The 57,671-nt window shown below is 65.9% G+C and carries 49 protein-coding genes (2 of these 49 running past the window's edge); 24 read left to right on the forward strand and 25 right to left on the reverse strand.

Annotated features, from left to right (window positions below; genetic code table 11):
• From L1O02_RS17060 to L1O02_RS17070, 3 genes are all read left to right on the forward strand, one after another.
• Positions 1–488 carry the end of a TonB-dependent receptor gene (locus L1O02_RS17060; protein WP_235758343.1) on the forward strand. Its footprint begins 1,993 nt before the window's first position, so the window shows 488 of its 2,481 coding nt (coding positions 1,994–2,481); the start codon falls outside the window, past its left edge; the stop codon is at positions 486–488.
• A gap of 83 nt (positions 489–571) precedes the next feature.
• On the forward strand, positions 572–1,075 hold the full coding sequence (locus L1O02_RS17065; protein WP_060841934.1) for a VOC family protein: 504 nt from the start codon (positions 572–574) through the stop codon (positions 1,073–1,075).
• Positions 1,076–1,111: 36 nt separating this feature from the next.
• A complete protein-coding gene (locus tag L1O02_RS17070) occupies positions 1,112–1,945 on the forward strand; it encodes an AraC family transcriptional regulator (protein WP_060839045.1) in 834 nt (277 codons plus the stop codon).
• Here L1O02_RS17070 and L1O02_RS17075 read toward each other — a convergent pair.
• From L1O02_RS17075 to L1O02_RS17100, 6 genes are all read right to left on the reverse strand, one after another.
• Entirely contained in the window at positions 1,942–2,526 is a 585-nt protein-coding gene (locus L1O02_RS17075) for a LysE family translocator (RefSeq protein WP_060839044.1), read from the reverse strand. The genes L1O02_RS17070 and L1O02_RS17075 overlap by 4 nt on opposite strands.
• Positions 2,527–2,618: 92 nt before the next feature.
• A complete protein-coding gene (locus tag L1O02_RS17080; protein WP_060839043.1) occupies positions 2,619–2,948 on the reverse strand; it encodes a DUF6388 family protein in 330 nt (109 codons plus the stop codon).
• Positions 2,949–3,009: 61 nt separating this feature from the next.
• Positions 3,010–3,942, reverse strand: a complete 933-nt coding sequence (locus tag L1O02_RS17085; protein ID WP_060839042.1) for a chemotaxis protein CheV — start codon at positions 3,940–3,942, stop codon at positions 3,010–3,012.
• A gap of 69 nt (positions 3,943–4,011) precedes the next feature.
• Entirely contained in the window at positions 4,012–5,577 is a 1,566-nt protein-coding gene (locus tag L1O02_RS17090) for a PAS domain-containing methyl-accepting chemotaxis protein (protein ID WP_108543411.1), read from the reverse strand.
• Between the two features lie 279 nt (positions 5,578–5,856).
• Positions 5,857–10,305 (reverse strand): PAS domain S-box protein, encoded by a 4,449-nt coding sequence (locus L1O02_RS17095; protein ID WP_235758345.1) that lies wholly within the window; start codon positions 10,303–10,305, stop codon positions 5,857–5,859.
• Between the two features lie 52 nt (positions 10,306–10,357).
• Positions 10,358–12,049, reverse strand: a complete 1,692-nt coding sequence (locus tag L1O02_RS17100; RefSeq protein ID WP_108543407.1) for an EAL domain-containing response regulator — start codon at positions 12,047–12,049, stop codon at positions 10,358–10,360.
• A gap of 232 nt (positions 12,050–12,281) precedes the next feature.
• Here L1O02_RS17100 and L1O02_RS17105 point away from each other — a divergent pair, with 232 nt between their 5' ends.
• The 6 genes from L1O02_RS17105 (at position 12,282) to dapA (ending at position 16,730) form a co-directional block, all read left to right on the forward strand.
• Positions 12,282–12,755, forward strand: a complete 474-nt coding sequence (locus tag L1O02_RS17105; RefSeq protein WP_060839038.1) for a GNAT family N-acetyltransferase — start codon at positions 12,282–12,284, stop codon at positions 12,753–12,755.
• Between the two features lie 182 nt (positions 12,756–12,937).
• A complete protein-coding gene (locus L1O02_RS17110) occupies positions 12,938–13,483 on the forward strand; it encodes a GNAT family N-acetyltransferase (RefSeq protein ID WP_108543405.1) in 546 nt (181 codons plus the stop codon).
• Between the two features lie 113 nt (positions 13,484–13,596).
• The gene (locus tag L1O02_RS17115) at positions 13,597–14,136 is read left to right on the forward strand and encodes a DUF3455 domain-containing protein (protein ID WP_108543403.1); all 540 of its coding nucleotides are present in this window, start codon (positions 13,597–13,599) and stop codon (positions 14,134–14,136) included.
• A gap of 107 nt (positions 14,137–14,243) precedes the next feature.
• Complete coding sequence (locus tag L1O02_RS17120; protein ID WP_108543401.1) at positions 14,244–14,801, forward strand: sigma-70 family RNA polymerase sigma factor; 558 nt, start codon at positions 14,244–14,246, stop codon at positions 14,799–14,801.
• On the forward strand, positions 14,798–15,517 hold the full coding sequence (locus L1O02_RS17125) for an anti-sigma factor (RefSeq protein WP_060839034.1): 720 nt from the start codon (positions 14,798–14,800) through the stop codon (positions 15,515–15,517). The genes L1O02_RS17120 and L1O02_RS17125 overlap by 4 nt, the downstream gene beginning before the upstream one ends.
• 349 nt (positions 15,518–15,866) lie before the next feature.
• Entirely contained in the window at positions 15,867–16,730 is an 864-nt protein-coding gene (gene dapA / locus L1O02_RS17130) for a 4-hydroxy-tetrahydrodipicolinate synthase (protein WP_108543399.1), read from the forward strand.
• 199 nt (positions 16,731–16,929) lie between these two features.
• On the opposite strand, the gene L1O02_RS17135 is transcribed toward dapA, so the two are convergent.
• Positions 16,930–17,586, reverse strand: coding sequence for a ribonuclease T2 (locus tag L1O02_RS17135; RefSeq protein WP_060839032.1), 657 nt, complete (start codon positions 17,584–17,586; stop codon positions 16,930–16,932).
• Positions 17,587–17,766: 180 nt separating this feature from the next.
• On the reverse strand, positions 17,767–19,122 hold the full coding sequence (locus L1O02_RS17140; protein WP_060839031.1) for an HD domain-containing phosphohydrolase: 1,356 nt from the start codon (positions 19,120–19,122) through the stop codon (positions 17,767–17,769).
• Positions 19,123–19,321: 199 nt separating this feature from the next.
• On the opposite strand from L1O02_RS17140, the gene L1O02_RS17145 reads away from it, so the two are divergent.
• The 4 genes from L1O02_RS17145 to L1O02_RS17160 are packed head-to-tail and all read left to right on the forward strand — an operon-like array spanning position 19,322 to position 25,438.
• Positions 19,322–21,238, forward strand: coding sequence for an EAL domain-containing protein (locus L1O02_RS17145; protein ID WP_108543397.1), 1,917 nt, complete (start codon positions 19,322–19,324; stop codon positions 21,236–21,238).
• Positions 21,235–22,221 carry a cytochrome c peroxidase gene (locus L1O02_RS17150; protein ID WP_060839029.1) on the forward strand — a complete coding sequence of 329 codons (987 nt, stop codon included), beginning with the start codon at positions 21,235–21,237 and terminating at the stop codon, positions 22,219–22,221. Before L1O02_RS17145 ends, L1O02_RS17150 begins: the two co-directional genes overlap by 4 nt.
• Positions 22,218–24,032: a DAHL domain-containing protein gene (locus L1O02_RS17155; protein ID WP_108543395.1), complete on the forward strand. Its 1,815-nt coding sequence runs from the start codon at positions 22,218–22,220 to the stop codon at positions 24,030–24,032. Before L1O02_RS17150 ends, L1O02_RS17155 begins: the two co-directional genes overlap by 4 nt.
• Entirely contained in the window at positions 24,020–25,438 is a 1,419-nt protein-coding gene (locus L1O02_RS17160; RefSeq protein WP_060839027.1) for an ATP-binding protein, read from the forward strand. The genes L1O02_RS17155 and L1O02_RS17160 overlap by 13 nt, the downstream gene beginning before the upstream one ends.
• 43 nt (positions 25,439–25,481) lie before the next feature.
• Here the strand turns inward: L1O02_RS17160 and L1O02_RS17165 are convergent, their stop codons facing one another.
• The 7 genes from L1O02_RS17165 to L1O02_RS17195 form a co-directional block, all read right to left on the reverse strand.
• Entirely contained in the window at positions 25,482–28,052 is a 2,571-nt protein-coding gene (locus L1O02_RS17165) for an EAL domain-containing protein (protein ID WP_060843424.1), read from the reverse strand.
• A 219-nt stretch (positions 28,053–28,271) separates the two neighbouring features.
• On the reverse strand, positions 28,272–29,231 hold the full coding sequence (nudK, locus tag L1O02_RS17170) for a GDP-mannose pyrophosphatase NudK (RefSeq protein ID WP_060839025.1): 960 nt from the start codon (positions 29,229–29,231) through the stop codon (positions 28,272–28,274).
• A complete protein-coding gene (locus tag L1O02_RS17175; protein WP_108543393.1) occupies positions 29,228–30,217 on the reverse strand; it encodes an SMI1/KNR4 family protein in 990 nt (329 codons plus the stop codon). Before L1O02_RS17175 ends, nudK begins: the two co-directional genes overlap by 4 nt.
• Positions 30,218–30,284: 67 nt before the next feature.
• Positions 30,285–30,596, reverse strand: coding sequence for an AzlD domain-containing protein (locus L1O02_RS17180; RefSeq protein WP_164990737.1), 312 nt, complete (start codon positions 30,594–30,596; stop codon positions 30,285–30,287).
• Positions 30,596–31,294: an AzlC family ABC transporter permease gene (locus tag L1O02_RS17185; protein WP_060839022.1), complete on the reverse strand. Its 699-nt coding sequence runs from the start codon at positions 31,292–31,294 to the stop codon at positions 30,596–30,598. The genes L1O02_RS17180 and L1O02_RS17185 overlap by 1 nt, the downstream gene beginning before the upstream one ends.
• Before the next feature lie 409 nt (positions 31,295–31,703).
• On the reverse strand, positions 31,704–32,900 hold the full coding sequence (fabV, locus tag L1O02_RS17190) for an enoyl-ACP reductase FabV (protein WP_060839021.1): 1,197 nt from the start codon (positions 32,898–32,900) through the stop codon (positions 31,704–31,706).
• Between the two features lie 277 nt (positions 32,901–33,177).
• The gene (locus L1O02_RS17195; RefSeq protein WP_108543391.1) at positions 33,178–34,209 is read right to left on the reverse strand and encodes a lysozyme inhibitor LprI family protein; all 1,032 of its coding nucleotides are present in this window, start codon (positions 34,207–34,209) and stop codon (positions 33,178–33,180) included.
• A 173-nt stretch (positions 34,210–34,382) separates the two neighbouring features.
• Between L1O02_RS17195 and L1O02_RS17200 the strand changes: the two genes are divergently transcribed.
• The 4 genes from L1O02_RS17200 to L1O02_RS17215 all read left to right on the forward strand — a co-directional run bounded on the left by L1O02_RS17200 (position 34,383) and on the right by L1O02_RS17215 (position 36,965).
• Positions 34,383–35,132 (forward strand): transporter substrate-binding domain-containing protein, encoded by a 750-nt coding sequence (locus L1O02_RS17200; protein ID WP_235758348.1) that lies wholly within the window; start codon positions 34,383–34,385, stop codon positions 35,130–35,132.
• Positions 35,129–35,722, forward strand: a complete 594-nt coding sequence (locus L1O02_RS17205) for a hypothetical protein (protein ID WP_235758350.1) — start codon at positions 35,129–35,131, stop codon at positions 35,720–35,722. Before L1O02_RS17200 ends, L1O02_RS17205 begins: the two co-directional genes overlap by 4 nt.
• A gap of 22 nt (positions 35,723–35,744) precedes the next feature.
• Positions 35,745–36,014, forward strand: a complete 270-nt coding sequence (locus L1O02_RS17210; protein WP_060839017.1) for a hypothetical protein — start codon at positions 35,745–35,747, stop codon at positions 36,012–36,014.
• Between the two features lie 138 nt (positions 36,015–36,152).
• Complete coding sequence (locus tag L1O02_RS17215) at positions 36,153–36,965, forward strand: DeoR/GlpR family DNA-binding transcription regulator (RefSeq protein ID WP_060839016.1); 813 nt, start codon at positions 36,153–36,155, stop codon at positions 36,963–36,965.
• A gap of 179 nt (positions 36,966–37,144) precedes the next feature.
• On the opposite strand, the gene L1O02_RS17220 is transcribed toward L1O02_RS17215, so the two are convergent.
• From L1O02_RS17220 to ltnD, 6 genes are all read right to left on the reverse strand, one after another.
• Positions 37,145–38,212 carry an alpha/beta fold hydrolase gene (locus L1O02_RS17220; RefSeq protein WP_060843420.1) on the reverse strand — a complete coding sequence of 356 codons (1,068 nt, stop codon included), beginning with the start codon at positions 38,210–38,212 and terminating at the stop codon, positions 37,145–37,147.
• Positions 38,213–38,628: 416 nt separating this feature from the next.
• A complete protein-coding gene (gene otnI / locus L1O02_RS17225) occupies positions 38,629–39,426 on the reverse strand; it encodes a 2-oxo-tetronate isomerase (protein WP_235758352.1) in 798 nt (265 codons plus the stop codon).
• A 21-nt stretch (positions 39,427–39,447) separates the two neighbouring features.
• A complete protein-coding gene (locus tag L1O02_RS17230; RefSeq protein WP_060843418.1) occupies positions 39,448–40,911 on the reverse strand; it encodes an SLC13 family permease in 1,464 nt (487 codons plus the stop codon).
• 186 nt (positions 40,912–41,097) lie between these two features.
• A complete protein-coding gene (locus tag L1O02_RS17235; protein ID WP_060839012.1) occupies positions 41,098–41,736 on the reverse strand; it encodes an aldolase in 639 nt (212 codons plus the stop codon).
• Entirely contained in the window at positions 41,733–43,025 is a 1,293-nt protein-coding gene (gene otnK, locus L1O02_RS17240) for a 3-oxo-tetronate kinase (protein ID WP_060839011.1), read from the reverse strand. Before otnK ends, L1O02_RS17235 begins: the two co-directional genes overlap by 4 nt.
• Before the next feature lie 10 nt (positions 43,026–43,035).
• Positions 43,036–43,941, reverse strand: coding sequence for an L-threonate dehydrogenase (ltnD, locus tag L1O02_RS17245; protein ID WP_060839010.1), 906 nt, complete (start codon positions 43,939–43,941; stop codon positions 43,036–43,038).
• Positions 43,942–44,500: 559 nt separating this feature from the next.
• On the opposite strand from ltnD, the gene L1O02_RS17250 reads away from it, so the two are divergent.
• The 7 genes from L1O02_RS17250 (at position 44,501) to L1O02_RS17280 (ending at position 51,823) form a co-directional block, all read left to right on the forward strand.
• Positions 44,501–44,851: a hypothetical protein gene (locus L1O02_RS17250; protein ID WP_060839009.1), complete on the forward strand. Its 351-nt coding sequence runs from the start codon at positions 44,501–44,503 to the stop codon at positions 44,849–44,851.
• 407 nt (positions 44,852–45,258) lie between these two features.
• A complete protein-coding gene (locus tag L1O02_RS17255; RefSeq protein ID WP_060843416.1) occupies positions 45,259–45,546 on the forward strand; it encodes a hypothetical protein in 288 nt (95 codons plus the stop codon).
• A 285-nt stretch (positions 45,547–45,831) separates the two neighbouring features.
• The gene (mgtA, locus tag L1O02_RS17260) at positions 45,832–48,543 is read left to right on the forward strand and encodes a magnesium-translocating P-type ATPase (protein ID WP_060843415.1); all 2,712 of its coding nucleotides are present in this window, start codon (positions 45,832–45,834) and stop codon (positions 48,541–48,543) included.
• A gap of 138 nt (positions 48,544–48,681) precedes the next feature.
• On the forward strand, positions 48,682–48,882 hold the full coding sequence (locus L1O02_RS17265) for a hypothetical protein (protein ID WP_060839005.1): 201 nt from the start codon (positions 48,682–48,684) through the stop codon (positions 48,880–48,882).
• A gap of 27 nt (positions 48,883–48,909) precedes the next feature.
• On the forward strand, positions 48,910–50,625 hold the full coding sequence (locus L1O02_RS17270) for a Na/Pi cotransporter family protein (protein WP_235758354.1): 1,716 nt from the start codon (positions 48,910–48,912) through the stop codon (positions 50,623–50,625).
• A complete protein-coding gene (locus tag L1O02_RS17275; RefSeq protein ID WP_060839003.1) occupies positions 50,613–50,963 on the forward strand; it encodes a DUF2493 domain-containing protein in 351 nt (116 codons plus the stop codon). Before L1O02_RS17270 ends, L1O02_RS17275 begins: the two co-directional genes overlap by 13 nt.
• Before the next feature lie 74 nt (positions 50,964–51,037).
• Positions 51,038–51,823 (forward strand): hypothetical protein, encoded by a 786-nt coding sequence (locus L1O02_RS17280; protein ID WP_235758356.1) that lies wholly within the window; start codon positions 51,038–51,040, stop codon positions 51,821–51,823.
• 755 nt (positions 51,824–52,578) lie between these two features.
• On the opposite strand, the gene L1O02_RS17285 is transcribed toward L1O02_RS17280, so the two are convergent.
• The 4 genes in view from L1O02_RS17285 to L1O02_RS17300 are tightly spaced (at most 27 nt apart) and all read right to left on the reverse strand, a layout consistent with a single transcriptional unit that may run on beyond the window.
• On the reverse strand, positions 52,579–53,283 hold the full coding sequence (locus L1O02_RS17285; protein ID WP_235758358.1) for an NAD(P)H-dependent oxidoreductase: 705 nt from the start codon (positions 53,281–53,283) through the stop codon (positions 52,579–52,581).
• A 9-nt stretch (positions 53,284–53,292) separates the two neighbouring features.
• Positions 53,293–54,501 (reverse strand): pyridoxal phosphate-dependent aminotransferase, encoded by a 1,209-nt coding sequence (locus tag L1O02_RS17290; RefSeq protein WP_235758360.1) that lies wholly within the window; start codon positions 54,499–54,501, stop codon positions 53,293–53,295.
• A 27-nt stretch (positions 54,502–54,528) separates the two neighbouring features.
• Positions 54,529–56,136, reverse strand: a complete 1,608-nt coding sequence (locus L1O02_RS17295; RefSeq protein WP_235758362.1) for a 5-guanidino-2-oxopentanoate decarboxylase — start codon at positions 56,134–56,136, stop codon at positions 54,529–54,531.
• A gap of 10 nt (positions 56,137–56,146) precedes the next feature.
• Positions 56,147–57,671 carry the 3' portion of an acetate--CoA ligase family protein gene (locus tag L1O02_RS17300; protein WP_235758364.1) on the reverse strand. Its footprint extends 575 nt past the window's final position, so the window shows 1,525 of its 2,100 coding nt (coding positions 576–2,100); the start codon falls outside the window, past its right edge — the gene reads right to left on this strand; its stop codon occupies positions 56,147–56,149.

The following is a 57,671-nucleotide window of genomic DNA, read 5'->3' on the forward strand; positions in this document are numbered from 1 at the left end:
CCAAGGGCGCGACCACCAAGGGCTTCGAGGTCGAGGTGGCCGGCGAGCTGCTGGACGGCTGGAACCTGTCCGCCGGCTACAGCTACAACCACACCCGCGACGCCAATCACGACTACGTCTACGGCTCGGTCCTGCAAACCACCGAGCCGCAGCAGGTGGCGCGGCTGTTCAGCAGCTACCGCCTGCCCGGCGCCTGGGACCGCCTGACCCTGGGCGGCGGGGTCAACTGGCAGAGCCAATTCTTCGGCAAGGTCTACCAGCCCGACCCGAGCGACGCGGTCAACGGCGGGCATGACTCGCGCATCACCCAGGACGGCTACTTCCTGGTGGACGCCATGGCCCGCTACCAGTTCAGCCAGCACCTGAGCTCGACCCTGAACGTGAAGAACCTCTTCGACAAGAAGTACTACACCGGTATCGGCAACTTCGGCACCGGTTTCTACGGCGAGCCACGCAGCCTGCAACTGGCGACCCGCTGGGACTTCTGAGCGCGCCGATCCACGGTCGCGCTGCGCGGCAGCGGGTTGACTACGCTTGAGCCAGCGTGATCAACCCGCAGAGGACCGACACCATGCCACGTATCCAGACCATCACTCCGTGCCTGTGGTTCGACCACCAGGCACACGAGGCGGCACAGTTCTACTGCTCGGTCTTCGAACAGTCGCACATCACCCACATCAGCCACTACGGCAAGGCCGGCTTCGACATTCACGGACGCCCCGAGGGCTCGGTGATGAGCGTGGCGTTCGAACTCGACGGCCAGGGTTTCACCGCCCTCAACGGTGGCCCGCTGTTCTGCTTCAACGAAGCCATCTCCCTGCAAGTGCATTGCCGCAGCCAGGCCGAGCTGGATCACTACTGGAACGCCCTGGGTTTTGGCGGCCCGCCACAGGCGCAGCGCTGCGGCTGGCTCAAGGACCGCTTCGGGCTGTCCTGGCAGATCGTGCCGCAGTGCCTCACGCCGATGATCTGCGACCCCGACCCGGCCCGTTCGCAACGGGTGATGCAGGCCCTGCTGGGGATGAAAAAACTCGATATCGCGACGCTGCAACGCGCCTTCGACGGCCAGAGCTAATACAATCGCGCCAGCTTTCGCAGACGGACAACCTCAATGAAGCCTGCCCTCACCGCCGACCAGGAACCGCAGTTCTGGCGCGACCCTGCCCTGCCGTTCATCGAAGCCCGCTCCATCGCCGATGGCCGCAAGGTCTGCTACAGCCGCCATGCCCACCAACAGTTCTCCATCGGCAGCATCACCGCGGGTGTCAGCACTTACCTCAGCGGCCACTCGCAGTGGCGGGTCAGCCGCGGCACCGTGGTGCTGATGAACCCGGGGGTGGTGCACGCCTGCAACCCGATCGACGATCAGCCCTGGTCCTATCGCATGCTGTATGTCGACACGCCCTGGCTGACCGCCCTGCAGCACGACCTGGGCTTTTGCGCCGAGCTGGGCTTTCGGCCGTTTCGCGAGACTCACAGCCGCGACCCGCAGCTGTTCGCCGAGCTGGAGCAGCTGTACCGGACCCTGGTGGCCGCCGAGGCCGAGCCCCTGCTCAAGCACAGCGCCGTGGTGAGCTTTTTCAGCGACCTGCAGCAGCGCCTGAACCCCGCCGAGGCGCCGCCCCGGGGCGACAACCGCAAACTGCAGGAAGCCGCCGACTACATCCGCCGGCATTGCACCCAGGCCCTGAGCCTGGACGACCTGTGCCAGGCGGCGCAGCTGTCACCGTCCTACCTGATCCGCGCTTTCAAGCAGCAGTTCGGCATGCCGCCCCACGCCTACCTGGTGAACCAGCGGGTGCAGTTCGCCCAGGCCCGCCTGCGCAGCGGCGCGCCGATCGCCGAGGTGGCGCTGGAGGCCGGCTTTGCCGATCAGGCGCATTTCCAGCGCGCCTTCAAACAGCACCTGGCGGCCACTCCCGGCCAGTACCGCGGCCAGCGCTAGAACAGCAGATAAGCCGCGCTGGCAGCCAGCAACGCCGCCATGCTGCGGTTGAACAGACGCACCCCCGGCGGATGACTCAGGTAGTGGCGCAGGCAGCTGCCGACATAGGCCCAGCAGGCAATCGACAGGTAGCAGATCACCAGGTACACCGCGGTAAACAGCCACACCTGGCGCAGCTCGCCGTCGGCGGCAAAAGCCCCCATGCCGGCCACGCAGGCCAGCCAGGCCTTGGGATTGAGCCACTGCATCAGCGCGCCATACCAGGCCGAAGGCGCCCGCGCCTGGTCCTGGGTGTCGAGCCGGCCATCGTCGCTGGCCAGTTTCCAGGCCATGAACAGCAGGAAGGCCACGCCAAACAGGCGAATGCCCTGGGTCAGGATCGGCCATTGGCGCAGCAGTTCGTGCAGCCCCAGGCCGATCAGCACCAGCAGCCCGACGAAGCCCAAGGTGGCTCCGGTCACATGGCGCATGCTGCTGCGCAAGCCAAAACGCGCGCCGCTGCTGAGGGCGACGATGTTCACCGGCCCCGGGGTGATGGAAGCGGCCAGGGCAAAGGCCGCCATGGAAAACACCAGGCTCATGTCTTGTTTCTCCAATCTGGGTCGGATTGACCGCCGCCCAGATTAGGGAGCCAGGATCGCGGCGTATTGAAGAAAACTGCCCTCGTCGGCCTCTAGCAGTGCAAGTGATTGAGCTGGCAATACTGGTCCCACTCCATGTCCACCATCTCGGCGATTTCCCGATGTGCCTCGAGGGTCATCCGCTTCAGTTCCTGGGGCGTGCGGGCAATGAACGACAGCGCCAGCTCCCAGTTGCCCATGCCGCGCAAGCGGGCTTCTTCGTCAAACAGCCGACTGGCGTGCTGGATCTGCAACTCGCTCAAGTCCCCGGGTTGCCAGGGGCGTCCCGAGGATGGGCCAAGCCCCAGCTGGGCCGCGAGCTCCGGACGTTCGGCGAGGTAACGCAGCAAGGCTTGCTGATAGTCGAGTTCAGACATTTGCATGACGCTCACTCCCACCATGAAGTCAATCCCGGGCACTGCCTCACTGCCCCGGGGGGCCGGCTCACGCCGGCGTCAGGCTGGCGATCCGGTCCACCACCCGCCCGGCCAGATCGTCGGGGCGGAACTTGGCGAGAAAATCATCGGCACCGACCTTCTTCACCATGGCCTGGTTGAAGGCCCCGGACAGCGAGGTATGGAGCACGATGTAGAGTTGCCTCATGCGCGGGTCGTTGCGCACTTGCGCGGTGAGGGTGTAGCCGTCCATTTCCGGCATTTCGATATCGGAGATCATCATCAGGAACTCCTCGTCCGGGCGCTTGCCCGCGTCGAGCAGGGCCTGCAGGTACTCCAGCGCCTCGCGGCCGTCCTTCAACGACACCACTTGCACCCCGACGCTCTCCAGGCAGCGGGTCACCTGCTTGCGTGCCACCGCCGAGTCGTCCACCGTCAGCACCCGCCAATGGGCCGCAGCGACCTGGGTCTGCGGCGGGATCACCCCCTGGGAGATGTCCTCGCAGACCGGCGACACCTCGGCCAGGACCTTCTCCACGTCGATGATCTCCACCATGCGCTCGCCGACCCGGGTCACCGCCGTCAGGTAGTTGTCCAGGCCGCTGCCTTTGGGTGGCGGGTGAATTTCCTCCCAGTTCAGGTTGACGATGTGCTCCACCGCACTGACGAGGAAACCCTGGGTCTTGTTGTTGTACTCGGTAATGATCACGTAAGCGTTGTCGATATCCTCGACTCCGGGCAAACCGGTGGCCAGTGCCAGGTCAAGTATCGGAATGGATACACCGCGAACATTGGCCACGCCACACACCACCGAATGTGACATGGGCAGTACATTCAACTTGGGGCACTTGAGAACTTCTCTGACTTTAAAGACGTTGATGCCGTACAACTGTGACTCATTAAAACGAAACAACAATAGTTCCAGACGATTCTGCCCGGCCAACTGAGTACGGCTATTCACCGCTTCCATCACACTGGACATATGAACCCCCTGCCCTGATCTAGTTGATCAATCGGCGATTAAATGAAAGTTGCTGACTGCTGTTGGCGTTCAACTATTGAAACGGGTCACCAAGGCGTTCAGTTCGTGAGCGGTAGACTCCAGATCGCCGCCCACGGTGGACGAATGCACGGCAATCTCGGCGTTCTGGTCCGAAACCCGGGCAATCTTGGTGATCTGCTCGGAGATTTCCTCAGCGACATGGGCCTGCTGCTCCGAAGCGGCGGCCATTTGCTGGCTCATCTGGTGAATGCGTTCCACCGCCGAGTTGATGCCATTCAGGGCTTCCTGGGTGCTGATCACCTGGGCTACGCCGGAACGCGCTTCGACACTGCCCTGGCGCGCCACTTCCACCGCCTGGGTGGCCACTTCCTGCAGGGTGACGATGATGCGCTGGATGCTCTGGGTCGACTCCTGGGTCTTGGAGGCCAGGGCCCGGACCTCGTCGGCCACCACCGCGAAACCGCGGCCCTGCTCACCGGCCCGGGCGGCCTCGATCGCCGCGTTGAGGGCCAGCAGATTGGTCTGCTCGGCAATGGAGCGGATCATGTTGGCCGCCTGCTGGATCGACTGGGTTTCCGCGGCCAGGCCCTCCACGGACTGGCTGACCGCGTCCACGGTGTCCGCCAGCTTCTCGATCACCACCCGGGTTTTCTGGGCTTCCTCGGAGCCCACCTGGGTCAGGTTGTTGACCTGATCGGCGGCCGAGGCGGTGTCGTGGATATGCACCGACACCTCGGAAATCGACGAGGCCATCTGGTTCATCGCGGTGGCCGCCATGTCCGCTTCGTCGCGCTGCTTGCCCAGGGCGGTTTCCGCCTGCTTGGACAGACTCTGGCTGGTGGATGCCAGGGACGCCGCCTGGTTGGCGTAGTCGCCAAGCCGGCTGAGGGCGGTGCGGATTTTCGCCGATTCGCTGATCAGGATCATCTGCAACTGGGCCACCGGGCCGTGTTCGTCGGTGTAGGTACGGGCGATCAGCTCGCTGTCGAAACTACCCAGAGACACCGAGCTGATGCGCTGCAACATCTGCCGCGCGCGATAGAAGGCATACCCCTGTACCGCGAAATAACCGGGAACCGCCGCCCCCAGTGCCGCCCAGGCGCCCCCCAACCAATAGGCCCCGGCCGTGGCCGCGAGGGCCAGCAGCGGCGGCAAGGCAAAGCCGCAGACGCTGGCCACCCGGTAGCTCCAGGGCAAGGCCAGGTTGTCGCTGCGCATGCGTTGATACAGTGCGCCGGCGCGTTCCACCTGTTCGCGCTCGGGCTTGACCCGCACCGACTCGTAGCCGGCAATCACGCCCTTGCTGAAGATCGGCGTGACGTAGGCGTTGACCCAGTAGTGGTCACCGTTGCTGCTGCGGTTCTTGACGATGCCCATCCAGCTCTTGCCGTCCTTGAGGTAGGACCACATGTGCGCGAACACCGCTTCGGGCATGTCCGGATGGCGCACTATATTGTGCGGGCTGCCGATCAGTTCTTCGCGGCTGAAACCACTGACCGCAACAAACTCGTCATTGCAGTAAGTGATCTTGCCGTGAACATCAGTGGCGGAAATCAGCCGTTGTTCTGCAGGAAACACCAGCTCGCGCTGGGTCACAGGAAGATTGTTTCTCATCTAAAGAGCCTCGCAGGAAAGTGTTCATTTTCCATTCGGTATCAAATAAAGATTTCCGCATCCTGCGATGACTCGAAGACTTCCTCTGCCGACTTGCAGAACTTTTCAGAGCCAAGTGGATTATTGCAAATGGCCATTATCAATCCAGTCGAGGCAAGTCTAGATTCCGGCGTCAAAAAAAGTGTGAAAATTTCATAAAGCCATTCAACTTAGAGGGCAAAAAATCAAAGATTTTCTGATGTAAATCAACAATTGAAGCCAGAATAGAAAGCTAGCTTTCTAGTTGTTGAGAAGCATTCTTTCCAAAACACTTTGCGCCCGCACAAACTCCATCCGCTGAACATGGGCCACGAACTCGTCGAACGTCGTTCTATCGACCGGCAACGCATGTTGCGCCAGGGCTTCAGTGAGCGTCAGGGCCTGCAAGTTGCTCTGCCGCAACAGCGGCAGAATCTCCTGCAGGGCGCTCTGGAAAAGCGCCAGGTGCAAAATGTCTTGAGAGGCGCGGGCCATCTCCGGTGAAGCACGGCCGAACTCCACCTGCAAGCTCGCCAACGTGCTGGCCAGCAACCGTTGCAGTTCATCCAGATGGCCCTCGGTGAGGGTCAGCTGCAGCGCCGCGCCGTCTCGCAGGGGCTGTTCCAGCTCTGCGCAGTAGAGCGCGAACCCGCGTCCCCCGAGGTTGCCGGCAGCGCCCTTGAGGGTATGCAGCAGGTAGCAGGCGTCCTTGGCGTTGTCCTGGGCAAGACTCTGGCGCAGCCGCTCGAGCAGTTCTCCCAGCGTGGCCTCCGAGCCCTCGAGCACCTGCTTGAGCAAGTCACGGTTCCCGCCGAAGCGTTCGAGAATCAGCGTCGGATCCTCGAGCAGGCCGGTGTCCGTGGAGGGCTCGGCAACCTGCGCGGCCCGCACCGCACCACCGGTCCAGAACAACAGGCTGTTGACCAACTGCGGTAGGTTGATCGGTTTGCCGACGTGGTCATCCATGCCCGCGGCCAGGCAGCTCTGGCGGTCGGCCTGGGAGGCATTGGCGGTCATGGCAATGATCGGCAGGCGGGCAAAGCGCGCATCGGCGCGGATCCGCCGCGTGGCCTCATAACCATCGATATCAGGCATCTGGATGTCCATCAGCACCGCCGAAAAGGGCTCTTGGGCATCAAGGGCCATCTGCACCCCCTGCAGCCCGCCGTCGGCCAACTGCACCTGCGCCCCTTCCAGGGTCAGCAGTTCCCGGGCGATCTGCCGGTTCAGGGCGTTGTCTTCCACCACCAGCAACCGCAGGCCACTGAGGGTCGAGCGCCGTACGGGCGTCTTGGCCGGCGGGTCATCGAGGGCGGCAGTGCGCTCGGCCAGCAGCGCCTGCGCCAGTTGCCGGGGGGTAAAGGGCTTGCTCAGGTAGTGGGCAAAGGGCGCCTCGGCGCAGTCCAGCCGGACCAGCAGCGCCGTGGCATCGTGGTGACTGAGCATCACCACTGTCGGCGGTGCTTCAAGTCTCATGTCCTTGATCAGTTGGGCGGCGTGTAGGCCGTCCATGCCCGGCATCAGCCAATCCAGCAGGACCAGATCGAACGCCTCGCCCCGGGCCGCGGCGGCATCCACGACGAGCAAGGCCTGAGCGCCGCTGGCGGCGTGTTCGACGCTCCAGCCGAAGTTGCGCAAGGTGCGCACATTCAGCGCCAGCGCCAGGGGGTGGTCATCCACCACCAGTACCCGCAGGGCCTTGCCGCCCAAGGGCAGGGTTTCGGCGACACAGGCGCCGTCCAGCCCCAGCTCCAGTTCGAAGCTGAAACAGCTGCCGGCGCCAAGCTCGCTGCGCACCTGCAACTGCCCGCCCATCAGCCGCACCAGGTGCTTGCAGATCGCCAGCCCCAGGCCGGTGCCGCCAAAACGCCGGGTGGTCGAGGCCTCGGCCTGATGGAAGCCTTCGAAAATCACCTGCAGGTGTTCGGCGCTGATGCCTATGCCGCTGTCACTCACCGCCACTTGCAAACGCACGCTGTGCTCGCGCTGTTCAAGCAGCTTCAGGGCCACCACCACCTGGCCCTGGGCGGTGAACTTCAGGGCATTGCCCGCCAGGTTGATCAGCACCTGCTGCAGGCGCAGGCTGTCGCCCACCAGGTTCAGCGGCAACTGCGGGTCGAGATCGAAGATCAGCTCGATATCGCCCACGCCCTGGTTGCCGGCCAGCACCACCGCCAGATCGCGCAGCAGCTGGTCGAGGTCGAAGGCGTGTTCCTCCAGCTGCAACTTGCCGGCCTCGATCTTCGAGTAGTCGAGAATGTCGTTGAGCAGCCCCAGCAGCGACTTGGCGGCGGTCTGCGCCTTGGTCGCGTAGTCCAGCTGGCGCGGCTCCAGGCCGGCCAGCTGCAGCAGTTGCAGCATGCCCAGCACGGCGTTCATCGGCGTACGGATCTCATGGCTCATGTTGGCCAGGAACGAAGACTTGGCCTGGCTCGCGGCATCCGCCTGCTCCTTGGCGTAGAGCAACTGGGACTGCAGTTCGCGCTGGGCGGTGATGTCCAGGTTGATCCCGGTCACCCGCAGCGCCTTGCCATCGGCGTTGCGCTCCACATAGGCCCCGGACTGGATGAAACGCACCTGCCCGCCGGGACTGACCACGCGAAAGATCGGATCGTAGATACCCTGGCCCGCCACCGCCTCTTCCAGCTTGCGTTGGGTCAGCTCCCGGTCCTCCGGGTGCACCCGGGCCAGCCAGTGCTCATAGTTCAAACCGTTGCCCCGCAGTTCCAGCGGCTGCTCGTAGAGCTCGAACATGCGCTCGTTCCAGTCCAGCGAGTGGTCATCCAGGTTCCAGGACCAGATCCCCAGCCTGGCCACTTCGGCGGCCATCAACAGTTGGTCGCGGGCGGCAGCCAGGGTCTTTTCCGCGGCCTTGCGCTCGGTGATGTCCACGGCGATGCCCAGGTAGCCGGTCAGTTGCCCGCCTTCATCACGCAAGGCACTGACCACCAGGGTCGCGGCGAAGTGCGAACCGTCCTTGCGCACCATGGTCCATTCGCGGGTTTGCGCCCCTTCGGTTTCCGACTGCTGGACGAACACACGAAAGCCTTCGATGGGACGCTGATGCTGGGCACTGAGTTCGATGCCGCGCTGGCGGACCTCTTCCGGCAGGTGGATCACCTCCGGGGTGTGCAGCCCCACCAGCTCCTCGGCCAGGTAGCCCGACAGGCGCTCGGCGCCGCGATTGAACACACGGATGATGCCGTCGCGGTCGGTGGCGATGATCGCCACCTCCGAGGCCGAGCGCAGCACGCTGGAGAGCAGCAGGTTGATCTGCCCCAGTTCGGCGGTGCGCGCCGCCACCTGGTCCTCCAGGCTGGCGTTGAGCTCCAGAATCCGCGCCTCGGCGGCTTTCTGCGCGGTGATGTCACGGACCGTCTTCGAGGCGCCGATGACCTGACCGCGCTCATTGAGAATCGGCGAAGCGTTGATCGATACCTCCACCCGGCTGCCGTCCCGACGCAGGCGTTGGGTATCGAAGCTGTGCACCCGTTCGCCATTGCGCAGCTTGCGCAGGATCTGCTGTTCTTCCTGCGCCAGCTCCGGCGGCACGATCAGTTCCAGGATCAAGCGCCCCCGCGCCTGTTCGGCGCTATAGCCGAAAATCTCTTCGGCGCCGCGGTTCCAGCTGGTGACGCGCCCTTCCAGGGTCTTGCCGATGATGCCGTCGGTGGAGCTCTCGACGATGGCCGCGAGCCGGGTCTGGTCACGGCGCAAGCGGTTCTGCCGGTTGACCCCCAGGGCGATGATGGTGCCCACCACCACGAGAAACAGGGTCAACAGGCCACCGACCCACAGGACCCAGGCCAACGAGGTCTGATGCAGCGGCTCGACGAACCCCGGCCCCACGCTGAACTCGAAGGCCCAGCGCCGCCCGAACACCTGTTCCTCACGGGTCCGCAAGGCCAGCGTGTCCTGCAACGGCTGGGTCGAGCTGGCAAAAAAACTGCCGGCGTCGGCGTCATCGGTGATGTCGCGCAACACCAGGCGCTGGCTGGCAGGATCGAACGACAGATCCTTGAGCACCTGGTTCATCACCAGGGGCGCAAAGGTCCAGCCAAGGAGCTGGGCCTCACGCTCCTGCGGCGAGGGCGGCACTTCGGCGCTGCGGTATACCGGCAACAGGAACAGCAACGAGCCCATCACCACGCCGGGCTCCTGGCGCAGCGACAAGGGCCCGGTCAGCCGCGGCTCGCCACTGCGCATCGCGGCCACCGCGGCCGCCCGGCGCACCGGCTCCGACGCCAGGTCCAGGCCCAGGGCCGACTGGTTCGGCGCCAGCGGTTCGATGTACTGCACCACGTAACGATCACCGTGGTGGGGCTGCCATTGCTGCAGGTGAAAGCCTGGCGCGCCGTCGAGTTGCGCCGCGGCCAGGAACGAGCTCTCCTGCGCCTCGGGCACACGCCGGACAAAGCCGAAACCGTGGGCGCCGAAAAACTCCCTGTGCAGGTCCCGACCCTGGCTATAGCGATAGAAGATCTCCCGGCTCACGCCATCTGCACCGGCCGTGACAATCACCCCGCGGGCGCCGCGCAAGCCGTACTGATACAAGGTCATGCGCTCCAGCACATGGTGCGCGGCGTCCTCGGCGGCCCGCGACACCGCCTGTTCCAGCTGATGGGCGTTGACCCGTGCCACCAGCCAGTAAACCGCGGCGGTGGCGCTGCTACCCAGGACACTGATCAGCGCCAGGTAGACAAATCCCATTTGAACAGTGCGTCCAGGCTTCACGGGCGATCCTCGTCGGGGCCGGCAGGGTTCAGGGCAGCGCCGGCAGGCGGCCCGCGGCCAGGTACTCACTCATGTTGGGGTACGACAGCGGACGGCAGTACAGAAAGCCCTGCATCACGTGGCAGCCCTGGGCGGACAGGGCCCGGGCCTGTTCCTCGGTCTCCACGCCCTCGGCGACCAGCTGCAGGCCCAGGGCCAGCCCCAGCTGGATGATGGCCCGGGTAATGGCCCCGTCACTGGGATCGCTGACCATGTCCCGCACGAAACTCTGGTCGATCTTCAGCACATCGATGGGCAAGCGCTTGAGGTAGGCCAGGCTGGAATAGCCCGTGCCGAAATCATCGATGGCGATGCTCACCCCCAGGGCCTTCAGGTCGCTGAGCAAGTCGCAGCTGTGCTCGCCGTCCACCAGCGCCAGCACCCCTTCGGTGATTTCCAGTTCCAGGGTCCGGGGTTCGATGGCGCTTTCCGCGAGCGCCTGCTTGACCAGATCGAGAAACTGCGGATCGGAAAACTGCAGCGGCGAGATGTTCACGCTGACGCTGATGGCATGCCCCTGTTCGTTCCATTGGCGGATCGCCCGACACGCCTGGCGCAACACCCAGCGCCCCAGGGGCACGATCAGCCCGCAATCCTCGGCCAGGGGAATGAACTCGGCGGGAGAGATCATCCTGCCGTGCTCGTCGCGCAAACGCAGCAGGGCTTCGACGCCGACCACCCGCTGCAGGCGCAGATCGACCTTGGCCTGATAGAACACCTCGAAGCGCTCCTGCTCCAGCGCGGTGCGCATCTCCTGTTCCAACTGATGCCGGGCACGGACCCGCTGATGGGTCGGGTGGTCGAAGAAGCGGTACTGCCCGCGCCCCGCCTGCTTGGCCTGATGCGCTGCGGCGTCGGCGTGCTGCAGCAGGGACTCGGCGTCCAGGCTGTCATCGGGATAGACACTGATGCCGATGCTGGCGGTCAGGTCATAGCGCGACGGGCCGATCACCAGCGGCTGGGCGATGGTCTGCATGACCCGCTCGGCGCATTCGCTCAAGTCGTCCACGGTGTTCAGCTCGGGCACCAACAGCATGAACTCATCGCCGCCCTGGCGGCTCAGGGTGTCGGTCAGGCGGCAGCAATGGCGCAGGCGCAGGGCGATTTCCTGCAGCACCGCGTCGCCTTCGCGATGGCTGCTGGTGTCATTGATGACCTTGAAGTGGTCGATATCGATCGACAGCAAGCCGACCAGCCCCTGGCCCGCGGCGGCCTGGCGAATGGCCTGTTCCGTGCGGTCGTGCAGCAATTGACGGTTGGGCAACTGGGTCAGGGGGTCGTAGTTGGCCAGGCGCCGGGACTCTTCGCCCAGCTTGATATGGGCTTCGACCCGCGCCCGGGCAATGGGCACATTGATCGGTTTTTGCAGAAAATCGGCGCCGCCCAGGCGCAATGCGCGCAATTCGTGCTCGGTCTGGCGGTGCGAGGTGACGAAGATCACCGAGGCCTGGCACAGCCGCGGGTCGGACTTGATCAGCTCGCACACCGAGTAGCCGTCCATGTCGGGCATTTCGATGTCCAGCAGGACAATGTCCGGGTGGCATTGGCGGGCCACTTCCAGGGCCTGGCTCCCCTGGGTGGCGACATAGACCTCGCCCAGGTCCTGAAGCGCCTGACCGAGTATCCGCAGGTCATTGACCTGATCGTCCACGATCAGAATGATCGGCTTGTGATTGAGCATCGCGCTGGTCCCTCTGCCCGATTCTCCGAGATGAATATCCTCCCCCGGCCAGAGAATCCTAGACCAAGATCCATGAGCACAATGCCACTACCTTGGTATAGGCCTGCAAGCCAGCATTTTTAACGGTTCAAGCCAATGGGACGCAGTTGCACATACCCTGTCCACGCCCCGGACCCCGGCGCTGCCGGCGTCCCACAATGCCCCGGACCGACCGGAGCTGGAGTGACCGTTGATGGAACACCTCGAACTGCGCCCGGCCGCTCGCGACGACTGGCCCTGCCTGGAAAACCTCATGCAGTTCTATCTCTATGAGCTGAGCCGGTGGCTGCCCATCAAACTGGCGGCCCAGGGGCTGTATGCCCTGCAGTCCCTGGACGACTATTGGCGCCACCCGGCCACCCATCCCTGGCTGATCCTGGTGGCGGGAGAGCTGGCGGGCTTTGCCGTCGTCGACCAGCAACGCTGCGACAGCGATGCCCGCCACAATCTCGGCTACCTGTTCATTGCCCGACGGTTCCGGCGCCTGGGCGTCGGCCGGCAGGTGGCGCAACAGCTGTTCGAGCAGCACAAGGGACCCTGGCAGGTGATGCACTTCGAGGCCAACCTGCCCGCCCGGGATTTCTGGCAGGCCATGCTGGCGGGGCAAACCCCGACCTCGATCGTCGCCCAGGGCTATCCCGCCAGCCTGTACCGTTGGCCGGGCTGACGCTGCACCGGCACCCGCGCCGGGTTGCCCAGGCTGCGCCGGCGCGCGGCTTCCTGCACCGCACCCTGACGACATTGGCAACGTCCGCGCCGATCGCCTACCTTCTCCGGGACCACCCGCACAGGCCTGACCACCACCTGCCACCCGGCGCTCCATCTCATCTGAAGCACAGAGCCTCGCCCATGTTGTCGTCCACCACCCGCACCACACGCCTGCTGTTACGTCCACCGACCCTGGCCGACCTGCCGCAGGCCTGCGCCATCCACGGCGACCCGCAGACCCACCGCTTCAACCCCAGCGGCCCCGACAGCGCCGAAGCCACCAGCGACCGGCTGCACAGCTGGATTGCCCATTGGCAGCAGTACGGCTTTGGCTACTGGGCCATCGCCCGGCTGGACGCTCCGCAACAGCTCATCGGCTTTGGCGGGCTCATGCGGGCGCACTTCGGGCAGGAGGCCGGGCTGAACCTGTACTTTCGCTTCACCCCCCAAGCCTGGGGCCAGGGTTTCGCCAACGAGATGGCCCAGGCGGCCCTGCAACTGGCCTTCGGCGAACTGCTGGCGCCCCGGGTCACCGGCTTGGTGCGGCCCGACAACCTGCCGTCCCGGCGGGCCCTGGAACGCCTGGGGATGACGCTGGACGGCGAGCTGGAGGATTTTCCCGGGCAGCCACCGAGCCTGCTGTACCGGCTCAACGCCGAGGATCACCGGATGATCCGCAGCGGATGATATGCCGCTGCACTGAATATTTTTTCTCGGCGCTGCATCCAGATACGTCGCTCAGGGGTAGTACCCATAGCAGTCCTGAAAACTGCCAAACCGATCCCCAATGGAGAGCCACCATGCACGCCAGACAACGTCTTCTCTGCCTCAGCGCAACCCTGACCATCGCCTGCCTCGGCGCCCTGCCCGCCGCCCAGGCGCAGAGCGCATTGCCCGACAGCATCAAGGTGCCAGAGGGCCACAAAGTTGCCCTGGAAACCGTGGGCACCGGTGAAATCACCTACGAATGCCGGGACAAGGCCAACGCACCGGGCGAGACCGAGTGGTTCTTCGTCGGTCCCAAGGCGGTGCTCAGCGATCGCGGCGGCAAAGTGCTGGGTGACTACTTCGGCCCACCGGCCACCTGGCAGGCCAAGGACGGTTCGAAGATCACCGGGACCCAGGTCGCCGTGGCGCCGTCCAGCCCCGGCAACCTGCCCTATCAACTGGTCAAGGCCAATCCGGCCGAAGGCAAGGGGCTGATGAGTGGCGTCAGCTACATTCAGCGAGTGGCCCTCAAGGGCGGCGTGGCCCCCGGCAGCGCTTGCACCGCAGCCAACAAGGGCACCCGCGAAACAGTGAAATACCAGGCGGACTACATCTTCTGGGCGGCCCGCTGACTCGCCCCGCAAGATACCAGTACCGGCACCGGCAACTGGTCTACGCTGCTGACAGCCACCGCGCCGCCAGGGTGGCGGTGGCTGTCATCTGTCGCAGGTAAACGCCCTTGTCTCTACCCGAATCCCTGTTTGACCACGCAGGCTGTATCGCCGCTTGTGCCCGAGGCGAGCGCCAGGCCCTGGAGGCCCTCTATCACGAGGAAGGGCCACGCCTGCTTGGCGTCGCCAGACGCCTGGTACGCGACACGGCCCTGGCTGAAGACATCCTGCACGACGCCTTCATTCGAATCTGGCAAGGCGCAAGCGGTTTCGACCCGGAACGGGGCAGTGCCCGCGGCTGGATGTTCAGCATCACCCGGCATCTGGCGCTGAATTTCCTGCGGCGCCATGGCCGTGAGGTGCCCATTGATGAACCCTATCCCGAATACCCCCAAGCCCTTGATGTGCTGGCCATGAACACGGCGCCAGCCACCGCGCTGGCTGATGCCGGACGTCTTGAGCATTGCCTGGGGCAACTGCCCTCGCAACGCCGCGAGTGTCTCCTGCAGGCCTATGTGGACGGTTATTCACACGGGGAGATTGCCGCCAGGATGGCCACCCCGCTAGGGACGGTCAAAGCCTGGATCAAACGCAGCCTCAGTGCTTTACGGGAGTGCCTGGGATGAAGATCGCGCCACGGGACGACAGCGATCCCGCGCTCCAGGCCCTGGCCAGTGAATATGTCCTGGGCACCCTGGACGCCGAACAACGGCGCCTGCTCGAACAGCGCCTGCCCCATGAGCCCGCCTTGCGTAACGCCGTGCACAGCTGGGAACAACGCCTGCATCCACTCACCGCTTTGGCCGCTCCCGTCACGCCGTCGCCCCGGCTCTGGCGGCGTATAGAACGCAGCCTGGAGCAACTGGCTGAACCTGGGCCGGTTTCGGCTTCCGGCAACCCCGGGCGCTTCAACTCCCTGGCGCTGTGGCGCGGACTGGCCGCTGCCGGCCTGGCCGCCAGTGTCCTGTTGGCCAGCCTGCTGATGCTGCGCCCCCCTGCCCCGCCCGGTTACCTGGTGGTGCTGGTCGCCCCTCAGGACAAATCACCCGGTTGGGTGGTGCAGGCCAATGACACCCGGGAGTTGCAGTTGATTCCACTGGGCAGCATCGAGGTTCCGGCGGACAAGGCCCTGGAGTTCTGGACCAAGGCCGACGATTGGCAGGGTCCGGTGTCTCTAGGACTGGTCAAGCCCGGCCAGCCGCTGCGTGTGCCGCTTGATCACCTGCCGCCCCTGCAAACCAATCAGTTGTTCGAATTGACCCTGGAGGACCGCCAAGGCTCGGCGCTAGGCAGGCCCAGCGGCCCGGTGCAGTTCATTGGGCGCGCGGTAAAAACCCTGTAGCCAGGGTCAATCCCGTCTCGCCCCGGCGTGGCCACACCCTGGCAAGCGAGTCGGGTTCGAGGATTGACAAAGCCCGCGCCGGCTTTTACAACTGTGCACCTGATTTCAGAGTCTGCCGAACCATGTCCCAAGCCCCGACCCTCGATTCTCGCGCCATTGGCCTGCTGGCCAAGGCCGGAGCCTGGGTGGCTTGCAACTCTAAATCGAAGAAACAGTCGCTCATGTGACCGGGGCGCTGTGTCCCGTCAGATGAGCTGACAGGACATCAAGCGCGACGGACCTCCCCCCTGCTTACCGCCCTTCTACTCTTCTGACGACGACCCGACGGTCAACCTTCAGGAGAACACGCATGTCATCGTTTCAAGGAATCTGGGTCCCCATCGTCACGCCCTTTCACAATGGCGCCATCGACTTTGCCGCCCTGCGCCGGCTCAGCGCCCATCTGCTGGAAAGCGGCGTGGCCGGGCTGGTGGTCTGCGGCACCACCGGCGAGGCCGCGGCCCTGGACAAGGACGAGCAACTGGCGGTGCTCGACGCCGTGCTCGAACAGGCCCCCGCCGGGCGCGTCATCATGGGCCTGGCGGGCAACAACCTGAAATCGCTGCTGAGCCTGCAGCAGGAAATCCTCAAGCGCCCGGTGGCGGCCCTGCTGGTGCCCGCGCCCTATTACATCCGCCCCTCCCAGGCGGCCCTGGAAAGCTTCTTCCACAGCGTCGCCGATGCCTCCAGCGTGCCGCTGATCGTCTACGACATTCCCTACCGCACCGGGGTCAACCTGGACAAGGACACCCTGCTCAACATCGTGCGCCATCCGCGGATCGCCGCCGTCAAGGACTGTGGCGGCAACCTGGACAAGACCCTGGCGCTGCTGGCCAGCGGCGCGGTAGAGGTGCTGTGCGGCGAGGACCTGCAACTGTTCAATGCCCTGTGCCTGGGGGCCAGCGGCGCCATTGCGGCGGCGGCGCACATTCGTCCGGAGTTGTTCGTGCAGTTGCAGCGCCAGGTCATGGACCAGCAGCTGAATGCGGCCAGGGCCAGCTTCCGGCAACTGGTGCCCTTGATCCAGGCGCTGTTCGCCGAACCCAACCCGGCGCCGGTGAAGGCCCTGCTGGCCCATCAGGGTCTGATCGAGCCACACCTGCGGGCCCCGATGCAGGATTGCAGCGCTGCCACCGCCGCCCACCTGCAACACCTGCTGGCCGGCCTGCCCTGAAGGGCTTGCCCTACGGATCATCGGCATTGCCGTGCCTGCGGCCCGTAGGAGCTGGCTTGCCAGCGAAAGCGTCCTCAAGCCCGATGCAAGGTGCGAGGGCCTCTTCGCCGGCAAGCCGGCTCCTACAGAGGCGGGGGGGCACAGTGGCGCGGCAATCCCGATGCCCGCAAACGCCGATCGCTGCGGCGCGCGGGCGCTCTCAGCGGATCGGCGGGATGCGGATGTCGCCGGCCCGACACTGGGTCTTCACCCCTTTGCCGCACGGGCCGAACTCCAGGTCCCGGGTCAAGCACACGCGCACCTCGGACAGCTCGGGACCGCTGCAGAGAATGGCCACGCCGTTTTCCCCGATGCCCGGGTTGCTCTGGCGCAACTGCCGGGCAATTTCAGTGGCAGGCAAGTAGCGCACCGTGGTCGAAGGCTGCAGGACCTCGGGAATCTTGACCGAGCCCAGGGCCCTGTCCGCCGCGTCCAGGTAACCCATGCCCCCCAGGCCGCTGCAGGTGCCGTGCTTGGTCCACTCATGGTTCATCAGCTTGGCGGTGGGAAACAGGGTCAGGCCCTTGGCCCGCTCTTGCGGGGTCAACGGGGTCAGGGGTGGACAGGATTCGGGCCAGCCGCCCTTGGCGTACTGCGGCCACAGGCCGTGGAGGACCAGGCCGTAGCCCTTGCCCGAGCATTGCTCGTTTTCCGGGTGCATCAGGCAGAAGGTCGGCGACCAGGACAGGGTCAGCAGGTAGTAGTCGAAGGTCCCCGCCACCGAGTCCCGCTGCTGTTTGGGCTGACGTGCGTCGCTGATGCCCACCAGCCCCAGGGTCAGCACCAGGGCCGCCATCAGGGCAAAAAACTTTCTCATCGTGACCTCTCCTTGTGGAATCGAATCGTCCTGGCCCCGCCATCGGGGTGGAGCCGCCGGCACACCGCTCCACCTTCTTGGCATGCCGGGGTTGCAGGAACATGACATGCGCCGCGCCTGTCCCGGCAAAGCCGGCCAGGCGCGGCGGCGACAATACAACAGGCAGGCGCTCAGGCGCGATCAGTGACCAACATCCAGTGCCGCGACCTGCTCGGGCACGCTGACAAAGACGCTGTAGCGGGCCCCTTCCATGGCCTCGAAGGCGATCAGCTTGTGCACCAGCGGCTCGCTGAGCACCTTGCCGGCATTGAGCAGCAACATGCCATTGTCGGCATTGAGGTTGCGACGCAGGACCATCCCGGCCTGCAACTCCCGGGTGCCCAAGACCCTGACGCTTGGATCATCGACGGTCACGTCACTCAGATAGGCCGCGCAGACCTGGACGAAGCTTTCCACCAGATTGGGGTCGTACAGGCGACCGGCGTACTTGCGAATGAACAGCAGGGCTTCGTCGCTGTTCATGTGGCGCTCCAGGATCAGCCCGCACTGCAACTCGATGAAATCCACCGCCAGCTTGAGCAGGCGCGAGCCCCAGGGAATCGCCTCGCCCTTGAGGTGCCGGGGAAAACCGCTGCCGTCCCAGCGTTCCTGGTGATGCAGGATCAGGCGTGCCGCGTCCTGCATCGGCTCCAGGGCCATCAGCACCGACTCGCTCTGCTCGGGATAGGCCCGGTAGCGCTCCTGTTCGGTATGGCGCAACAGGTCCGCGGGGGCGACCAGCATGGCATCGCTCCAGCTCAGCTTGCCGATGTTGTACAGGGCGGCGGCCATGGCCAGGTCGCGGCTGGCGCTCTCGTCCAGGCCATGGGCTGTGCAGCAGGCGCGCACCAGCTCGATGATCTTGCGGTTGGTCTGCTTGTCCGCCGGCAGGCGCAGGTTGGCCAGCAGCGAGAACACCTCGGTGGCGGTGACGTAACTGTGCTTGAGCTCCTCATAGGCCAGGTCCAGCATGTCGGCGGTCTGCTGCAGCTCCGCGGTGCGTGACGCCACCCGCTGTTCCAGCCCGGCATTGCTGGCCTTGAGCTGGCGGTTCTGCTCCAGCACCAGTTGCTGCAGGCGCTTGAGTTCACGTTCGGCCTGCTGGTGCTCCAGCCCCTGACGCAGGATCAGCAGCAGTTCTTCGTCATTCCAGGGTTTGCTCAGGTACTGGTGGATCTGCCCCTGGTTGACCGCCTTGATGATGGTGCTCACGTCGGCGTAGCCGGTCAGCAGAATGCGCCGGGTGCCCGGATAGCTCTCGCGCACCCGGGCCAGCAAGGTGGCGCCGTCCATGTTGGGCATGCGCGCGTCGCTCATCACCAGGTCAACCGGACGCTCGGCGAGCATCTCCAGGGCCCTGGCGCCGCTGTCGGCCAGTAGCACGTCATAAGGTTGGCCGCGCAGCAGGCGCCGCAGGCTGTTGAGAATCGATTCTTCGTCATCCACCAGCAACAGGCAGGGACGCCGGCCAGGTTCGACGGACTGCGGCTCTTCCATGTGATGCATCTCCCGGTGATCCCTTGGATTGGCCGGACACCCCTGACAGGCCACCGGCCAGTTGCTCGATTGCCTTGGCAATCCTAGTCATATTTTGCTTTTGCGCTCTGGCCCGACGTTAAAAAAACCTCCGCAGGTCCAGAACACAGTGACTATGCTCACAGCGTTGAACGCAGGCTCAGGGCACTAGGGACGGTCTATGGATACTGGCTGCGACCCGCAGACAACAGCGCAAGACACTCCGGGCCCGCCCTCTGCGCGGGTCAATCGGCGAGTGCTGATCGTCGATGACAGCCCGGAGATCCACGAAGACTTCTACAAGATTCTCGCCCCGCGGCAGGCACCGGACCTGGGGCCGCTTGAGGAGCAACTGTTCGGTCAAGCGGCGCCTGGCCCCGCGCCGACCTTCAGCCTGGACTCGGCATTCCAGGGCCGCGAAGCCCTGGCCAAGGTCGAGGCGGCACTGGCCCAGGGCACGCCTTATGCCATGGCCTTCATCGACATGCGCATGCCGCCGGGCTGGGACGGCCTGCAAACCATCGAACAGCTGTGGCTGGCCGACCCCGAGCTGCAGATCGCCCTGTGCACCGCCTACTCCGACTACTCCTGGGAGGCCCTGGCCGAGCGCCTGGACTTCGGCGATCGCCTGCTGATTCTGAAAAAACCCTTCGACAGCCTGGAAATCCGCCAGATGGCCAGCGCCCTGACCTGGAAATGGCAGATGGCCCAGGACGCACGGAACAAGCTCGACGACCTGCAGCGGACCATCGAGGAGCGGGTCGCCGAACTGCTCAAGGTCTCGCACCTGCTGCACTACGATGCGCTCACCGGGCTGCCCTCCAGCACCCTGCTGGGCGACCGCCTGAGCCAGGCCATGGCCCGGGCCCGGCGCTATGGGCAACAGCTGGCGGTGCTGTTCCTGGGCCTGGACCGTTTCAAGCGGATCAACCAGGCCCTGGGCTACCCGGCCGGCGATGAACTGCTCAAGCGTATCGCCCAGGGCCTGCAGCAAAGCATGCGCGAGTCGGACTCGGTCTTCCGCTACGGCTCCGACGAGTTCGTGGTGCTGGTGCATGACCAGCAGCCGCCGCCCCAGGTGCGCAGCGTCGCGCAAAAACTCCTGGCCACGGTGAACCAGGTGCACGACATCGCCGGGCACGAACTGCAGGTCACCGCCAGCCTGGGGATCAGCCTGTATCCCGAGGATGGCCAGGACGCCCTGACCCTGATCAAGAAGGCCGAGATGGCCATGCGCAACAGCAAGGACCAGGCACCGGGCCGCTACGGTTTCTTTACCGAGGACATGACCCATCGGGCCCGGGAACAGCAACACCTGGAGTCGGGCATTCGCCAGGCCCTGGAGCATCGGGAGTTTGTTTTGCACTACCAGCCAAAAATCCACCTGGCCTCGGGCCAGGTGGTCGGGGCCGAAGCGCTGATCCGCTGGTTCAGCCCGCAACGGGGCTGGGTCAGCCCGGCCCAGTTCATCCCGGTGGCCGAGGACAGCGGCCTGATCAACGCCGTCAGTCGGTGGGTGCTGGGCGAGGCCACCCGCCAGTCCCGCGCCTGGCAACAGGCCGGGCTCGCACCGATCCGCCTGTCGGTCAACCTGTCGCCCAGCGATTTCCGCCAGCCGCAGTTGCTCGCCCAGTTGCAGAGCGCTCTGCAGGACAGCGGCCTGGACCCGACCCTGCTGGAGCTGGAAATCACCGAAGGGGTGCTGATGCAGAACGTCGAGGCGACCCTGGTCACCCTGCTGGCCATCAAGACCCTGGGGGTGCGCCTGGCGGTGGACGACTTCGGCACCGGTTACTCCAGCCTCAGCTACCTGCGCAAGTTTCCGCTGGACGTGCTGAAGATCGACCAGTCCTTCGTCCACGGCCTGAGCCACGACCCCAAGGATGCGACCCTGGTCAGCGCCATCATCCAGCTGGGGCGCAACCTCAACCTGAACGTGATTGCCGAAGGGGTGGAGACGGCGCAGCAGCTGGCCTTCCTGACCCAGCAAGGCTGTGAGGAAGGCCAGGGCTACTACTTCAGCAAGGCCCTGCCGGCGGCAGACTTCGCCCGGTTCCTGCAAGGGCGGGCCGCACCCGCCGGGCAGGGCCAGCCATGAACCGCGCAGCACCTGCGGGCCGGCCGCGGCGGCGCCACCTGGGCGTGGCGCTCTGGTTGCTGCTCGGCATCGCCCTGCCCGCCGTCCCGGCGCCCCTGGACGAACCGCTCAAACCCCTGCCCGCGGCCCCCGACCTCGACCCGGGGCGGGTGGAACTGGGGCGCCGGCTGTTCAACGAGCCGCGCCTGTCCCAGGACCACAGCCGCTCCTGCGCCAGCTGTCACCGGCTGGACCACGGCGGCGCCGACACTCAGGCCAAGTCCCTGGGCATCAAGGGCCAACCGACCCTGGTCAACGCTCCCAGCGTATTCAACGCCGCGCTGAACTTTCGGCAGTTCTGGGACGCCCGCGCCGACAGCCTCGAAGCGCAGATCGACCAGGTGGTGCAAAGCCCGATCGAGATGGGCAACAACTGGCCCGACCTGCTCCGCACCCTGAGTGACGACCCCGACTACCGCCAGCGCTTCGCCGAGCTGTACCCGGATGCGCTGACCGCGGCCAACGTGCAGGACGCCCTGGCCAGCTACGAACGCACCCTGCTCAGCAGCGGCTCGCGCTTCGACCAGTACCTGCAAGGCAACACCGAGATCCTCAGCCTGGACGAGAAATACGGCTACCAGCGCTTCAAGGACTACGGCTGCATCGCCTGTCATCAAGGGGTCAACATCGGCGGCAACATGCTGCAGAAATTCGGCGTGATGGGCGACTACTTCGCCGCCCGGGGCAACCCCACCCAGGCCGACCTGGGCCGCTTCCTGATCACCGGCGACGAGCAGGACCGCAACGTCTTCAAGGTGCCGAGCCTGCGCAATGTGGCGGTCACCGGGCCCTACTTCCACGATGGCTCGGCGCAGACCCTGGAACAGGCGGTCGAGGTGATGTTCAAGTACCAGCTGGGCCGGACCCCAAGCCCCCAGGACACCGGCCTGATCGTCAAGTTTCTCAAGACCCTGACCGGGCAATGGCAGGACAAGCCCCTATGAAGCTGCCCCGCCTGCCCGTCACCCTGTTCACCCTGCTGATCCTGGGCCTGGTCCTGGCGCTGGCGTTCCTCTACGTGAAGACGGTCATCGGCCAGACGGCGAACTACACCCTGTCCCGGGACCTGATCGGTCACATCAAGCAACTGAATGCCCAGTGGGAAACCGAGGTGCTCAAGGCCCGCATCGCCATCACCCATGACTACGATCCACTGGTGCTGCCGGTGCAGCAGATCAATCAGCTGTGGAGTCGCTTCGATCAGGTGTCGCAGCAGGAGCACATCGACCCCGAGGCGTGGCAGGCCAGTCATCAGGCCTTCCTCGCCGCGTTCAAGGAAAAGGCCGACCTGGTGGAGCGCTTCAAGTCCCACAACTCGGTGCTGCGCAACTCCCTGGCCTTCCTGCCCACCGCCGAGGACGACATCCAGAGCCGCCTGGCCGGGCTGGATGACAGCCAGCGCCTGTCGCAGCAGAGCATCGCCATCGACACCTACGACCTGCTGCTCAGCAGCCTGGAGTTCGCCCAGGTATCCAGCGACGACAAGGCCGCCGACATTCTGGTGGGGCTGAACAAGCTGGAGGTGAACAAGGAGCGCCTGCCCGAGGCCATGCACGAACCGGTGGCCATCCTCAGCAACCACGTCTCGGTGATCCTACGCGAACAGCCAGTGGTCAACCAACTGCTGGAGAAAATCACCTCGATCCCGGTGGCCCAGCGCCTGGACGAGATCAACGCCCTGCTCAACCGCGACCAGCTCCAGGCCGACCTGCAGGACCAGAAGGCCCATCAGTACCTGCTGCTGTTTTCGACGCTGCTGGTGCTGTTGATCCTCTATCTGGTGATCCATCTGGTGCGCAGCTACGGGGTGATCCGCCGGGTCAACACCGCCCTGCAGAGCGCCAACGAACACCTGGAGCAACGGGTCGAGGAACGCACCCACGAGCTCAAGGAAGCCCAGAGCGAACTGCTGCACGCCGCGCGCCAGGCGGGCATGGCGGAAATCGCCACCAATGTGCTGCACAACGTCGGCAACGTGCTCAACAGCGTGAACATCTCCAGCGAACTGCTGAGCCGTACCCTGCGCTCCAGCAAGGCTCAGGGCCTGGGCAAGGCGATGCAACTGATCAACCAGCACCAGGACAACCTGGGGCAGTTCTTCACTGAAGACGAAAAGGGCAAGCTGCTCCCCGGCTACCTCAACCAACTGGTCGCGGCCATCGCCAGCGAGCAACAGGGCATGAGCGACGAGCTGGCCCAGCTCGGGCGCAGTATCGATCACATCAAGGAGATCGTCGCCACCCAGCAGTCCTATGCCGGCGCCTCACGGCTGATCGAACCCCTGCGGGTCAACGAACTGATCGACGACGCCCTGCGCATGAACGCCGGGGCCCTGGTCCGGCACCAGGTCACGGTGGTCAAGGACTACGTCGAAGTGCCCGCGGTGATGGGCGACAAGCACCGCATGCTGCTGATCCTGATCAACCTGATCAGCAATGCCAAATACGCCATGTCCGACCTCGACGAGCAGTCCCGCACCCTGACCATTCGCGCCCGGGTGCTGGAGGGCCGGACCCTGCGCATCCAGGTTCAGGACCAGGGCGAAGGCATCGCCGCCGAAAACCTCACGCGGATCTTTGCCCACGGCTTCACCACCCGCAAGGAGGGCCACGGCTTCGGCCTGCACAGTTGCGCCCTGGCCGCCATGGAGATGGACGGCCAGCTCAGCGTGCACAGCGACGGGCCGGGACTGGGCGCCACCTTCACTCTTGACATCCCGCTGATCGACGCCGAGAACCCCACATGGACTCACTGATCAACCGCCGGATTCTGCTGATCGACGACACCCCCGCGATCCACGAAGACTTTCGCAAGATCCTCATGCCGCAGAGCCAGGACGCCGGCCTCGACGATCTGGAGGCGCAGTTGTTCGGCGCCCCGACCCGCACCCGCCAGCAGCCCTTCGAACTGGACTCGGCCTACGGCGGCGAGGAAGGCCTGAACAAGGTCACCCAGGCCCTGGCGCAGCAGCGCCCCTATGCCCTGGCGTTCGTCGACATGCGCATGCCCCAGGGCTGGGACGGGGTGCAGACCATCGAACGGCTGTGGCAAGAGGACCCGCGCCTGCAGGTGGTGGTGTGCACCGCCTACTCCGACTATTCCTGGGAAGACCTGCTGGAGCGTCTGCAGGGCCACAACCGCCTGCTGATCCTGAAGAAGCCCTTCGACAATATCGAAGTCCAGCAGATGGCCAGCACCCTCACCAGCAAGTGGGAGATGACCGCCCGTGCCCTGCTGCAGATGCATCACCTGGAGAACCTGGTGGCCCGGCGTACCGCGGACCTGGAACGTGCCGGAACCGCCCTGCAACAGGAGATCGACGAGCGCAAGCAACTGGAGAACCAGCTGGTGCAGTCGGAAAAGCTCGCCTCCCTCGGGCAACTGGCCGCGGGCGTGGCCCACGAGATCAACAACCCCATCGGCTTCGTCGCCTCCAACCTCGGCAGCCTGGCCGGCTACCTGCAACAGATCGGCCAGATGCTCAGCGCCTACCGCCAGAGCGAAGAAGCCATCACCGCACCGCAAGTGCGCGAGCACCTGCAAAGCCTGCGCGAAAGCATCGACCTGGACTTTCTCCAGGAGGACATCCCGCTCTTGATCAAGGAATCCAAGGAAGGCATCGGCCGGGTCGAGCAGATCGTCAAGGACCTGAAGAACTTCTCCCGGGTCGACAGCGATCAGCAATGGCAACTGGCGGACCTGCAACAGGGCATCGACTCGACCCTGAACATCGTCGCCAACGAGATCAAGTACAAGGCCGACCTGGTCAAGGACTACCACGAGCTGCCGCAGATCGAGTGCCTGCCCTCCCAGCTCAATCAGGTGGTGATGAACCTGGTGGTCAACGCCGCCCAGGCCATCGGGCCGGAACGCGGCACCATCACCCTGCGCAACGGGGTGGACGGCGAGCATGTCTGGCTGGAGGTGAGCGACACCGGCTGCGGCATCGATGCACAGCACCTGCAGAAGATTTTCGACCCCTTCTTCACCACCAAGCCGGTGGGCAAGGGCACCGGCCTGGGCCTGTCGCTGTCCTACGGGATCGTCAAGAAGCACGGCGGGCAGATCAGCGTCCGCAGCCAACCGGGGGTCGGCAGCACCTTTCGCGTGGAGCTGCCGATCCGCCAGGCGCCCCGGACAGCGACCGAGCAAGCGCACTGAAGCACCGCGCCCCTCCCCGGCCAAACACCCGCAACCCTTGCCCTCAGCTCATCGAGCTTCCGGCCCGGGGCGCCTGGGCGCAGAGGTGCAACAGGGCGTCGCCATCCAGGGGCGGGCTCAGGTACCGCCCCTGAACCTCATCGCAGCGAATGTCCCGCAACGCGGCAAACTGCTCCGGGGTATCCACCCCTTCGGCCAGCACTTTCAGGCTCAGGGCATGCCCCAGGTCGACGATCGCCTGGACGATCGAACGGCCGGCCGGACTGCGACCCAGACCGGCCACCAGACCGCTGTCGATCTTCAGGCCGTCCAGGGGATAGGTCCGCAGGTCCTGCAACGCCGAACAGCCGCTGCCGAAATCGTCCAGCACCAGCTGCACCCCGAGGGCCTTGAGCCCGCCCATGATGTCCTGCACCGGGCGCCCGTCGTCCAGCAGCGCCTTGTCGGCCACCTCCAGCAGCAGACGCGAGGGAGCCAGCCCGCTCTGAGCGAGCACCGAGCGGATCCTGGCCACCAGCTGGCCGCGCTGGAACTCGCAGGCCGACAGATGCACAGCCAGCTGCAGGTGTTCGGGCCAGGCCCGGGCCGCGCGGCAGGCCGCCTGCAGCACCCAGTTGCTCAGCGGCAGGATCAGTCCGGTGTCCTCGGCGATGGGCATGAACACCTCGGGCCCCAGCAGCCCGCGCTGCGGGTGCTGCCAGCGCACCAGCACCTCGGCGCCCTGCCATTGGCCGTCGCCCAGCCGATAGCGCGGCAGGAACTGCAGGCTCAACTGGTCCTGGTCGATGGCGTGACGCAGGTCGCGCTCCAGGCCGCGGCGCTCGATGATCCGCGCATTCATGTCGGCGGCGTAGAAACGCCAGGTGCTGCGTCCCGCCGCCTTGGCCTCGTACAGGGCCATGTCGGCAAAGCGCAGCAGTTCTTCGGCCTGGCTGGCATCGGCCGGGGCCCGGGCGACTCCGATGCTGGCGCTGATGAAGACTTCATGCTCGCCAATGTAGAACGGCTCCTCGATACGCTGGATCAAGCGCCGGCACAGGCCGTCGATTTCCGACTGGGCCATCTGCCCGGGCACCACCAGCACGAATTCGTCGCCACCGACCCGGGCCACCAGGTCCTCGCTGCGCAGGCAGTGGGACAGGCGCTGGGACACCTCGTGCAGCACCTGGTCGCCGGCGGCATGCCCCAGCAGATCGTTCACCGGCTTGAAGCGGTCGAGGTCGACGCTGAGCATCAACAGCGGCTCGCGCAGCACCCGCGGGGCCGACAGCCGATCTTCAAGGTATTCGCGCATGCGCATGCGATTGGCCAGGCCGGTGAGTGCATCGTGCTGGGACAGGTATTCGATGCGCCGCCGGGCCGCGACCTCCTCGGTGATATCGCTGGCGGTGCCACGGTAACCGCCGCCGTCCATGGCCCGTACCGAGAGGCGGCAGATCCGCGGACGGCGCTGACCGTCCAGGTAGGCGCATTGCAGCAGGCTCTGGGAACGCCGCTGCGAGGCGCTCAGCCAGTGGCGCAGCGATCCCTGCTCGGCGCTCAGCAGCTCATGCATCGGCCGCCCCAGGGCCGCCTCCCGGGACAGGCCGGTAACCGCCTCGAAGCGCTCGGACAGGTAGGTGAAGCGCAACTGCGGATCCACTTCCCAGATCCAGTCGGAAGCCGCTTCGGCAACATCGCGAAAACGCTCCTCGCTGGCCTCCAGCGCGCCCCGACTGCTGCGCAGGGCCTGGACCTGATCATCGATGAGCCGCGCCGCCACCGCAGAGCGCCGCAGCAGCAGGATCGCCATCAGGCCCACCAGCAGTCCGGCCAGCAGCAACAGCGGGATCACCAGCACCAGCAACTGGTGCCCCGGTCGCGTCGGCTGCCAGTGCAGGGTTCCGGCACCGTCGGGCAGGCTCAGGGTCGGCTGCGGGCTCGGCGCCCCGGCGTCGACCCGCTGCAAGCGCTCGATGCCCGCCTCACGGCCCAGCACCAGCAAACGGCTCGGGTCCAGCCACACCACGAACACCAGCACCGACTGCGGGCCGTCATCGACCGGCACTTGCGGATCGTTGCCCGGGCTCAGCACGCTGGTGAACACCAGCGCCGGTGTCCCGCCGATCGCGTGATAACGGCTGAAGACCTTGCCATCGGGCGCCTGGCGCACCTGCGCCAGCCAGGGTTGCAGCGCATCGCCGAACCAGTCCCGGGCCTCCATCGCCTCCAGGCGACCGGACACCATCGCGTAGGCCGTGCGATCGGCCGGGTCGATGACGAACACCCCGTCAAAACCCAGGTCGCGGTACAGGGACGAACCGAAGTTGTGCCGGGTGTAGGCCCAGTCCGGATCGACCTTCAGGTGCAGGTGCTGATAGGCATCGCCCCACTGCGCATAGTCCTTGACGGTGCTACGGGCATGGTTTTTCAGCGATTGCAGGGCCTTTTCGATTTCCAGGCGGTTGTGCTGCTCGGCAGCCAGGTTCTGGTCGAGGGCGATGTACACCAGCAACACGCCGGTGAAGAGGAACAGCGCCAACAGCAATCCCGAGCATCCGAGCAAGGTGGCGCGGGCCAGCGCCTGATTCGAGATGCTGCGCACCGGCGTCAGATCAAGACCTAGGTTTTCCATAGTGCTCCAAGCGCCATAGCGAAAAACCGACCGGTGTGCTCCAAGCTCACGCGGCCCGAGATGAAGCTCCTGCTTGCCTATTAGACGATAGACAGTATTTCCCCCCCGGGCCTGAAGAAACGCCGGGGGCGAAAGCCGTGCAGCCATGGCGATGGGGTCAGGGCAGGACGCCGGCGACCGGGCAACGGGCCGGCGGCGTCCGACCAGAGGCGACCGGGGTCAGTCCCGGCCTGGGCGGGGAGTCACTTTGGGCAGCTGCTGCACCTGGTGATAGATGCTCAGGCCCAGCCTCTGGGCGATCTGCACCATGGCGTCGCAGCCGGCCGAGGCACCGCCGATGCGCAGCAGCGCGTCACAGCGCTGCAGCAGGCGCTCGGCATAGGCGTGGAAGCGCTGGTTGTAGACCTCATCGCCCACCGCCCGGGACCCGGCCAGACGGGTCATGGGCAAGGCCACCCACTCCCCCAAGAGCGGGAAATGCCCGGCCTCCAGCACCTGGGCGGCGCACTGCTCCATGGCCTCGACATTGCGCGCCAGCAACAGCGGATCGTCACCGGTGCCGGAACGGTAGGGGCCGGCCACCAGCACCGTCAGGCTGCGAGGCTTGAGCACATGCAACTGCAGGTACTGCAGGAGCATGATGGTCTTGCCGTCGGCGATCTCGCCGCTCTTGATCATGTCCAGGGCCTGGTCGATATCCAGCTCCAGGACTTCGATGTCCTCGCCTTCGTGCTCCAGCCCGCCGCCCTCATCGATGCGGTCTTCGGCCTGGTAATGGCCGATGAAGAAATGCACCCGTTCGGTCACCGAGCCCGGACTCATGAACGCGTCGAAGACCTTCTGCACCTCGCCCACCCGGCAACCGGTTTCCTCTTGCGCTTCCTGGCGGATGCGCACTTCCGGGCTGGCGTTGTCCAGCAGCCCGGCGGCCGTCTCGATCAGGTAACCGCTGTGGTCGTTGACGAAGGCCGGCATGCGGAACTGCCGGGTCAGCAGCACCGTGCGCCGTTCCAGGTTGTACAGCAGGATCGTCGCACCATTGCCGCGGTCGTAGACCTCACGCTCCTGGGCCTGCCAGCTGCCGTCGCGGCGGCGCAGTTCGAAGCTGTATTTCTTCAGCACGTACCAGTTGTCGGAGAGGGTCTTCTCGGCGGTGATGCGGATGGTTTCCTCGCTCATGGCTGCTCCTGAGTGTGTGGGCCGGCGGGGCGAAACCCCGACAATTGTTCCAGCAACTGCACGCGGTAGGCCGGGGTCAGGGCGAACCCGCCCGCCACCTGGTGCAGATGACCGTCCGCCAGCCGCGCGCGGAACCAGTCGCGGATGAAATCCGGGGCGTAGCCGCCGGTGCTGAAGCCCTTGGCGAAGGCGATCATGTCCTGATAGACCTCCAGGTAGGCCTCTTGGCTGGGGACCGGGTAGCGGTTCTGGTACAGCCAGAACTGCAGGTCGTACAGCAGGTACGACAGCGGGTCGGCGTGCAACGCAAAGTAGCGTTTGTCCTGGACGATGCGCAGGGCGATCTGGCGGATCAGCGGCCCCAGGTCAGGCACGTGCGGGCAGTGTTCAAGCAGCTCCTGCAGCAGTGGCGAGAACGGCGCGCTGGCGACCGTGTCCAGGTCGTCGAGGTAATCCTGCTCGGAGGTGTCATACACCTCCCAGGACACCAGACTGCGGACAAAGGCCTCGAAGTTCGGCGCCAGGACAGTCACCTCGTAGTCGCCCTCCTGGTCCACGTGCACCACCCGGGGTTCACCCTCGGGGCCGCACTCGCGGTAGTCCAGCGCGATCATGTCATGCCCGGCGGAGGGGCAATTGCAGATGTACACCCCCAGGTCCGGGTAGCCCCACTCCTCGATCATGAAGCGGCTGCCCAGGTCGCCGCCCAGGGAGTAGCGGCTGTCGCGACCGATGCTCAGGAAACTGTCGATCGCGCAGTGGTCCTCGGCCCAGGAGGTGCCCTGCTCCGTGGGGCAACAGCACAGGTGCGGGTAGCCACCGTTGTAACGCTGCATGAACGCCACATAGGACGGCGGCAGCCGATAGCCCAGCTGGGCTTGCAGCTCGGCGATCAGGGCGGCGCTCGCCGGTGGCTGGTTGATCTTGCGGCTGCTGTCGTGGTCCCAGAACGCGTCCAGGTCGATATCGTGGGGGAAGTTGCTCATCCGATGCATCCGTTGCGGTTGAAGGTCGGCCTGTGCCAAAAGCTGCACAGGCTACCGCAATCCTGCCTCAGAGCCACCAGCGCAGAAGGAAAAAGAACCCCATGCTCAGCAGCATGCTGACCAGGGTATTGCGGGTGTAGATCACCAGCACGATGGCCACCAGGGAGCTCGAAAGGTAGGGATTGTCCCAGTGCAGGTTCAACTGCTGATCGGGCATGAACACGATCGGCCCGCAGATCGCCGTGAGCATGCCCGGCACGGCAAAACCGAGGAACTGCCGCGCGTTGCTGCTCAGGCGCAGCGGCAGGCGCGGTTCGAGAAACACGTAGCGATTGAGAAAGACCAGCAGGCCCATGCCGAAAATCACTGCCCAGACCATCATGCGCGCCCCCGATACAGCTTGTTGCAGACAAAACCCGCACTCATCCCCGCCAGCCCCGACAGCACCAGGGCCGAGCCCCAGTGCCAGTAGCTGAACAGCACCGAGCAGAACAGCGACACCGCCACACAGACCACGGTGGGCACATTGCGCACCAGCGGCGTGATCAGGGCGATGAAGGTGGCGGCGATGGAAAAATCCAGGCCCAGGTGTTCCAGGCCGGGAATGCTCTTGCCCAGCACGATGCCCAGCAGGGTGAACAGGTTCCAGGCCACGTAGAAGGTCAGGCCCACGCCCAGGGCGTACCAGCGGTCGAACTGCTGCTTGTCGTGGGCGCTGGTCAAGGCGAACAGCTCGTCGGTGAGCAGAAAGCCCAGGCCCACTCGCCAGCGCCCGGGCAAGGGCGAGATCACCGAGCGCATGCTCATGCCGTAGAGCAGGTGCTGGGAGGTCAGCAGCAGCGTGGTCAACAGGATCGAGAAGATCCCCGCCCCGCCCTTGAGCATGCCGATGGCCACCAGTTGCGCGGCACCGGCGAAGACGATGCTCGACAGCCCCTGGCCCTGCAGCGGCGTGAGATTGGCCTCGATGGCCATGGAACCGGCCAGCAGCCCCCAGGGCGCGGTGGCCAGGGACAGCGGCATGATGGCAATGGCACCGCGGATAAACGCGGCGCGGGGCAGAAGAACGCTGGACATAACACCCTGCACACAGATGACGGACGCTGACTGTGCCAGCTGGCACGGCGCCTGGCTTGAACGATCTTGCGCAATTGCCCACCGCCGCGCTTTTTTTGCAACCACCAAACGCCGTAGGAGCGAGCTTGCTCGCGATGCACTCAAGAACGCCGCGTTGCCCCCGTGAACGCGGCGTTTTCGTTGACCACCATCGCGAGCAAGCTCGCTCCCACCCTTGATCAAGCGCCCGGACTGATCATGCTGGCGGCGCGAACCGCAGCGGCCACTGGCTTGCCAGCGAAGGCGTCTCCAAGACCAGCACAAGACCTGCGGGCCTCTTCGCCAGCAAGCTGGCTCCTACGGGAAACAGGGGGATGCAAACGACAACGCCCCTCACGAGGGAGGGGCGCTGGCTGATGCTACGAGCGGATTACAGCTGGATCAGGTTGCTGATCTTCACGTCCGGATCGACGTCGGCTTCGTAGTCGACCCCTTCGATCTCGAAACCGAACAGGCGCAGGAACTCATGCTTGTAACCGACGAAATCGGTCATTTCGTAGAGGTTCTCGCTGGTGACCTGGTCCCACAGCTGCTTGACCCGATCCTGGACTTCGGGTTGCAGTTCCTTGTAGTCGGCACGCAGGCGGCCTTCCTGGTCGATCACCGGCTCGCTGTTGTACAGGCTGTCCTTGTACAGGCCGTAGACCTGCTCGATGCAACCTTCGTGGCTGCCCTGCTCCTTCATCACCTTGAACAGCAGCGACAGGTACAGCGGCATGATCGGGATCGCCGAGCTGGCCTGGGTGACCACGGCCTTGAGCACCGACACCCGAGCGTCGCCGCCCAGGTCGGCCAGTTGCTGGCGCATGCCGATGACTTTCTGGTCCAGGTCCTTCTTGGCTTCGCCAATCGAACCGTTCCAGTAGATGTCGTGGGTCAGCTTCTCGCCCAGGTAGGTAAAGGCGGTGGTTTTCGCGCCTTCGGCCAGGACACCGGCGTCGTGCAGGGCGTCGATCCACATCTGCCAGTCTTCGCCGCCCATCACCGCCACGGTGCCGTCGATCTCTTCCTGGGTCGCCGGTTGCAGGGTGGTTTCCTTGACGATTTCCTTGTCGGTGTCGACACCGCGCAGGGTCACGGACTTGCCCAGGGGCTTGAGGGTCGAGCTCAGCACTTCACCGGTCTTGGGGTGGGTGCGGCGCGGCGCGGCCAGGCTGTAGACCACCAGGTCGATCTTGCCCAGGTCGCGCTTGATGGTTTCGATGGTTTCGGCCTTGACCGCGTCGGAGAAGGCGTCACCGTTGATGCTCTTGGCGTACAGGCCCTTTTCTTCGGCGAACTTGTGGAACGCCGCGGTGTTGTACCAGCCGGCGGTGCCCAGCTTGCCGTCAACGCTGCCGCGCTCGAAGAACACGCCCAGGGTGTTGGCACCGCAGCCAAAGGCGGCGGTGATCCGCGCGGCCAGGCCGTAGCCGGTGGAGGCGCCGAGTACCAGTACGTTCTTCGGCCCTGCGTCGATGGCGCCCTGCTGGGTGACGTAATCGATCTGCTGCTTGACGTTGGCTTCGCAACCCACCGGATGGGTCGTCACACAGATAAAGCCGCGAACGCGGGGTTTGATGACCATTCACAATCTCCCAATTTCAATGTGCCAGGCGCCGGTAACGGCGGCGGCAGTGTCACTTGCTAAGGTCGTAGACGCTCACAATGGCTTCGCGTCACCAACTGATGGAATTTGCCCGGCTGGCCGAGGCTTGGCGCCCCCGTGCCGGCACCCTCGGGGCGACATCCAGGCGGCCAGGGCCGAGACTCTAGCAGCTGCACCGGCAGGCTTGTGCATCCACTCGGCGAAATTTCTGCGGCCACGTTCATCAACAGGTGATGAAGTCCGGCCGGCCTGTGCTTCAGGGCATCCTGTCCAGCGGCAGTTGCTGGCCCTGGCTGCGCGCCTCGTACCAGCGCTGTACCACGTCCGGCAGGCGCTGCTTCCACGCAGGCTCGGTGGTGTAGTAGCGCACCCGCACTTCATCGGCGGGGCCCACCACTGCCAGCAGCGCGACCCACAACTCACCCTGGGCACCGCGCACGAAAATCGCCGCATGGGTGGTAGCCAGCCCCTGCAGCCACATATCGGTGACCTCGGCGCCCGGAAGCTCGGCCGAGGTGTCCTGGGAGAACACCGAGCCGCTGTCGAGCAGGGTCTGGTAATCCTGTTGCAGCAGCTTGCGGGCTCGCTGGTCTTCTGCCTCGGTACGCACCAGCGCGGTGGACAGCAAATCGTACTGGTTCTCCAGGATTTGCCGGGAGGCCACATAGAGTCCGTCGTAATACACCCCCGAACCGGCGCCGCAGGCATAGGCATCGCCCTCCTGGGTCACCTGCAACAGACCGTTGCGCGGGGTGAAGCGCAGCTTGCAGCCCTCGACGCCGTAGCGGGCTTCACCGTCCTTGAGCTGCAGCTTGCCCGCCAGCGCACCGGAATTGGCGCCGCCCATGGCCGACAGGTCGAAGCTCAGACGATCCTCGCCGCTGCGCCGGATCACCAGCTCACCGCCGTAGAACGGGCTGACCGAGACCCGCTGCCAGGTGCCCTGCCAGCTGAACGGGATGTTCACATAGCGCAGCACCGTCAGCCGGCTCAGGTATTGGCTGCGCAGACAGCCCAGATCGGCCTGGCACTGGTCGCGCTGCTTGAGCCATTCACGCTGGCCCAGGCGCAGCGCCTTGGGGTCCTTGGCCTCGGCCAGGGCGGCCGTCCAGGTCTTGCCCAACCGGCTGTCCAGCCCGGCGGTATAGGGGTCGGCGCAGATGGCCTTTTCACTGGCACTGGCGGCCTTGGCGCAGTCGAAACTGCTGGCCTGGGCGCCCTGGCCACAGGCCAGCAGCGCCAGCAGCAAGCCACTGGCTCGCAGGGGATGAACAAGGGGGGCGAACATGGGTCGATTCCATTCAACGAAGGCCGCGCCAGGATACCTGCAGCAGAGCCATCTGCCGACGACAATATCGCCCCGGCATGGCCCGCCAAGGCACGCGGCAGGCCCGCAGTTTTAACGCGACAGGCGGCAACCAGTCGTACTAAGCTCTGGTTTTTATCCCCCAAGGGCACTGCATGAAATGGATGCTGCAGGCACTGTTGCCGCTGTTGAGCCTCACCGCTCAAGCCGGTGAGTTGCGCATGCTGACCGACAACCACCCGCCGCTGCACTTTCAGCAGGGCCCGCACATGACGGGCTTCGCAGTGGAGGTGGTGCAAGCCCTGGCGCAACGCACCGGCGACCCGGTGCAGGTGCAGCAACGCCCGATGCTGCGCGCCCTGCGCGATGCCAGCGAGGACGCCGACACCGCGGTGTTTACCATCCTGCGCACCCAGGAGCGTGAATCCCGCTACCAATGGGTCGGCCCGCTGATGCGCACCGAAACCGCGCTGTACACCCGCAGCGGCGACACTCCGCCGATCAGCGACCTGAGCCAGGCCCAGGGCCAGATCGCCGTACCGCGCAAATGGCTGGTCTACAGCTACCTCAAGCAGCAGGGCCTGGACAACCTGTGGGGCGTCGACAGCCCGGAAATCATGATGCGCCTGCTGCAGATCGGCCGCGTGCAGTACGTGGTCGCCGACACCATGAGCGTCAGTACCTTCGCCAGCAATGTGGGCCTGCCCTTCGAACAGTTGCGCTACCAGATGCCGCTGATGCACCAGGACGCCTACATCGCCTTCTCGCCCAAGGTCGATGCAGCCCAGGTGGCCCGCTGGCAGCGGGCCCTGGACGCGATGAAAGACGATGGCAGCCTGCAAGCGCTCATGCAGCGCTGGCATATCGATCGCACGCCCCCACAGGTGGGTGAATTCAAGCCATGACCCGCCTTGTCCAATGGAGCGCCATGCCCCATCAACTGGCACTCAACTGCCCGCAATGCGGGGCCCAGGCGCGCTTCGACTTCGTCGTCTCCAGGCCCATCGCGCGCAAGGTCGATGTGCCGTTCTTCGCCGACCATCCACTGCTGGACTATCGGCAAGAGCAGGACAGCTGCGGGCACTACCGTCACTACGCCCTGTACTTTCCCGGCCTGCACGGCGACCCGACTCACAGCCTGGGTCCGCTGCCCGAAGGCTACCTGGCCAGCCACTGGCAGTGTTCACCCTACTGGTATCGCGATCACGGCCTGGACCTGGGCTCGCTGGCCTGCGAACACTGCCGGTACTCAGCGCGTCACACGCTCAACTGGCCGAGCGAGGCCTATTTTTCCGTGGCCTACAAAGGCCAGATGCTCTGGGCCTTCAACCGCGAGTCGGCGCTGGCCCTGCACGACTACCTGGAGTCAGCGCAACGCGATCCCGGCGGCTATCCCTGGCGCAGCTTCCTGCTGCACATCCCGGGGGCCTTCAAGCACCGCAAGGCGCGCCAACCGCTGACCCGCCTGCTCAAACGACTGCTGATGCCGGGCTGAGCCCCGCGCCAAGGAATGTTCCATGCCGACCTTTACCCCTGCCCGCCCGCTGCATCGCCTCCATTGCGCCGGCTGCGGCTGGCACCTGGCGATACTCGGCCAGAGCGAGGCCAGCGTGCGCAAATGCCCCTGGTGCGGCAGCCATGAATTCAGCGACCAGCCCCCCAGCCGCAGCGGCGCCGGGCAGGTCCTGCAATGCAAACACCATGGCCCGGTGGTGGTGCAGGTGCTTGACGACAACATCGACAGCCAGGACTTTCTCGACAATCTGTATTGCCCGTTCTGCCCCTGACCCGTAACGAACTGGCTCGCTGATTCTGCGAAGCGTTTTCTGACGCGCGCACGGCACTAAATCTCGTCCACGGCAGCTACATTCGCTACTATGGCGTGCCGATTTCTGCCTTTGCCGACCCGCCAAACCGGAGCTTCAATGCCTACCCCCAAGGACCTTGCCAGCGACAGCGGCGCGCCGATGATTCCCGAGCAGCGCCGCGAGCAGATCCTGCGCCAGTTGCGCAAGCATCAGGTGCTCAGCGTGCATCAGTTGATGGAGATGTTCGACTGCTCGCACATGACCGTGCGCCGGGATATCGCCCTGCTGGAACAGGAAGGCCGCGCCCACTCGGTGACCGGCGGCGTGCGCATCGCCAGCCAGTTGCACAGCGAGCCCAGCCACCAGTCCAAGGCGGTGGTGGAACTGCCGCAGAAGCAGGCCATGGCCAAGCTCGCGGCGGGCCTGTTGCACGCGGACATGACGGTGTACCTGGACGCCGGCACCAGCACCCTGGAGATCGTGCCCTACATCAAGGCGCTGTCGGGGATGACCGTGATCACCAACGATTTCGGCGTGGCCCAGGCCTTGATGGAGGCGCCCCAGGTCACGGTGATTCACACCGGTGGCCAGTTGGATCACTCCAACCATTCCTGTGTCGGCGGGCTGGCGGTGGCCACCCTGCGTCAGGTGGTGACGGACATCGCCTTTATCTCCACCAGTTCCTGGGACCTGCGCCGGGGCATCACCACGCCCTCGGCATTGAAGGTCGAGGTCAAGCAGGTGGCGATGCAGTCGGCGACCCAGGCGGTGCTGGTGGCCAGCAGCTCCAAGTACGGCACCTTCGGCATGTACAAGATCGCCGAGCTGGAGCAGTTCGACATCATCATCAGCGACGCCGCCCTGGCCCCGGCGGCAGCGGACGGGATTCGCAAGCACGGGGTGGAGTTGCTCCTGCCGGCACAATCCTGAGTCAGCGGTAACCCCCAACACGTGCAATCCGTGGCGACGGCGCGTGCTCCCGCGCGTCTGCGCAGCAGACGCAATGCCTGATGCCCCTCAACGTCTGAAAGGTTGCGCCGTCCGGGTTTGGGGCGGCTGCGCCGCCCAGCGGGAGCAAGCTCCCTCGCCACCCAGAGCGTGCATGGCCGCTAGCGGGGTTTCTCGGTTTCGGCCATGAACTGCCCCAGCTCGCGGGCGTAGAACCGGGCCATGCCGGTGGTGCCATGCCCGCGGGTTTCGGCGCTGGCGGGAATCAGCAGCAGGCGAGCATCTTTCACTTGCTTGAGCGCCGCTTGCAGGGTGCCGGTTTCCGGCGGGTTGCGCTCATCGTCCGCCGAGTTGATCACCAGCACCGGGGCCTGGATCCGGCCCAGGCCCGGCGCGGCGTTGTAGTCCGCCGAGGACTGCCACTGGTAGATAAAGTCGTTGGCATCGGCGCTCTGTGGCGCCTTGAGGCGCTCATCCACCAGCTTGTCGGCCTGGGCCCGGGTCGGCGCCAGCGCCTGATAGGCCAGGGTGCCGCCGCTGGTGCCGGTGGCGAACAGGGCGTTGGCCAGGCGCAGGGACGGCGGCTGGACCCGATAGTTGCCGTTGTCCCAGGCCGGATCCTGCTTGATCGACTCCACCAGCAGGCGGCGCATCATCCAGTTGCGCGACGCCATCTCGGTGGGCTGAGAGGCCATGGGCACCAGGGCGTCCATCATCTGCGGCCAGTTCTGGCCCCAGAGCCAGGTCTGCATGCCGCCCATGGAATTGCCGATGATCAGCCGCAGGTGCTTGATCCCCAGCCCCTCGGTGACCAAGCGGTACTGGGCCTGGACCATGTCGTCGTAGTTGTACTGGGGAAAGCGCGCACGCAGGCCATCGGAAGGCTTGCTCGACTGGCCGACACCAATGCCGTCGGTGGCAATGATGTAGTACTTGCTCGCGTCCAGAGGCTGCCCCGGGCCGAACAGTTCACCGCCAAAATCCTTGCTCAGCAGGTCGCTGGCCGGCCGGTAGGTGCCGTGCAAGTAGAGGATCGCCGGGTGCTGGGGGTTGCCCAGGGTGATGTAGTGCAGTTTCAGGTTGGCCAGCTGTTCGCCGTTGTGAAAGGTGAATTGCGGGGCGACCCAATCGCCCTCGGTGGCCGGCGGCAAGCTCGCGGCCGCGGCCAGGGACATACCACCCAGGGACAGAATCAGGCCGAACGCGGCCCGGCAGACAAGACGCTGCATGAAAAAACTCCTGTGTTTATCGCTACGAATCATCGCAAGCCGTTCGTGGCCTGCGTACCCTCTGTAGCCGCTGCCGCAGGCTGCGCAAGGCACCGCAGGGGCCTCGGTGGCCGGGGAGTCGCTGCGAGCCTGCGGCTCGTTCGCAGCCTTCGGCAGCGGCTACATAAAGCGATGCGCGAAGGCCCGTAGGGGCCTCGGCGGTCGCGGAATCGCTGCGAGCCTGCGGCTCGTTCGCAGCCTTCGGCAACGGCTACATAAAGCGATGCGCGAAGGCCCGCAGGGGCCTCGGCGGCCGGGGAGTCGCTGCGAGCCTGCGGCTCGTTCGCAGCCTTCGGCAGCGGCTACATAAAGCGATGCCCGCAGGGCCTTGCGCGACGTTCCCCAGATGCCTTTTCCTGCACAACCTGCAGCAGCGGCTACACCGCCGAGCCTTGGCGCGCCTGCCAGTCGCGCAGCCATTGCAGGCCGGCGGAGGTGTCGCCACGCGGGCGGTATTCGCAACCGACCCAGCCGTCATAGCCGAGCTCGTCCATCAATTGGAACAGGTAGGGATAGTTCAGCTCGCCAAGGTCCGGCTCGTGACGATCCGGCACTCCGGCGATCTGGATATGGCCGATGCCCGGCAGATCCCGCCGCAGCTTCACCGCCAGGTCGCCTTCGACGATCTGGCAGTGGTAGCAGTCGAACTGCACCTTGAGGTTGGCCGCACCGACTTCCTTGCAGAGGGCCTGGGCCTGGGCCTGGCGATTGAGGAAGAACCCCGGCATGTCCCGGGTGTTGATCGGCTCCAGCAGCACGGTGACTCCGACCTTGGCCGCCTGGGTCGCGGCGTGGGCCAGGTTCTCCAGGTACACCCCGTGATGCCGGGCGCGGTCGCTTTCCGACGGCAGCAGGCCGGCCATCACGTGGATCCGTGAATTGCCCAGCACCGCGGCGTACTCCAGGGCCTTGTCGAAGCCCTGGCGGAACTCCTGCTCGCGTCCGGGCAGGGAGACGATGCCCCGCTCCCCCGCCGCCCAGTCACCGGGCGGCGCGTTGAACAGGGCCTGCTGCAGGCCATTATCGTCCAGGCGCTGTTTCAGTTGCGCGGGGCTGTAGTCGTAGGGAAACAGGTATTCCACCGCGCTGAAACCATCGGCCGCCGCAGCGGAAAACCGCTCAAGGAAGTCATGTTGCGGGTAGAGCATGCTGAGGTTGGCAGCAAAACGAGGCATGGGAACTCCTGGGACAAAGGGTCAGACAAACGGCCAGATCAGCAGGGTAATACAGAACCCCAAGGTGCCGAGCAAGGTGGTAATCACGGTCCAGGTGCGCAGGCCATCGGCGACGTTGAGCCCGGCCAGCTTGGTGAAGATCCAGTACCCGGCGTCGTTGATATGGGACATGGCCAGCCCGCCACCGCCCATGGCCAGGCACAGCAGGGCCATGTGGTTGGGGCTCAGGTTAAGGGTGGCGATCAGCGGCGCGATGATGCCCGCCGTGGTCACCAGGGCCACGGTGGTGGAGCCTTGCACAGCGCGCAGCAGCATGGTCAGCAAGAAGCCCAGGGCCAGGACCGGCAGCCCGGTGGTGCGCAACAAGTCGGAGACCACCGCGCCGATCCCGGTGTCCACCAGGACCTTGCCGAACACCCCGCCGGCCCCGGCAATCAGGATCACCATGGCCACCCCGGGCAGCGCCGAGCCGATCACATCGGACACCTGGCTGCGGCTCCAGCCACGGCGCGAGCCCAGCAGCCAGGCACACAGCAAGGTGTCCAGCAGCAGCGCCACCAGCGGCGCACCCAGTACCGTGAGCACTCCGCGCAGGGCGGACTCCACCGGCAGCAACGAGGTGGCCAGGGTGCCCAGCAGGATCAACACGATAGGCAGCAGGATCAGGCCGACGATCAGGCCGAAACCCGGTGGCGGCGCCGGCGGCAGCTTCGCCGCCAGAGTGCCGGTGGACTCCTCCAGGCCCATATGGGCCACGGCCGCCACCGCTTGCGGGCTGGCCGGCTGTGCGGCGCCGTTGTTCCAGGCCGCGAGGTCTTCATTGGTAACGTGCGGGCCATAGACTTCGGCGCGGATATCGTCGGTCATCGGGTAGTTGCGCCGGGTCATGCGCCCCGCCACGCGGTAGCCGACATAGCACAGCAGCGCGGTCAGCGGCAGGCCGAACATCAGCACCCGGCCCAGGTCCGCCCCCAGCTGGCTGGCCGCCGCCACCGCGCCCGGATGGGGCGGCAGGAAGGCGTGCACGGTGAGCAGCGCGGCGCACATCGGCAAGGCGAACACCAGCAGCGGCTTGCGCGCACTGCGGGCCACGCCGTAGGCCAGCGGCATGAGGATGATCACCCCGACTTCGAAGAACACCGGCACGCCGATGATGAAGCCGGCCATGGTCAGGGCCAGGGGCGTGCGGCGGTTGCCGAAGCGCTCGATCAGGGTCTTGGCCAGGGCCTCGGCACCGCCGGACAGCTCGATGATGCGGCCGATCATGGCGCCCAGGGCAATGATGATGGCGATGTGGCCAAGGGTCTTGCCCATGCCGCCTTCGATGGTGGCCACCAGTTCCGCCGGTTTCACCCCGGCCACCAGCGCCACCAGGATGCTCACCAGCATCAGCGCGACAAAGGGCTGGAACTTGTACTTGAGCACCAGAAACAGCAGCAGGGCGATACCGGCCCCGGCGGTGATCATCAGAATCAGCGGGCTCATTGGCCAAGCCCTCCACACAGTGGCTGGCAGGTGTGGCAGGTGACGCTGGAACCCGTAAAGCACATGCAGTCATTCATCTCGGGAAGTCCTGTTGTTATTGTTTTTACCGGCAAGCCGCTCCCCACGGGAGTCCTGTCAAGGCTCCCGGGGACAGGCTTGCATCAAGCGTTGGCAGTCGTGCTGCGTTTACCAGGCGGCGCCGAAGGCGTCCCGCAGTTCATCCAGCGCGGTCTGGTCCAGAGGCGCCGGGCGCGGCTGGGTGAGCAACCACAGGCGCGCGGTTTCCTCCAGCTCCTCCAGGGCGTAGCTGGCCTTGGACACGCTGCTTTCCCAGACCACCGGGCCCAGGCGTTCGAGCATCACCCCACGCACCCGGTTGGCCAGTTGCGCCACCTGCTCGGCAACCTTGGGCGAACCCGGACGCTGGTAGCCGATCAGTGGAATGTGCCCGACCTTCATCACCTGGTACGGGGTCAGCGGCGGCAGGATGTCGTCGTCGCGCCAGACCCCGGCCAGGGTCAGTGCCACCAGATGGGTGGAATGGGTGTGCACCACCCCGCCCACCCCCGGATTGCGGTCATACACCTGACGATGCAGGGCCAGGGTCTTGGACGGCTTGTCGCCGCTGACCCACTCCCCCGCCAGGTTGACCTTGGCAATCGCCGCCGGATCGAGGCGCCCCAGGCAGACGTCGGTGGGGGTGATCAGCCAGCCATCGTCGAGCCGCGCGCTGATGTTGCCGGCGCTGCCCACGGTGTAGCCGCGCTGATAGAGGCTGCGGCCGACGTCGCAGATTTCTTCGCGCAGAGCGTTTTCCCGGCTCATGGCTGACCTCCGGCCAGTTGGCCCAGGGCCTTGCTGAAAAAGTCGCGACCGCCGAAGTTGCCGGACTTCAGGGCCAGGGCCAGGGGCTCGCCGCCGCTGCTGACCGTGGCCGGCACCCCGGGGTCGATCTGCGCGCCGATCTGCAACAGGCGCACGCCCAGGGCCTTGACCACCGCTCCGGAGGTTTCGCCGCCGGCCACCACGAAGCGCCGCACGCCGTTATCCCGCAGGCCCCGGGCGATCTCGCCCAGGGCGTTCTCCACCAGGGCCCCGGCGCGCTCCACGCCCAATTGCCGCTGCACCGCCTTGACCTGCTCGGGGGTGCTGGTGGCGTAGATCAGCACGGTGTCCTGCTGGGCCTGGACAAAGGCCAGCGCCTGGGCCACCACCGGTTCACCGGCCGCCAGGGCCAGGGGGTCGATGCGTAGGGCTGGGCGCTCGGCTTCCAGCCAGGCGTCCACCTGGGCATTGGTGGCTGCCGAGGCACTGCCGGCCAGCACCACTTCGCCACCGGCCACCGGCGGCAGGCTCGCGGCGTCCAGGTCCCGCAGCTTGCCGGCGCGGCGGAAGTTCTCCGGCAGGCCCAGGGCCAGCCCGGATCCGCCGGTCAACAGCGGCAGGTCGGCGCAGGCCGCGCCGAGGGTATAGAGGTCGGCATCGGACAGTGCATCGGCAATCGCCATGGCGACGCCCTTGCCCCGCAGTTCGGCGATCTTCGCCCGCACCGCGTCCACGCCCTGGGCGACGCTGTCGTAACGCAGCAGGCCCACCGGCAGCACAGTCTGCGCTTGCAGCACCCGCACCAGGTTGGCGTCGGTCATCGGCGTCAGCGGGTGATGCTGCATGCCGGACTCGTTGAGCAACTGGTCCTGGACGAACAGGTGGCCACGGAAAATCGTCCGGCCGTTCTCCGGAAACGCCGGGCAAGCCAGGGTGAAATCGCTGCCCAGGGCCTTGAGCAAGGCCTCGCTGACCTGACCGATATTGCCCGCCGCGGTGGAGTCGAAGGTCGAGCAGTACTTGAAGAAGATCTGTTCGCAGCCCTGCTCGCGCAGCCAGTGCAGGGCCGCCAGGGATTCGGCCACCGCCTCGCCCACCGGCGTGGTGCGGGACTTCAGCGCAATCACCACGGCGTCGGCGTCCAGGCCGGCGGCCACTTCGGCGCTGGGAATGCCAATGCTCTGCACCGTGCGCATGCCGCCGCGCACCAGCATGTTGGCCAGGTCGGTGGCGCCGGTGAAGTCATCGGCGATGCAACCCAGCAACGGGCGTGGAGTGGAAGTCGTCATCACAGGCTCCTCAAACGGCATCGGGCTTGGCCACGGGCAGCTCAATGCCCGGGAAGATCTTGATCACCGCCGAGTCATCCTCGCGGCCGAAACCGGCGCTGGAGGCCTGCATGAACATCTGGTGCGCGGTGGCCGACAGCGGCAGCGGGAACTTGCTGGCCCGAGCGGTATCCAGCACCAGGCCCAGGTCCTTGACGAAGATGTCCACTGCGGACAACGGCGTGTAGTCGGCCTTGAGGATATGCGGCACGCGGTTCTCGAACATCCACGAGTTGCCGGCGCTGTGGGTGATCACCTCGTACAGGGCATCGGCGTCCACCCCTTCGCGCAGGCCCAGGGCCATGGCTTCGGCGGAGGCGGCAATGTGCACCCCGGCCAGCAACTGGTTGATGATCTTGACCTTGGAGCCCAGCCCGTGGGCATCCCCCAGGCGGTAGACCTTGCCCGCCATGCCGGCGAGGATCGCCTCGGCCTTGGCGTAAGCGGCCGCCGGGCCGGAGGTCATCATGGTCATCTCGCCGGCGGCGGCCTTGGCCGCGCCCCCGGAGATCGGTGCATCCAGATAGAGCAAGCCCAGGGCCTCCAGGCGCTGGCCCAGGTCCACGGCGTAGGTCGGGGCCACGGTGGCGCAACCGATCACCAGGCTGCCAGGGCGCAATGCCGCCACCGCCCCGCCCTCGCCGAACAGCACGCTCTCGGTCTGCTCGGCATTGACCACCACGGTGATGATCACCTCGCACTGTTCCGCCAGCTGGGCGGCCGAGGCACAGGCCACGCCGCCTTCAGCGGCGAATTGCTCGGTGACGGCGGCACGCACGTCACAGGCATGCACCTTGAAACCGCTGCGCAGCAACGACCGGGCGATGCCCAGGCCCATGGCGCCAAGACCGATGACACCGACATTGTTGTTATTCATGGGGGACTCCAGTGAAAGACCACGGCCGGACCACGCCAGACAGGCGACGGCCAGCAACCGGGGAAGGCAGGGAAACCCGGGCAGCGGGCCCGGCAGACGAAGGTGAACAGGCAGCAACAGGCACTGCGCCCGAATGGGCAGCGTGGCGGCACAGGGCACCCTGGGCGGGTGCGCTGGAAGGCAGGAGCGAATCGATCATCGTGGCCATCCTGTTGCTGTTGTTATCAGGTTGAACGTTGGCTGTGAACGATCATCCACCAATGAACGGATTATGTGAAGATATTTTTCAATCTAACATTTTTTAACATCGCCATTCCCCGCCTCCCCGCCCCGGCTGCGTGACCGCCACTGGTCGGAACGACGCGGTCCGGGCGCCGCGGACTGCTACAACCATTCACAGCCCTGATCTGGATCAGCATTGAGCGCAGGATCCTGGCCGAGGCTCAGGACAGGTGAAGGCGGACTGGTGGTAGCACCCTTCATCGCAACCCCGTTGACGCCCCCCATGACCAGGGGCTCAATGGCCCATCTGGTTATGCTTGGACAAGGATGATTCAACATGGCAAAGATCGAAGTTCTATCGGGCGATTTTCTGCAAGGCGCCGGCGAGTACCGGCACGGCACCTTCAGGCTCAAGACGGTATTCAACAGCTCCGGTGTCGAGGTCAAGGCGTCGGCGTTCAAGAGCCTGGAGATCGCCACTGAAAGCCCCGTCGCCAACAAGGACGCCTTCGGTTACGGCGTGGCCGGCGCCATGCTGCTGGGGCCGGTAGGCGCCATTGCCGGTTACCTGATGGCGGGGACGGAAAACGAAGTGACCTTCATCGGCACCCTCAAGGATGGCCGGCAACTGATGGCCGCCACCGACAGCGACACGTACAAGGACATCTCCCGGCACGTGTTGAATTGATCATCGGCAAAGTTATATCAAGTGCTCATGTCATCCGGTCTCTGGCATGAGCACTTTTTCATTACCCCTCGTTATATAAGCTCGGCTGTTGCAGCACTGAACTTAGTCTCTTAGCTGAACCTCACCTGAAACTTCATCGCCAAATACTCTTTCAAGACAATTTGACCTTGACTCCCGGGACCCTCCTGAGTAAATTGCGCGGGCCGGTCAAACCGGCCTTTTTTCAACTCACTAAAGAAGCCAATGGACACAGTATCTAGACGCTGTCTGGTCACTGCCGCTGCGCAGCGCCAGGCACCCCTGAACAATGACGGGACTCGACTCCGCGGTCGGGTAAGCTGCGCTAGGGCTTGACGCTCCAACGTAACTTGCCTCCCCGGAACCAGTCCGGTCACGAGGCAAAAGTTATGCACTTCACATCTTCCGTACTGCCAGGCGTACGCGCCTTCGCTGCGACCATGCGGGTCCGGCTGTGCCGTGAGCCCAAGGCTCTGGCGCGCTCCCCCTTCTCCTCTTGCGTGCCCACCGCCAGCACCGCTCTGCGGGCCAATTGGCGCGTCTGCCCGATGACCGGCCAGCTCCAGCAACGCTGGAGCCTGGACGACAGCCAGGACCCGCAGAGTCGGGGCGCAGCCCTGCTGCGGCAGGCCGGACTGATCTTCGGCCTGTACCTCGGGGCGCGCACTTCCGCCTGATTCGACGGTCATTCACCGTTGTTTACCCACGAACTTTCAAGTTTGAAGTTCGACGGTTTCTTATTGCCTGTCAGTTAACTAATTCTGTTGGAGAAAGTTATGGAAGAGGCCAGTAGTAGGTTCGCTGTCCATTCAACTTCACTGTTTGGACAGCGAACGTTAAAACCTGAAAAACGCCAAGATCCTAATCGATCGCCAACCTGCGATTCGACATACTTTCGCTCGTCTTTAATTAGTTGAGTTGTCGGTGTGTCGTGTCGCAGTCAGGCGGCAGGAGCACACGCAATGACTGTAAAAACCGCAACTTCCCGCAACACCAGCGCCAGCCGCGACAGCAACAAACTGTCGATGCGCGCCGCCCGCGAAGCCCAGAACGGCCTGGCCGTGACCCTGGCCAACGTCAACTCCAGCACCGCCGGCCTGACTGAACTGGACGCCGAAGGCCGCCTGCAACGCGACGGCCACAACGAAGTCGCCCACGACCGTCCGCCCCACGCCCTGGTGCAATTGCTGCAAGCCTTCAACAACCCCTTCATCTATGTGCTGATGACCCTGACCGGTATCAGTTTCTTCACCGACTTCTGGCTGCCGCTGCAAGCCGGCGAAGAAACTGATCTGACCGGCGTGATCATCGTCCTGGTGATGGTGCTGGCCAGCGGCCTTATGCGCTTCTGGCAGGAACACCGCTCGGCCAAGGCCGCCGAAGCCCTCAAGGCCATGGTCCGCACCACCGCTGCGGTGCTGCGCCGCGAGCAGATGGGCATGCAGGCCCGAGTTCGCGAAGTGCCGATGCGCGAGCTGGTGGTGGGCGACATCATCCAGTTGTCGGCCGGCGACATGATCCCGGCGGACATCCGCCTGATCGAATCCCGCGACCTGTTCATCAGCCAGGCGGTGCTCACCGGCGAAGCCCTGCCGGTGGAGAAATACGACACCCTGGGCGCCGTGCAGGAAAAATCCGCCCAGGCCCTGGCCGCCGACCAGCAAGACCTGCTGGACCTGCCGAACATCTGCTTCATGGGCACCAACGTGGTCAGCGGCACCGCCACCGCGGTGGTGGTGGCCACCGGCGAGCGCACCTACTTCGGTTCCCTGGCCCGTTCCATCGTCGGCTCGCGCTCGCAGACCGCCTTCGACCGTGGGGTCAACAGCGTCAGCTGGCTGCTGATCCGCTTCATGCTGGTGATGGTGCCCATCGTCCTGCTGATCAACGGCTTCACCAAGGGCGACTGGGCCGATGCCTTCATGTTCGCCCTGGCGGTGGCGGTCGGCCTGACCCCGGAAATGCTGCCAATGATCGTCAGCGCCAACCTGGCCAAGGGCGCCGCGGCCATGGCCAAGCGCAAGGTGGTGGTCAAGCGCCTCAACGCGATCCAGAACTTCGGCGCCATGGACGTGCTGTGCACCGACAAGACCGGCACCCTGACCCAGGACCGGATCATCCTCGAACACCACGTCGACATCAGCGGCAGCCGCTGCGATGCGGTGCTGCAACTGGCCTGGCTCAACAGCCACCACCAGAGCGGCATGAAGAACCTGATGGACCGCGCCGTGGTCGCCTTCGCCGAGGGCAATCCGCACTTCACCCCGCCCGCCGCCTGGCGCAAGGTCGATGAACTGCCCTTCGACTTCGTCCGTCGGCGCCTGTCGGTGATCCTCGCCGATGCCCGTGGCGACCACCTTTTGGTGTGCAAGGGCGCGGTGGAAGAAATGCTCGAAACCGCCACCCGGGTCCGCCAGGACGGCATCGTCGTGAGCCTCGACGCCGAGCGCCGCGCCGCCCTGCTGCAACTGGCCGAGGACTACAACCGCGACGGCTTCCGCGTGCTGCTGCTGGGCACCCGGGACCTGCCCAAGGGCCAGACCCGCAACCAGTACAGCGCCAGCGACGAGCGCGAGCTGGTGATCGAAGGCTTCCTGACCTTCCTCGATCCGCCCAAGGAAACCGCCGGCCCGGCCATCGCCGCCCTGCGTGACAACGGCGTGACGGTCAAGGTGCTGACCGGCGACAACCCCATCGTCACCGCGAAGATCTGCCGCGAGGTGGGCCTGGAAGCGGGCGAGCCGCTGCTGGGTCGCGACATCGAGCACATGGATGACCAGGTGCTCGGGCGCCTGGTGGAAGAACGCACGGTGTTCGCCAAGCTCACCCCGCTGCAGAAGTCCCGGGTGCTCAAGGCCCTGCAGGCCAACGGCCACACCGTGGGCTTCCTCGGCGACGGCATCAACGACGCCCCGGCCCTGCGCGATGCCGACGTCGGCATCTCGGTGGACAGCGGCACCGACATCGCCAAGGAATCGGCGGACATCATCCTCCTGGAAAAGAGCCTGATGGTGCTGGAAGAAGGGGTGATCAAGGGCCGCGAGACCTTCGGCAACATCATGAAGTACCTGAACATGACCGCCAGCTCCAACTTCGGCAACGTGTTCTCGGTGCTGGTGGCCAGTGCCTTCATCCCCTTCCTGCCGATGCTGGCGATCCACCTGCTGCTGCAGAACCTGATGTACGACTTCTCCCAGCTGGCCCTGCCCTGGGACAAGATGGACAAGGAATACCTGGCCAAGCCGCGCAAGTGGGACGCCAACAACATCGGGCGCTTCATGCTGTGGATCGGGCCGACCTCGTCGATCTTCGACATCACCACCTTCGCCCTGATGTGGTACGTGTTCGCCGCCAACAGCGTGGAAATGGCCGCCCTGTTCCAGTCCGGCTGGTTCATCGAGGGGCTGCTGTCCCAGACCCTGGTGGTGCACATGCTGCGCACCCGCAAGATCCCGTTCATCCAGAGCACCGCGGCCCTGCCGGTGATGCTGGCCACGGGACTGGTGATGGCCCTGGGGATCTACGTGCCCTTCTCGCCCCTGGGCAGCATGGTTGGCCTGGTGCCGCTGCCGTGGGAATACTTCCCGTGGCTGGTGGGCACCCTGCTCAGCTACTGCGTGGTCGCCCAGACCATGAAGACCCTGTACATCCGCCGCTTCAAGCAGTGGTTCTAAGGGCCTGGTTCTAAGGGCGTGAGCCCGGCGCGGCCGCCCTCGGACGGCCGCGCCCGATACACCTGACCAACGATGCCACCGTCGGCGCGGCCAGCGCCCTGCCGACGGCGACGCTGTTCGCCCGAAAGGAGCATCGCCATGTATCTCAAGCCTTTTTCCATGGTGCAACGCGGCCTCCAGGCCCTGCTGGTCTGCTGCCTGTGCACCAGCGCCCGCCTGCTCACCCGCGTGAGCATCCGGCTGTATGTCCGCGGCCTGCTGAGCGCGGTCGAAATTCGTTTTCTGCTGGGTTTCAGCGCCACCCTCACCCGCGCCTCGCTGCGGGTGGCGATCGCCTGAACCCGTCACCGACCCGGGAGCACACTCATGTCGGGCACCACACTTCTGATCAACCTGGCCGGGGCCATCGCCCTGCTGCTCTGGGGCTCGCAGATGATTTCCGGATCCCTGCTGCGCGGCTTCGGCAGCCCGCTGCGGCACTGGCTCGGACAACACCTGAACAACCGCTGGCTGGCGCTGCTGTGCGGCGTCGGCATCACCGGCGTGCTGCAAAGCAGCACCGCGGTGAGCCTGATGGCCAGCTCCTTTACCGCCGCCGGCACCCTGGGCCTGGCCCCGGCGCTGGCGGTCATGCTCGGGGCCAATATCGGCTCGACCCTGGTGGTCCAGCTGCTCAGCCTCGACCTGTCGCTGCTGGCCCCGGTGCTGTTGCTGACGGGTTTCCTGACCTTGCGCCTGCGGGACGACTCGCGCTTTGAAAGCATCGGCTGCGCCCTGATCGGCCTGGGCCTGATGCTGCTGGCCCTGGGCATGCTCGGCGCCACCCTCGGCGCGGTGGAAAGCACCCCGGTGTTCCAGCTGGTGATGACCAGCCTCGACGGCGACCTGCTGCTGGCGCTGCTGGTGGCCATGCTGCTGACCTGGATGTGCCACTCCAGCGTCGCGGTGGTGCTGCTGATCGCCTCCCTGGCCGGCACCGGCCTGCTGTCGCCGGCCACCAGCATGGCCCTGGTGCTGGGGGTCAACCTCGGCGGCACCCTGCCATCCCTGCTCAGCGCCAGCGGCAACGTGGCCCGGCGCCTGCCCCTGGGCAACCTGCTGGTGCGCCTGCTGGGCGTGGCCCTGGTGCTGCCGTGGATCACCGCCCTGGCCCGCCTGGAGGCGGTGCAGACCCTGGCACCGGAGTTGCTGGTGGTCTACCTGCACAGCGCCTTCAGCCTGGTCCTGGCCCTGCTGTTCATCGGCTTCACCCAGCCCCTGGGCAAACTGCTGACCCGGCTGCTGCCGGCCCCCGCCCCGGTCACCGACCCGGGCATGCCGCTGTACCTGGATCAGGCCGGCCTGGAAGTGGCCAACATCGGCCTGGCCAACGCCGCCCGCGAAGCCCTGCGCATGGCCGACATGCTTTCGAGCATGCTCGACCGGGTGCTGCAGCTGTTTCGCACCTCAAGCATCACCCATGCCGAGCAGGTGCGGCACATCGACCAGTCCCTGGACCTGCTCAGCGCGGCCATCCGCGCCTATCTGGCGGACGTCGGCAAGGAAGGCATCAGCGACCAGGATGCTGACCGCTCCCAGGAGATCCTGCTGCTGGTGATCAACCTGGAGCACGCCGGCGACATCCTCGCCACCAGCCTGGCGCAACTGGCGGTGCGCCGCCTGCGCCGTGGCGAAGCCTTCTCCGAGTTCGAGCTGGGCACCCTGTACCCGCTGCACCAGGAGCTGCTGGACAGCCTGAGCCTGGCCATCACCGTGTTCCTGCGCGAAGACCTGCCCACCGCCCACCAGTTGCTGGCACGCAAGGAAAACGTGCGGCGCCTGGAAGCCGCCGCCGGCCGCGAGCACTTTCGCCAACTGCGCGAAGACCAGAGCGCCTGGGCCGAGTCCGGGGACATCTTCCAGCGCCTGCTGCGGGACTACCGCCGGGTCCACCACCACATCGCCGCCCTGGCCTACCCGGCCCTGGAGCGCGCCGGCGAGCGCGACATCGAGCACGGCTACCTCAGCGAGCCCCTGGCCGAAGCGCCGGGCGCCGAGCACCCCGTGGCCGGGCTCAAGGAGGACAGCCCATGCGCGTCCTGATCTGCGCCGGCCGCTACTACGCCGACAGCCGCCTGTGCCGCCGGGTCCTGGAAGCCTTCCAGCGCCTGCACGAAGTGCGGGTGGTGATCCACGGCGGCAGCCAGTTCCTCGGTGCCCACATCGAGGACTGGGCCCGGGAAACCGGGGCCCACATCGTCCGCTACCCGCCCAACTGGCAACTGCACGGCAAACACGCCGAGCGCCTGCGCAACAGCTTCATGCTGGCCGACAGCCGCCCGGACATCGTCCTCGCCCTGCCCGGCGGGGAAGACACCGAAGAGCTGCTGGCCCAGGCCCGGGTCCGCGGCATCCAGACCCTATCGGTGGACGCCCAGTAAACACCCCACGCAGCACACACCCGCGCCGGCTCCCCAACCAAACGGTCCGGCGCCCCAACAGAACGAGACCTGCCATGTCCAAGCACCGCCCACATCGCTCCTCGCGTTGCGCCTCCTGGGGCCACACCCTGCCTGCCGCGAAAAGCCGCATGCTCAAACGCAACCTGCTGTTCCTCGCCCTCACCGCCGGGGCCACCGCGACCCTGGCCCTGTGCTCCAAGGCCCAGGCCGCCGGCGGCGCCTACGTGGTGGATGACGGCGCCATCAACGCCCCCGGGGAATGCAACGTCGATGCCTGGTACCAGAGCACCCGGCACCAGGGCTCCAGCCACAACAGCGTGATTGCCCCGGCCTGCACCTTCAGCCAACTGCCCTGGGTACAAGTGGGAGCCGCGGTACAGCGCCAGCAGGCCGACGATCACGGCGAAACCCAGCTCAGTCCACAGATCAAGGTCCAACTGCTGAACCGCGAAGACCTGGGCCTGCAACTGGCCCTGGCCGGCTCCGCCCACTGGGCCCTGAACCGCAACCACAGCTTCGACGGCGGCGACCTCACCCTGCCCCTGACCTTCAGCGCCAGCGACCGCCTACGGCTGAACCTCAATGCCGGTTGGACCCACGCCTACGACGATGGCGAGCAGAACCACCGCTGGACCTGGGGCAGCGGAGTCGAATACGACCTGATGCCGAGCCTGACCCTGATTGCCGAGCGCTACGGCCAGCGCGGCGGCGAACAAGGCTGGCAGGCTGGCCCACGCCTGCACGTGGGCCAGCACCTGGACCTGGACCTGATCCTGGGCCAGCACCTGACCGAAGCCCGCGACCGCTGGCTGACCACCGGCGCAACCCTGCGCTTCTGAGCGCCCCTAGAATCACCACCCCTGTAGCCGCTGCTGAGCCTGCGAAGCTGCGCAAAGGCCCAAAGGGCCTTGCCTGACGATCTTGGGCAGCCTCAAGATCCCCGCGTCTCCTGCGGAGCCGTTCGCAGCCTGCGGCAGCGGCTACACGAAACGCGGCGAATCCTGTAGCCGCTGCTGAGCCTTAGCGAAGCTGCGAAAAGGTCCGCAGGACCTTGCCTGACGATCGCCTGCCAAACCTCTATCGTTCTTGAGAACCCTGCGTCTCCTGCGGAGCCGTTCGCAGCCTGCGGCAGCGGCTACACGAAACGCAGCGAATCCTGTAGCCGCTGCCGAGCCTTAGCGAGGCTGCGAAAAGGCCCGCAGGGCCTTGCCTGACGATCGCCTGCCAAACCTCTATCGTTCTTGAGAACCCTGCGTCCCTACGGGCCGTTCGCAGCCTGCGGCAGCGGCTACACGAAACGCGGCGAATCCTGTAGCCGCTGCTGAGCCACGGCGAAGCTGCGCAAAGGTCCGCAGGACCTTGCCTGAGGATCGCCTGCCAAACCTCCATCGCTGTTGAGAACCCTGCGTCCCTGCGGGCCGTTCGCAGCCTGCGGCAGCGGCTACACGAAACGCGGCGAATCCTGTAGCCGCTGCCGAGCTTTAGCGAGGCTGCGAAAAGGCCCGCAAGACCTTGCCTGACGATCGCCTGCCAAACCTCTATCGTTCTTGAGAACCCTGCGTCCCTGCGAGCCGTTCGCAGCCTGCGGCAGCGGCTACAGGGGCAGTGGATGCAGGGCGTCGTCGAATTGGTCCAGACGCGGGAAGACCAGGGGTTGGTCGTTCGCCAGGTGCTGCAGGCGTTGACGGTAGCTGTGCAGGAAATCTTCTCGGGCTTCCTGGCTGATGTAGGGCACATGCCAGGCCACGAACGGTTCCAGCACCTCGCACCCGACATAGGCCAAGGTGCCCCGCAGCAGCGGGCGCAGCATGTCCTGCAGCGGTCCATGGATCGCGCCTTCGCCAAACATGTGTTCGCGTCCGCCCAGGGTCAGGGTCACCAGGGCTTTCTTGCCCGCCAGCCCGCCCTGGTCATAGAAGCGCTTGCCGCCATAACACACCCCCGACACCAGCACCCGGTCGATCCAGCCCTTGAGCATGGCCGGCACCGAGAACCAGAACACCGGGAAGTTGAGGATCAACAGGTCGGCCCACAGCAGCTTGTCCAGCTCGCCCTGGATGTCGGCGGCGATGCTCTGGTTCTTCACCCCCAGACGTTGCTCCAGGGCGTACACCAGGTACTCCGGATTATCCCGGGCGGCAAAGTCGGCGGCGCTGGCCACCGGGTTCCAGTTCATGGCGTACAGGTCGCTGACCTGCACCTGGTGCCCCTGGGCCTCCAGGGTGCTGCGGGCCTGGTCGCGCAAGGCGGCGGTGAAGGATTGCGGTTCGGGGTGGGCGTGAACGATCAGTACCTTCATGAAGACTCCTCAAACAGTAGGCAAAGTGGCGGGGGCAACGCGGCGGCTCAGGCAGTGTTCGGCGCACAGGGCAATGCGCCGGCAGGCTTCGCGCAAGTCATCCGGCTGCAGCACCAGCCCCAGGCGGATATGCCCGGCGGCGCTGGGGCCGAAGGCTTCGCCGGCCAGTACCGAGACGCCCTGTTCGTCCAGCAGGCGCTGGCTGAAGGCCTGGGCGCTGAGCCCGGTGGCGCGGATGTCGACCATGACGAACATGCCGCCATCCGGCTTCAGCGGCCGGGCACCGGGGCAATCGGCCAGACAGTCGCAGACCAGATCCCGGCGCTGGCGATAGGCCTCGGCCATCTCCCGCAACTGCGGCAAGGGTTGCTCCAGGGCCACGATGGCCGCGTCCTGGATGAATTCCGGCGAGCCGTAGAGCATGCACAGGGCGAGGTTTTCCAGGTGCGCGGCCAGGGCCGTCGGCGCCACCACCCAGCCCAGGCGCCAGCCGGTCATGGCGTGGGACTTGGACAGACTGTTGAGGGTCGCGGTGCGCTCGGCCATGCCCGGCAAGCTGGCCGGGCTGACATGTTCGCCCTCGTACAGCAGCTCGCTGTAGACCTCGTCGCAGATCAGCCACAGGTCATGCTCGATGCACAGCGCCGCCAGGGCTTCCCAGGTGGCCCGGGGGATGCTGGCCCCCGTGGGGTTGTGCGGGCTGTTGAGCACCAGGGCCCGGGTCTTGCCGGTGATGCGTGCGGCCACCGCCTCGGGCTGCACCCGAAAACCGTCCTCGGCCCGCACCGGCAGCGGCACCACCTGGGCATTGCAGGCGCCGAACACCGCTTCATAGGTGACGTACATCGGCTCGGCCACGATCACCTCGTCGCCCGGGTCCAGCAGGCACTGGGCCACGCTGTACAGCGCGCACTGGGCACCGGCCAGCACCACCACCTGCTCGGCCTCCACTAGTTGCCCGCTGCGCTGCTGATGGCGCCGGGCAATGGCCTCGCGCAAGGCGCGCTTGCCGCGCACATCGGCGTAATGGGTGTGGCCGGCCTGCAGGCTGTCGATGGCCGCCTGGACGATGGGTTGCGGCGTGTCGAAATCCGGGTCGCCCACCGACAACAACCAGACCTCTTCGCCACGTTCGCGTTTGGCCAGGGCCCGGTAATGAATGTCCCAGGCGGCCGCGCCGTCTCCGGCAATACGTTGGGTCAGTTGAGAAAAGCGCATGCTCAGGCTCCAGGCAAAAAGGGATGGTCAGCGCGCACAGGCGTGCTTGAGTTCGATCAGGCTCAGGCCATTGCGGGCAAAGCCGTCGCGCAGTGCCTGCTGCAACTCGTCGAGGCTGGCGGGTTGGCTGACGCTGCAACCGAAGGCTCGGGCCAGGGCGGCAAAATCCGGGTTGCGCGGCAGCACGCCAATGGGCTCGATGTTCAGATCCAGCATGTCGTCGCGGATCTGCCCCAGGGCATCGTTGTTCCACAGCAAGACCACCAGCGGGCTGTCCAGCTCCTCCACCGCCGTGGCCAGCTCCTGCACCGTGTAGAGAAAACCGCCGTCGCCCACCAGCACCAGCCCCGGACGCTCGGGGGCGCCGAGCTTGGCGCCGATCCCCGCCGGCAAGCCGTAGCCGAGGGTGCCGTAGCCGGTGGGGTGCAGCCAGCTGCGGGTGGCCCGGCTCGGGTACAGGTAGTTGCCGCTGTAGGCCAGCTGGGTCATGTCGCTGGCGATAAAGCCGTGTTCCGGCAGCTCGGCGGCAATGCGTTGCAGGATCGAACGGTGGATCTGTTGCAAGGGCCCCTGCCCGTTCTGCACCGCCTGACGCAGATCGGCCACCGCGTGAATCGCCGCCCCGGCTTCGGCCGGTGTGGGGGGCAAGGCCTGGAGCAAGGCGTCCAGGGTGGCGCGGGCATCGCCGTGCAAGGCCACCGCGCACGGATAGAAGTCATTGAACTTGCGCGGGTCGATGTCCAGGCGCAGCAGCTCGCCGTTCAGTGGCAAGCGTTCGCGCCAGTAGTCGGTGTCGGCCATCTCGGTGCCCACCGCCAGCACCACGTCGGCCTGGCTGATCAGCTGCCAGCCGGGCTCCACGCACAGGGTCGCCCCGGCATTGAGCGGCGCTTCGTCCGGCAGCAGGCCCTTGCCGGCGACGCTGCTGAAAAACACCGCGCCCAGGCGTGTGCTCAAGGCCCGCAACTGCTCGGCCGCATGCAGCGCGCCGCCGCCGGCAATGATCATCGGCCGCTTGGCGCGGCGCAGCTTGTCCGCCGCCTGCTGGATATCTGCCGCCGCGGCCGGGCCACGGGCGGGACGCCGGCGCACCTCGCCGGTCCAGTCCCGGGCGACCCTGGCCGCCAGCACATCCAGGGGCACGCTGATGTGCACCGGGCGCGGGCGCTCGCTGTCGAACACGGCAAAGGCCTGGGCGATCAGCTCCGGCAGGTCTTCCGGGCTCAGGGCCAGGGCCGAGAAGGCGGTGATAGGCGCGGTGATGGCGCGCTGGTCCTGGGTTTCATGCAGCGAGCCCCAGCCCTTGCCCAGGCTGGCGCTGTGGTTGACGCTGGAAATCACCAGCAGCGGGATCGAGTCGGCATAAGCCTGGCCAACCGGCGTGGCGACGTTGGTCACCCCCGGGCCGCTGATGACGAAACACACCCCGGGCTTGCCACTGACCCGGGCGTAACCGTCGGCCATGAAGCCCGCGCCCTGCTCATGCCGGGTCAGCACATGGCGAATGCCGCTGCCGGGCAGGCCGCGATACAGCTCCAGGGTGTGCACCCCGGGAATGCCGAACACCGTGTCGACGCCGTAGCCGGCCAGCAGGCGAACCAGGGCCTGGCCACCGGTCAAGGTCTGATCGTGCATGTCTCTTTCCTCAAGCCTGGCCAAGGCGAATCAACGCATCGACCGCGACGGTGCCCTGGGCACCGACCAACAATGGGTTCACATCCAGTTCCAGCAATTGCCCGGCGTGTTCGCAGGCGTAGTCCGCCACCGCGCCGATGGCCGCCACCAGGGCATCGAGATCGGCCAGCGGGCGCCCGCGAAAGCCCTGCAGCAAGGCGGCGCTGCGCAGGCTGAGCACGGCCTGGCGGATCGCCCCTTCGGTGGTGGGCAGCAGCAGGCTGCGGCTGTCCTTGAGCAATTCCACCAGCACTCCGCCAGCACCGATCACCAGGGCCAGAGCGAAGTCGTTCTCGCGCTTGATGCCAACAATCAGCTCCGCCAGGGGCGGCGCGGCCATGGGCTCCAGCAGCACCCGCTCAAAGGCCACGCCCGGCGCATGCCCGGCCACCCGCGTGCGCATCAGGCGCAGGGCCGCGCCCAGGGCTTCAGGGTCCTTGAGATTGAGGGCCACCGCCCCGGCCTCGGTCTTGTGCGGCAACTGCGCGCTGACCGCCTTGAGCACCAGCGGATAACCGACCGCAGCCGCCGCGCTCAGGGCCTGCTCGGGGCTGCTCAGCACCCCGTCCGGGATGCTCAGGCCGAAGCCGCGCAAGGCCTGCTTGGACTGCCACTCGTCCAGCAGCACCCCGGCACCGTGCAGGGCCTGCGGGCACAGCGGTACCAGGGCCGATTCGCCCAGGGCCAGCAACGCTGGACGCCGCTGTTGATAGGCGACGATCCGGCCCCAGGCCGCCAGGCCATCCTCCACCCCTTGCAAGGCGGGAATGCCATGGGCATGCAGACGCTCGCGGGCGCTGGCCGGCAGCAGCTCGGGAAAGGCCGAGGTGACAAAACCGCGCAGGCCGTGGCGTTGCAGCGCAGCGCAGAACAGCTCCAGCAGCAGGTCGCACTCCTTGCGCTCGCCGGTGAACTCGGCCGGGTAATCCAGCACCAGCATGGCGCTGTCGGCCTCGGTACGCAGGGCCGTGTCGAGCATGGCTTGCAGGGCCTGGGCATCGCCCCAGATCGCCGTGGTGAAATCCAGCGGGTTGACCAGATTGGCGTAGCCGGGCAGTACCTGGGCCAGCTCGGCGCATTGCCCGGCCGCAAGCTTGGGCAACTGCAGGCCGTTGCGTTCGGCGTAGTCGGCGATCAGCCCGGCATCGCCCCCGGAACAGGCCAGGGCCATCAGCTGCGGGCCGGCCGGCAACTGCCCGCAGGAGGCGGCCTTCAAGGTCTCGACAAAACTCACCGGGCCGCTGACCCGGATCACCCCCAGGCGCTGGAACAGTGCGTCGTACAGCGCGTCCGATCCCGACAGCGAACTGGTGTGACTCAAGGCCAGCTCGGCGCCGATCTGCGACACCCCGGTCTTCAGGGCGATGATCGGAATGCCCTTCTCCAGGGCCTTGTGCGCCGCCCGGGCAAACCCTGGCACATTCTTCAGCCCTTCCAGGTGCAGGCCGATGGCGGTGACCCGTGGCTCGTCCAGCAGCACGTCCATCAGCTCGGCG

This window comes from Pseudomonas sp. BC42 (assembly GCF_021560055.1).
Taxonomy (GTDB): Bacteria; Pseudomonadota; Gammaproteobacteria; order Pseudomonadales; family Pseudomonadaceae; genus Aquipseudomonas.

Coding starts and splice junctions, on each gene's coding strand:
- L1O02_RS17065 (WP_060841934.1), top strand. CDS start 572: ATGCCACGTATCCAGACCATCACTCCGTGCCTGTGGTTCGACCACCAG.
- L1O02_RS17070 (WP_060839045.1), top strand. CDS start 1,112: ATGAAGCCTGCCCTCACCGCCGACCAGGAACCGCAGTTCTGGCGCGAC.
- L1O02_RS17075 (WP_060839044.1), bottom strand. CDS start 2,526: ATGAGCCTGGTGTTTTCCATGGCGGCCTTTGCCCTGGCCGCTTCCATC.
- L1O02_RS17080 (WP_060839043.1), bottom strand. CDS start 2,948: ATGCAAATGTCTGAACTCGACTATCAGCAAGCCTTGCTGCGTTACCTC.
- L1O02_RS17085 (WP_060839042.1), bottom strand. CDS start 3,942: ATGTCCAGTGTGATGGAAGCGGTGAATAGCCGTACTCAGTTGGCCGGG.
- L1O02_RS17090 (WP_108543411.1), bottom strand. CDS start 5,577: ATGAGAAACAATCTTCCTGTGACCCAGCGCGAGCTGGTGTTTCCTGCA.
- L1O02_RS17095 (WP_235758345.1), bottom strand. CDS start 10,305: ATGGGATTTGTCTACCTGGCGCTGATCAGTGTCCTGGGTAGCAGCGCC.
- L1O02_RS17100 (WP_108543407.1), bottom strand. CDS start 12,049: ATGCTCAATCACAAGCCGATCATTCTGATCGTGGACGATCAGGTCAAT.
- L1O02_RS17105 (WP_060839038.1), top strand. CDS start 12,282: ATGGAACACCTCGAACTGCGCCCGGCCGCTCGCGACGACTGGCCCTGC.
- L1O02_RS17110 (WP_108543405.1), top strand. CDS start 12,938: ATGTTGTCGTCCACCACCCGCACCACACGCCTGCTGTTACGTCCACCG.
- L1O02_RS17115 (WP_108543403.1), top strand. CDS start 13,597: ATGCACGCCAGACAACGTCTTCTCTGCCTCAGCGCAACCCTGACCATC.
- L1O02_RS17125 (WP_060839034.1), top strand. CDS start 14,798: ATGAAGATCGCGCCACGGGACGACAGCGATCCCGCGCTCCAGGCCCTG.
- dapA (WP_108543399.1), top strand. CDS start 15,867: ATGTCATCGTTTCAAGGAATCTGGGTCCCCATCGTCACGCCCTTTCAC.
- L1O02_RS17135 (WP_060839032.1), bottom strand. CDS start 17,586: ATGAGAAAGTTTTTTGCCCTGATGGCGGCCCTGGTGCTGACCCTGGGG.
- L1O02_RS17140 (WP_060839031.1), bottom strand. CDS start 19,122: ATGGAAGAGCCGCAGTCCGTCGAACCTGGCCGGCGTCCCTGCCTGTTG.
- L1O02_RS17145 (WP_108543397.1), top strand. CDS start 19,322: ATGGATACTGGCTGCGACCCGCAGACAACAGCGCAAGACACTCCGGGC.
- L1O02_RS17150 (WP_060839029.1), top strand. CDS start 21,235: ATGAACCGCGCAGCACCTGCGGGCCGGCCGCGGCGGCGCCACCTGGGC.
- L1O02_RS17155 (WP_108543395.1), top strand. CDS start 22,218: ATGAAGCTGCCCCGCCTGCCCGTCACCCTGTTCACCCTGCTGATCCTG.
- L1O02_RS17160 (WP_060839027.1), top strand. CDS start 24,020: ATGGACTCACTGATCAACCGCCGGATTCTGCTGATCGACGACACCCCC.
- L1O02_RS17165 (WP_060843424.1), bottom strand. CDS start 28,052: ATGGAAAACCTAGGTCTTGATCTGACGCCGGTGCGCAGCATCTCGAAT.
- nudK (WP_060839025.1), bottom strand. CDS start 29,231: ATGAGCGAGGAAACCATCCGCATCACCGCCGAGAAGACCCTCTCCGAC.
- L1O02_RS17175 (WP_108543393.1), bottom strand. CDS start 30,217: ATGAGCAACTTCCCCCACGATATCGACCTGGACGCGTTCTGGGACCAC.
- L1O02_RS17180 (WP_164990737.1), bottom strand. CDS start 30,596: ATGGTCTGGGCAGTGATTTTCGGCATGGGCCTGCTGGTCTTTCTCAAT.
- L1O02_RS17185 (WP_060839022.1), bottom strand. CDS start 31,294: ATGTCCAGCGTTCTTCTGCCCCGCGCCGCGTTTATCCGCGGTGCCATT.
- fabV (WP_060839021.1), bottom strand. CDS start 32,900: ATGGTCATCAAACCCCGCGTTCGCGGCTTTATCTGTGTGACGACCCAT.
- L1O02_RS17195 (WP_108543391.1), bottom strand. CDS start 34,209: ATGTTCGCCCCCCTTGTTCATCCCCTGCGAGCCAGTGGCTTGCTGCTG.
- L1O02_RS17200 (WP_235758348.1), top strand. CDS start 34,383: ATGAAATGGATGCTGCAGGCACTGTTGCCGCTGTTGAGCCTCACCGCT.
- L1O02_RS17205 (WP_235758350.1), top strand. CDS start 35,129: ATGACCCGCCTTGTCCAATGGAGCGCCATGCCCCATCAACTGGCACTC.
- L1O02_RS17210 (WP_060839017.1), top strand. CDS start 35,745: ATGCCGACCTTTACCCCTGCCCGCCCGCTGCATCGCCTCCATTGCGCC.
- L1O02_RS17215 (WP_060839016.1), top strand. CDS start 36,153: ATGCCTACCCCCAAGGACCTTGCCAGCGACAGCGGCGCGCCGATGATT.
- L1O02_RS17220 (WP_060843420.1), bottom strand. CDS start 38,212: ATGCAGCGTCTTGTCTGCCGGGCCGCGTTCGGCCTGATTCTGTCCCTG.
- otnI (WP_235758352.1), bottom strand. CDS start 39,426: ATGCCTCGTTTTGCTGCCAACCTCAGCATGCTCTACCCGCAACATGAC.
- L1O02_RS17230 (WP_060843418.1), bottom strand. CDS start 40,911: ATGAGCCCGCTGATTCTGATGATCACCGCCGGGGCCGGTATCGCCCTG.
- L1O02_RS17235 (WP_060839012.1), bottom strand. CDS start 41,736: ATGAGCCGGGAAAACGCTCTGCGCGAAGAAATCTGCGACGTCGGCCGC.
- otnK (WP_060839011.1), bottom strand. CDS start 43,025: ATGACGACTTCCACTCCACGCCCGTTGCTGGGTTGCATCGCCGATGAC.
- ltnD (WP_060839010.1), bottom strand. CDS start 43,941: ATGAATAACAACAATGTCGGTGTCATCGGTCTTGGCGCCATGGGCCTG.
- L1O02_RS17250 (WP_060839009.1), top strand. CDS start 44,501: ATGGCAAAGATCGAAGTTCTATCGGGCGATTTTCTGCAAGGCGCCGGC.
- L1O02_RS17255 (WP_060843416.1), top strand. CDS start 45,259: ATGCACTTCACATCTTCCGTACTGCCAGGCGTACGCGCCTTCGCTGCG.
- mgtA (WP_060843415.1), top strand. CDS start 45,832: ATGACTGTAAAAACCGCAACTTCCCGCAACACCAGCGCCAGCCGCGAC.
- L1O02_RS17265 (WP_060839005.1), top strand. CDS start 48,682: ATGTATCTCAAGCCTTTTTCCATGGTGCAACGCGGCCTCCAGGCCCTG.
- L1O02_RS17270 (WP_235758354.1), top strand. CDS start 48,910: ATGTCGGGCACCACACTTCTGATCAACCTGGCCGGGGCCATCGCCCTG.
- L1O02_RS17275 (WP_060839003.1), top strand. CDS start 50,613: ATGCGCGTCCTGATCTGCGCCGGCCGCTACTACGCCGACAGCCGCCTG.
- L1O02_RS17280 (WP_235758356.1), top strand. CDS start 51,038: ATGTCCAAGCACCGCCCACATCGCTCCTCGCGTTGCGCCTCCTGGGGC.
- L1O02_RS17285 (WP_235758358.1), bottom strand. CDS start 53,283: ATGAAGGTACTGATCGTTCACGCCCACCCCGAACCGCAATCCTTCACC.
- L1O02_RS17290 (WP_235758360.1), bottom strand. CDS start 54,501: ATGCGCTTTTCTCAACTGACCCAACGTATTGCCGGAGACGGCGCGGCC.
- L1O02_RS17295 (WP_235758362.1), bottom strand. CDS start 56,136: ATGCACGATCAGACCTTGACCGGTGGCCAGGCCCTGGTTCGCCTGCTG.